At 40.0% G+C, this 57,671-nt stretch carries 53 protein-coding genes, 3 pseudogenes and 1 riboswitch (1 of these 57 running past the window's edge); of the genes and pseudogenes, 45 read left to right on the top strand and 11 right to left on the bottom strand.

Features of this window, described 5'->3' with window-relative positions; genetic code table 11:
- The 4 genes from G576_RS0111335 to G576_RS14000 all read left to right on the top strand — a co-directional run.
- Nucleotides 1–539: the end of an nSTAND3 domain-containing NTPase gene (locus G576_RS0111335; protein ID WP_027974693.1), read on the top strand. It extends 3,040 nt beyond the left edge of the window; 539 of the gene's 3,579 nt are visible here — the last part of the coding sequence; the start codon falls outside the window, past its left edge; the stop codon is at nt 537–539.
- A 301-nt stretch (nt 540–840) separates the two neighbouring features.
- Nucleotides 841–1,317, top strand: coding sequence for a GNAT family N-acetyltransferase (locus G576_RS0111330; protein WP_027974692.1), 477 nt, complete (start codon nt 841–843; stop codon nt 1,315–1,317).
- 89 nt (nt 1,318–1,406) lie between these two features.
- A complete protein-coding gene (locus tag G576_RS0111325; protein ID WP_027974691.1) occupies nt 1,407–1,925 on the top strand; it encodes a hypothetical protein in 519 nt (172 codons plus the stop codon).
- A 187-nt stretch (nt 1,926–2,112) separates the two neighbouring features.
- Nucleotides 2,113–2,319 carry a hypothetical protein gene (locus tag G576_RS14000; protein WP_245563041.1) on the top strand — a complete coding sequence of 69 codons (207 nt, stop codon included), beginning with the start codon at nt 2,113–2,115 and terminating at the stop codon, nt 2,317–2,319.
- A 686-nt stretch (nt 2,320–3,005) separates the two neighbouring features.
- On the opposite strand, the gene G576_RS12865 is transcribed toward G576_RS14000, so the two are convergent.
- From G576_RS12865 to murT, 3 genes are all read right to left on the bottom strand, one after another.
- Nucleotides 3,006–5,237 (bottom strand): pneumococcal-type histidine triad protein, encoded by a 2,232-nt coding sequence (locus G576_RS12865; RefSeq protein ID WP_051178126.1) that lies wholly within the window; start codon nt 5,235–5,237, stop codon nt 3,006–3,008.
- 768 nt (nt 5,238–6,005) lie between these two features.
- Nucleotides 6,006–6,797 carry a lipid II isoglutaminyl synthase subunit GatD gene (gene gatD, locus G576_RS0111305; RefSeq protein WP_027974690.1) on the bottom strand — a complete coding sequence of 264 codons (792 nt, stop codon included), beginning with the start codon at nt 6,795–6,797 and terminating at the stop codon, nt 6,006–6,008.
- On the bottom strand, nt 6,797–8,140 hold the full coding sequence (murT, locus tag G576_RS0111300; RefSeq protein WP_027974689.1) for a lipid II isoglutaminyl synthase subunit MurT: 1,344 nt from the start codon (nt 8,138–8,140) through the stop codon (nt 6,797–6,799). Before murT ends, gatD begins: the two co-directional genes overlap by 1 nt.
- Nucleotides 8,141–8,237: 97 nt before the next feature.
- Between murT and cdaA the strand changes: the two genes are divergently transcribed.
- From cdaA to smpB, 20 genes and pseudogenes are all read left to right on the top strand, one after another.
- Nucleotides 8,238–9,086, top strand: a complete 849-nt coding sequence (gene cdaA, locus G576_RS0111295) for a diadenylate cyclase CdaA (RefSeq protein ID WP_027974688.1) — start codon at nt 8,238–8,240, stop codon at nt 9,084–9,086.
- Nucleotides 9,083–10,045: a CdaR family protein gene (locus G576_RS0111290; RefSeq protein ID WP_027974687.1), complete on the top strand. Its 963-nt coding sequence runs from the start codon at nt 9,083–9,085 to the stop codon at nt 10,043–10,045. The genes cdaA and G576_RS0111290 overlap by 4 nt, the downstream gene beginning before the upstream one ends.
- A gap of 215 nt (nt 10,046–10,260) precedes the next feature.
- Nucleotides 10,261–11,613 carry a phosphoglucosamine mutase gene (gene glmM, locus G576_RS0111285; protein WP_027974686.1) on the top strand — a complete coding sequence of 451 codons (1,353 nt, stop codon included), beginning with the start codon at nt 10,261–10,263 and terminating at the stop codon, nt 11,611–11,613.
- 115 nt (nt 11,614–11,728) lie between these two features.
- The gene (gene era / locus G576_RS0111280; protein ID WP_027974685.1) at nt 11,729–12,628 is read left to right on the top strand and encodes a GTPase Era; all 900 of its coding nucleotides are present in this window, start codon (nt 11,729–11,731) and stop codon (nt 12,626–12,628) included.
- Between the two features lie 24 nt (nt 12,629–12,652).
- Nucleotides 12,653–13,192 (top strand): HD domain-containing protein, encoded by a 540-nt coding sequence (locus G576_RS12860; RefSeq protein ID WP_051178123.1) that lies wholly within the window; start codon nt 12,653–12,655, stop codon nt 13,190–13,192.
- On the top strand, nt 13,189–13,665 hold the full coding sequence (locus G576_RS0111270) for an NUDIX hydrolase (protein ID WP_027974684.1): 477 nt from the start codon (nt 13,189–13,191) through the stop codon (nt 13,663–13,665). Before G576_RS12860 ends, G576_RS0111270 begins: the two co-directional genes overlap by 4 nt.
- Nucleotides 13,666–13,714: 49 nt before the next feature.
- Nucleotides 13,715–14,536, top strand: a complete 822-nt coding sequence (mutM, locus tag G576_RS0111265; RefSeq protein ID WP_027974683.1) for a DNA-formamidopyrimidine glycosylase — start codon at nt 13,715–13,717, stop codon at nt 14,534–14,536.
- Nucleotides 14,533–15,129, top strand: coding sequence for a dephospho-CoA kinase (gene coaE, locus G576_RS0111260; protein WP_037619036.1), 597 nt, complete (start codon nt 14,533–14,535; stop codon nt 15,127–15,129). Before mutM ends, coaE begins: the two co-directional genes overlap by 4 nt.
- 67 nt (nt 15,130–15,196) lie before the next feature.
- Nucleotides 15,197–15,898: an ABC transporter ATP-binding protein gene (locus tag G576_RS0111255; protein WP_027974681.1), complete on the top strand. Its 702-nt coding sequence runs from the start codon at nt 15,197–15,199 to the stop codon at nt 15,896–15,898.
- Nucleotides 15,888–17,528, top strand: a complete 1,641-nt coding sequence (locus G576_RS0111250) for a hypothetical protein (protein WP_027974680.1) — start codon at nt 15,888–15,890, stop codon at nt 17,526–17,528. The genes G576_RS0111255 and G576_RS0111250 overlap by 11 nt, the downstream gene beginning before the upstream one ends.
- A 134-nt stretch (nt 17,529–17,662) precedes the next feature.
- Nucleotides 17,663–18,253, top strand: coding sequence for a TetR/AcrR family transcriptional regulator (locus tag G576_RS0111245; protein ID WP_037619034.1), 591 nt, complete (start codon nt 17,663–17,665; stop codon nt 18,251–18,253).
- On the top strand, nt 18,246–20,657 hold the full coding sequence (locus tag G576_RS0111240; protein WP_027974678.1) for a glycoside hydrolase family 2 protein: 2,412 nt from the start codon (nt 18,246–18,248) through the stop codon (nt 20,655–20,657). The genes G576_RS0111245 and G576_RS0111240 overlap by 8 nt, the downstream gene beginning before the upstream one ends.
- Nucleotides 20,650–21,999: pseudogene (locus G576_RS13995) on the top strand (glycoside-pentoside-hexuronide (GPH):cation symporter). Before G576_RS0111240 ends, G576_RS13995 begins: the two are co-directional and overlap by 8 nt.
- On the top strand, nt 21,992–24,331 hold the full coding sequence (locus G576_RS0111230; protein ID WP_027974677.1) for an alpha-galactosidase: 2,340 nt from the start codon (nt 21,992–21,994) through the stop codon (nt 24,329–24,331). The pseudogene G576_RS13995 and the gene G576_RS0111230 overlap by 8 nt, the downstream one beginning before the upstream one ends.
- A 396-nt stretch (nt 24,332–24,727) precedes the next feature.
- Nucleotides 24,728–26,221, top strand: coding sequence for a helicase HerA-like domain-containing protein (locus G576_RS0111225; RefSeq protein ID WP_027974676.1), 1,494 nt, complete (start codon nt 24,728–24,730; stop codon nt 26,219–26,221).
- Nucleotides 26,222–26,244: 23 nt separating this feature from the next.
- Nucleotides 26,245–27,435 (top strand): multidrug efflux MFS transporter, encoded by a 1,191-nt coding sequence (locus G576_RS0111220; RefSeq protein ID WP_483855114.1) that lies wholly within the window; start codon nt 26,245–26,247, stop codon nt 27,433–27,435.
- Nucleotides 27,435–27,581 (top strand): 50S ribosomal protein L33, encoded by a 147-nt coding sequence (gene rpmG, locus G576_RS13430; protein ID WP_083960035.1) that lies wholly within the window; start codon nt 27,435–27,437, stop codon nt 27,579–27,581. Before G576_RS0111220 ends, rpmG begins: the two co-directional genes overlap by 1 nt.
- Nucleotides 27,582–27,626: 45 nt before the next feature.
- The gene (gene secG, locus G576_RS0111215; RefSeq protein ID WP_027974674.1) at nt 27,627–27,863 is read left to right on the top strand and encodes a preprotein translocase subunit SecG; all 237 of its coding nucleotides are present in this window, start codon (nt 27,627–27,629) and stop codon (nt 27,861–27,863) included.
- A gap of 99 nt (nt 27,864–27,962) precedes the next feature.
- Nucleotides 27,963–30,332 carry a ribonuclease R gene (gene rnr, locus G576_RS0111210; RefSeq protein ID WP_027974673.1) on the top strand — a complete coding sequence of 790 codons (2,370 nt, stop codon included), beginning with the start codon at nt 27,963–27,965 and terminating at the stop codon, nt 30,330–30,332.
- A complete protein-coding gene (smpB, locus tag G576_RS0111205) occupies nt 30,332–30,802 on the top strand; it encodes an SsrA-binding protein SmpB (RefSeq protein WP_027974672.1) in 471 nt (156 codons plus the stop codon). The genes rnr and smpB overlap by 1 nt, the downstream gene beginning before the upstream one ends.
- 40 nt (nt 30,803–30,842) lie before the next feature.
- Here the strand turns inward: smpB and G576_RS0111200 are convergent, their stop codons facing one another.
- A complete protein-coding gene (locus tag G576_RS0111200; protein WP_037619032.1) occupies nt 30,843–31,271 on the bottom strand; it encodes a GtrA family protein in 429 nt (142 codons plus the stop codon).
- A 140-nt stretch (nt 31,272–31,411) separates the two neighbouring features.
- Here G576_RS0111200 and G576_RS0111195 point away from each other — a divergent pair, with 140 nt between their 5' ends.
- Nucleotides 31,412–31,981: a hypothetical protein gene (locus G576_RS0111195; protein WP_027974670.1), complete on the top strand. Its 570-nt coding sequence runs from the start codon at nt 31,412–31,414 to the stop codon at nt 31,979–31,981.
- A gap of 43 nt (nt 31,982–32,024) precedes the next feature.
- A riboswitch (PreQ1 riboswitch) is annotated at nt 32,025–32,124 on the top strand.
- Complete coding sequence (locus tag G576_RS0111190; RefSeq protein ID WP_027974669.1) at nt 32,122–32,631, top strand: QueT transporter family protein; 510 nt, start codon at nt 32,122–32,124, stop codon at nt 32,629–32,631. It overlaps the preceding riboswitch by 3 nt.
- Before the next feature lie 183 nt (nt 32,632–32,814).
- Here the strand turns inward: G576_RS0111190 and G576_RS0111185 are convergent, their stop codons facing one another.
- The gene (locus G576_RS0111185; RefSeq protein ID WP_027974668.1) at nt 32,815–33,837 is read right to left on the bottom strand and encodes a GIY-YIG nuclease family protein; all 1,023 of its coding nucleotides are present in this window, start codon (nt 33,835–33,837) and stop codon (nt 32,815–32,817) included.
- 66 nt (nt 33,838–33,903) lie between these two features.
- Between G576_RS0111185 and G576_RS0111180 the strand changes: the two genes are divergently transcribed.
- Nucleotides 33,904–34,641, top strand: a complete 738-nt coding sequence (locus tag G576_RS0111180; RefSeq protein WP_027974667.1) for a lysophospholipid acyltransferase family protein — start codon at nt 33,904–33,906, stop codon at nt 34,639–34,641.
- Between the two features lie 194 nt (nt 34,642–34,835).
- Here G576_RS0111180 and G576_RS13990 read toward each other — a convergent pair.
- From G576_RS13990 to G576_RS0111155, 5 genes and pseudogenes are all read right to left on the bottom strand, one after another.
- Nucleotides 34,836–35,100 (bottom strand): annotated as a pseudogene (locus G576_RS13990) (transposase); the annotation flags it as partial.
- Between the two features lie 229 nt (nt 35,101–35,329).
- Entirely contained in the window at nt 35,330–37,330 is a 2,001-nt protein-coding gene (locus tag G576_RS0111170) for an FtsX-like permease family protein (protein ID WP_027974666.1), read from the bottom strand.
- Nucleotide 37,331: 1 nt separating this feature from the next.
- A complete protein-coding gene (locus tag G576_RS0111165; protein ID WP_027974665.1) occupies nt 37,332–38,090 on the bottom strand; it encodes an ABC transporter ATP-binding protein in 759 nt (252 codons plus the stop codon).
- Nucleotides 38,091–38,184: 94 nt separating this feature from the next.
- Nucleotides 38,185–39,177, bottom strand: coding sequence for a sensor histidine kinase (locus G576_RS0111160; protein ID WP_027974664.1), 993 nt, complete (start codon nt 39,175–39,177; stop codon nt 38,185–38,187).
- Nucleotides 39,170–39,853, bottom strand: coding sequence for a response regulator transcription factor (locus G576_RS0111155; RefSeq protein ID WP_027974663.1), 684 nt, complete (start codon nt 39,851–39,853; stop codon nt 39,170–39,172). The genes G576_RS0111160 and G576_RS0111155 overlap by 8 nt, the downstream gene beginning before the upstream one ends.
- A gap of 434 nt (nt 39,854–40,287) precedes the next feature.
- Here G576_RS0111155 and G576_RS0111150 point away from each other — a divergent pair, with 434 nt between their 5' ends.
- The 11 genes from G576_RS0111150 to G576_RS0111100 all read left to right on the top strand — a co-directional run bounded on the left by G576_RS0111150 (nt 40,288) and on the right by G576_RS0111100 (nt 50,837).
- On the top strand, nt 40,288–41,220 hold the full coding sequence (locus tag G576_RS0111150; protein WP_027974662.1) for a glycosyltransferase family 2 protein: 933 nt from the start codon (nt 40,288–40,290) through the stop codon (nt 41,218–41,220).
- Complete coding sequence (locus G576_RS0111145; RefSeq protein WP_027974661.1) at nt 41,213–42,751, top strand: hypothetical protein; 1,539 nt, start codon at nt 41,213–41,215, stop codon at nt 42,749–42,751. The genes G576_RS0111150 and G576_RS0111145 overlap by 8 nt, the downstream gene beginning before the upstream one ends.
- A gap of 11 nt (nt 42,752–42,762) precedes the next feature.
- Nucleotides 42,763–44,604: a glycosyltransferase family protein gene (locus tag G576_RS0111140; RefSeq protein WP_027974660.1), complete on the top strand. Its 1,842-nt coding sequence runs from the start codon at nt 42,763–42,765 to the stop codon at nt 44,602–44,604.
- Between the two features lie 97 nt (nt 44,605–44,701).
- Nucleotides 44,702–44,845: a hypothetical protein gene (locus tag G576_RS13670; RefSeq protein WP_156875149.1), complete on the top strand. Its 144-nt coding sequence runs from the start codon at nt 44,702–44,704 to the stop codon at nt 44,843–44,845.
- The gene (locus G576_RS0111130) at nt 44,826–45,467 is read left to right on the top strand and encodes a helix-hairpin-helix domain-containing protein (protein WP_027974659.1); all 642 of its coding nucleotides are present in this window, start codon (nt 44,826–44,828) and stop codon (nt 45,465–45,467) included. Before G576_RS13670 ends, G576_RS0111130 begins: the two co-directional genes overlap by 20 nt.
- 37 nt (nt 45,468–45,504) lie before the next feature.
- Entirely contained in the window at nt 45,505–47,682 is a 2,178-nt protein-coding gene (locus G576_RS0111125; RefSeq protein ID WP_051178137.1) for a DNA internalization-related competence protein ComEC/Rec2, read from the top strand.
- A gap of 305 nt (nt 47,683–47,987) precedes the next feature.
- Complete coding sequence (locus G576_RS0111120) at nt 47,988–48,308, top strand: ArsR/SmtB family transcription factor (protein ID WP_027974657.1); 321 nt, start codon at nt 47,988–47,990, stop codon at nt 48,306–48,308.
- A gap of 60 nt (nt 48,309–48,368) precedes the next feature.
- Nucleotides 48,369–49,364 carry a permease gene (locus tag G576_RS0111115; protein WP_027974656.1) on the top strand — a complete coding sequence of 332 codons (996 nt, stop codon included), beginning with the start codon at nt 48,369–48,371 and terminating at the stop codon, nt 49,362–49,364.
- A gap of 12 nt (nt 49,365–49,376) precedes the next feature.
- On the top strand, nt 49,377–49,655 hold the full coding sequence (locus tag G576_RS0111110; RefSeq protein WP_027974655.1) for a thioredoxin family protein: 279 nt from the start codon (nt 49,377–49,379) through the stop codon (nt 49,653–49,655).
- Nucleotides 49,642–50,037 (top strand): arsenate reductase ArsC, encoded by a 396-nt coding sequence (locus G576_RS0111105; protein ID WP_211218888.1) that lies wholly within the window; start codon nt 49,642–49,644, stop codon nt 50,035–50,037. The genes G576_RS0111110 and G576_RS0111105 overlap by 14 nt, the downstream gene beginning before the upstream one ends.
- A 548-nt stretch (nt 50,038–50,585) precedes the next feature.
- Nucleotides 50,586–50,837: a hypothetical protein gene (locus G576_RS0111100; RefSeq protein WP_027974653.1), complete on the top strand. Its 252-nt coding sequence runs from the start codon at nt 50,586–50,588 to the stop codon at nt 50,835–50,837.
- 50 nt (nt 50,838–50,887) lie between these two features.
- Here the strand turns inward: G576_RS0111100 and G576_RS0111095 are convergent, their stop codons facing one another.
- Nucleotides 50,888–51,229: a hypothetical protein gene (locus G576_RS0111095; RefSeq protein WP_228380658.1), complete on the bottom strand. Its 342-nt coding sequence runs from the start codon at nt 51,227–51,229 to the stop codon at nt 50,888–50,890.
- A 178-nt stretch (nt 51,230–51,407) separates the two neighbouring features.
- Here G576_RS0111095 and G576_RS12845 point away from each other — a divergent pair, with 178 nt between their 5' ends.
- The 7 genes and pseudogenes from G576_RS12845 to G576_RS0111060 all read left to right on the top strand — a co-directional run.
- Entirely contained in the window at nt 51,408–51,992 is a 585-nt protein-coding gene (locus tag G576_RS12845) for a recombinase zinc beta ribbon domain-containing protein (RefSeq protein WP_002294511.1), read from the top strand.
- Nucleotides 51,993–52,434: 442 nt separating this feature from the next.
- The gene (lsa(E), locus tag G576_RS0111085; protein ID WP_002294513.1) at nt 52,435–53,919 is read left to right on the top strand and encodes an ABC-F type ribosomal protection protein Lsa(E); all 1,485 of its coding nucleotides are present in this window, start codon (nt 52,435–52,437) and stop codon (nt 53,917–53,919) included.
- 53 nt (nt 53,920–53,972) lie between these two features.
- On the top strand, nt 53,973–54,776 hold the full coding sequence (gene lnu(B) / locus G576_RS0111080; RefSeq protein WP_002294514.1) for a lincosamide nucleotidyltransferase Lnu(B): 804 nt from the start codon (nt 53,973–53,975) through the stop codon (nt 54,774–54,776).
- 318 nt (nt 54,777–55,094) lie between these two features.
- Nucleotides 55,095–55,628: pseudogene (locus tag G576_RS12840) on the top strand (class I SAM-dependent methyltransferase); the annotation flags it as partial.
- Between the two features lie 32 nt (nt 55,629–55,660).
- The gene (locus G576_RS0111070; protein WP_002294505.1) at nt 55,661–56,524 is read left to right on the top strand and encodes an aminoglycoside nucleotidyltransferase ANT(6)-Ia; all 864 of its coding nucleotides are present in this window, start codon (nt 55,661–55,663) and stop codon (nt 56,522–56,524) included.
- Nucleotides 56,525–56,567: 43 nt separating this feature from the next.
- The gene (locus G576_RS0111065; RefSeq protein ID WP_002294507.1) at nt 56,568–57,095 is read left to right on the top strand and encodes a phosphoribosyltransferase family protein; all 528 of its coding nucleotides are present in this window, start codon (nt 56,568–56,570) and stop codon (nt 57,093–57,095) included.
- A 131-nt stretch (nt 57,096–57,226) separates the two neighbouring features.
- Nucleotides 57,227–57,671 (top strand): nucleotidyltransferase domain-containing protein (locus G576_RS0111060; protein ID WP_027974652.1); only part of this gene is annotated, 445 nt, incomplete at its 3' end.

The following is a 57,671-nucleotide window of genomic DNA, read 5'->3' as shown; positions in this document are numbered from 1 at the left end:
CAGTAGAAATTTTAAAAAAGATTTATGAATCGAAAATAGGACATTGTAACGAGTCTTACATGTTGTTGGAAAGTATTAAGGAGTTTAATAATGTTAAAAAAATTTATCTGAAATACTTGAATTATGTAATAGATAAACCTTTATATTATCTGGATGGTTTAATAAAAGATATGTTAAAGAACAATTATCAGATTCTGTTTGAAGTGTTAAAAGCAACTGATGTTGAGATAGTAGCAATAAAGTTAGTGAATCTAGGCGTAGAAGTCATTGATGATAAAAGTCAAAAACTAAAATTGTTCGAAATTTTAAGAGAAAAGGGATTCGGTAAAAGTTCTTTAACTGAAATTCATTTCACACCTTATTCATATTCTTTTTCAGGGAGTTATGTCCCAGTCTTGGAGCAGAAAAGAGATTTTTTGAAGAAAGTAAAAGAGATTTTTGTAGATAATATGGACTATATCGAATTAGTAGTGTACATAGATAAAAGAATAGATAATTACACTGAGCAGATTGAAAAAGAATTGGAGAAGGAGTTTTAAGAATATATCAGTTGAAACACTATTTTCAATTAAAAAAATGATGAGGATGTTATTAACTTTTTGAAAATAAGGTAGTACCATCTGAAGTCAACAAACAAACTGTTTAATAACTTAGCATCAAAAAGGCCAGTTGCATTTAGTGTTGCCTGAAGTTTAAAAATTAAATATTGATAAAGTTCTGGTGACCTACTTGGACCGAATACCCGAATTTGGCCCGTTTTATGAGAAAGATGCAGGAAGATCCTGCAGTGGCTAAGGTCTTGGAACTTTCCAGAAAATAGGAACAAAATGGAGGTCAAGCATGCTGATCCGTCAAATGAAAGAAGAGGAGTACCCTCTTTTGCAAGATTTTCTCTATCAATCCATATATGTACCAGAAGGAGCTGAAATGCCAGACAGAAGCATTCTCCAATTACCTGAATTGCGGCATTATACAGAGCAGTTTGGTCAAAAGGCTGGTGATTTGGCTTTTGTGGCAGAAGATGAGGGCCAAGTTGTCGGGGCTGCCTGGGTGCGGCATATCTATGATTATGGCTATGTGGAGGATGAGATGCCATCGCTGACCATATCCCTCTTGGATGCCTACCGTGGCCAAGGGATTGGCAGTCAGCTTTTGGATGCCCTCCATGCTGCTCTGAGAAAGAAAAAAGTGAAGGGCGTCTCCCTGTCCGTCTCAAAAGCCAATCCCGCTTATTTTCTCTACCATAAACTTGGTTTTCGTACTCTTCGTGAAAACCAGAAGGACTTTGTCATGGTTTTGGATTTTTCAAAAAAATAGGAAAAAAACAGATGATTTGCTTTCTGTCATCTTGCTTTGACTTTTCAAAGAGCTTATAATAGTTTTGAAAATATGAAATGGAGCAGGAGATGCAGTTCTTGAAAATCATCAAAGCCTTGCCCCTGATTCTGATTGCAGGGGCATTTATTTATTTGTCAATTTATATTTGCTTGGATAATGGTGCCTGGGCCTATCTGGCGGCCCGTTTGATGGGATTTGATGAAAAATATGCCAACAATATGGAGTGGCTTACTATCGCAATCCAATCCCTCTTTTTTACCTCAGACTGGTTTTATGGCCGCATCAGATCATTTCTTAACCGACGCTTGAAAAAATCAAGTAGCCTTAATCATCAAATCTATCTAGGCTACAAGGTTGCGATTGAGTGCCTAATGGCCTTACCAAAGCGAACCATCTTATTCGCCTTTTACCTCTTGCTCATCATTGCAGAAAATCTCGGACTGATAACCAGTGCCAAGGATTACACAGCTGTCATTGTCTTTATCATCGCCGTGGATCGTGTGTCCAAGATTTGGCCTGAGGAAAAAAGACGCTTTAAGGAATTTAGCCAGAAAATCAGAAGGCGGTTTGATAGTGTGAAGTCATAATTGATTAGCTAGGAACAAGTTTTTGACAAGGGAAGTGAAATGGCTAGGCTCAACATCAGAAACTTGAAAAGAGAAAAATTATGAAATCATTTTGGCTAAAGTTAGGAGTATCGGACCTTGGAAAGGCAGGTCGATTTTATGAGGCTATTGGATTTGCAGTGGCCAGTAATGGCGAAGTAATGGCGACATGAAGTCTGCAACTTTGCTAGAAGGCGGCAACTTTATCTTGAGGCAGACAGAGACCTTTGCCCAACGGGTTCCCTTCCAGCCGGCAGAAAAGGGCAACGAAGTCCTCATCTCCCTCCACGTTGGTAGCAGAGAAAAGGTGGACCAGCTCATCGAGCGAGTGGAGGTAAACGGCGACCGCATTACAGGCCGACCAACTGTCGCTTAAGGCTTTTACGGGGCCAGCTTTACCGATTTGGATGGACACCATTTTAATGTGATTGTGATGTAAATCAAACTAAAAGACCTGAACGACAGGTCTTTCTTGCCTTATGTGACAAATAAACTACCCGCTATGTGGGTGCGCAACGAAGGTTATCTCCAAACGCGATACAATAAAGTTGTTCAAGGCTATTGTAAAGCGAGAGGAGAAAAGCCTCTTTTAGAGGCTGGTGACGAGTCAAAAGCAGTGAGGCATGAAAAAAGTGAAAGGCAGCGTCTTTAGGCACTGGCTAGTGAGATGGGTTTATAGCCCTTGTTCAACCGACCTGTTTGATGGGTGGTTGTGATTTTTATGGCTTCAAGACAGTTTTTCTCGTAGAGAAAACCACCAGATATGCTGGTGGTAGACAAAGATTTGAGTTTCCATTTCTTTTTTAGGTTAGATAACAGGAAGAAAAGGAAATGGCTAAAAGCAGTTACAGTTTATCATATATCAAGAGGGTGTGTTCCACCATATAGTTTTCACACCCAAGTATCGCAGAAAATCTATTTAATACAAAATTAGACAGAACTTCGTTGATATTTTCCGTGCCAGGTTATGTTCATATCCTTGTTCTGATAGTGCCCTAACTTTTGATTTTCAATTTTATTGGATACTTAATATGATTGATTAGATGAGGTTGGAAAAAAATGTTATTCGGTAGCTTTAGGACTCTTATCTTCAAGTGAATGAGGGGGTTCTTTTAATGGTGTGTTATGAGAAATATCCCCAGAATCAACCTTGGAGTAGTTATCCGCGATGGCAGATGGGATTTTATTTTCATTTACAGTAAGTTCACTATTTGGAATATGGTTATGACTCACATCTAAATAAGTTAGACTTTCATTTTTCTGTGATAATGTTAATGTTTCTACTTCATTATGAGAGGCGTTTAGAGTTTCTAATGATGTGTAATCATTAACACCTTCTAAATTTTTGAGTTTATTTTCACTAACATTAAGTGTTTTAAGAGATTTTTGTTCTTCACTAATTTTGACACTAGTCAGTTGATTTTTTGAAGCATCTAATGTCTCCAAGGATTTTGCATTCTCAATGCCTTCTAAAGAAGTTAATTTGTTTTCGGCAAGATCAGCAACACGCAGGGAAGGATTATTTTTGAGAAACTCAAGATTAGTGACGTTGCTATTCTTAGCTGTTAATTCTTCGAGTTTTTCGGACTGTAAGCTCGTAATATCCAACTCAGGATTGTTTGATACGAAAAGTCTAGTCAATTCTTCTTTACCATTCAAGGCAGAAAGATTAGTGATTTGGTTATTTTCTAAGCTAACAGCTTGCAAGTGTTTCAAATGAGTTAGTGACGAAATATTTGAAATTTTGTTGTGATCCAAATTGAGTGATTGTAGTTGAGGTAGTTCTGCTAGAATACTGATATCAGTGATCTGGTTACCTGCAAGAGCTAATGTTTTCAGTTGCTTATATTGTGATAAGAAACTAACATCATTAACACCATTTTGAGAGATATCCAGTCCTTCTAAGTTTGGAAGTGATTTGACAAAGCTGTAATCTTTAATTCCTGTATTTGTCAGCCATAGCTGCTTCAACTTCTTAAATTTAAGAACTGGAGTTATGTCATGAATAGGTGTAAAACCAGCTCCTAAAACTTCAAGATTTGGCATTAAATCTAGCCCAAAGCGTCCCAAAGGATTTTGACGTTGTCCAATGTTTAGCGCGGTGACAGTTGATAGCCACTGCTTCATTTTCTCAGGATTAGTCTCATTAGAAGGGAATGGTGTCTCTGCTGAGGCGTGTAAAATATCATCAATGATATCTTGGTCAAATCCCATTTTTTTCAAGGTTTCAATACCGACTTTGTCATGGGCATGAGGATCAGCATGGGGATCCTCAATTGGCTGTCCGATGGTGACTAGAGAAGCTAAGATACTGTGGCTATGATCTCCATGAGGGTAAATAAATGCTTTACCGTTTGGAGTGTCGACAACTTGGATTTGTTCTACAGACACTTGTAACTGTTCAGCTAAGTAAGCTTTTTTCTCCGTTAATAGAGAATCTTCAGTTGTTTTTGTAGTAGAATTATCATTTTTAGAAGGAACATTAGGCTTTTGCTTTTTAGGAATCAGATGAGCCCATTTTGAAGAAGCTAGGTGTGTGTAAGGAATGAAGTGATCATGGTGCCCATGTCCGACTAGAATACCAAGCTCAGTATACTCTTTGATATTTTTCCCATCAAAAAGGAAACCGTCACTAGTTGGAAAATCAATACCTGAGATTTTATTTTTTTGACTTGGTTGATTTAGAGGTGATAATACATGTGGTTGGGAATTGTGATTTGGTACTTTTGGGAGCTGAGTGATGGATGAATCAGAGTTAGAATATCTCCCTTGCAAACTACTTTTCCAAATATAATGGTAATGATCTCCATGGCGGACAATATAGCCGTTTTCATCTTCTGAAACGATATCTTGTGGATTAAAAACATAACCATCATCTAGTGCTAAGTTAGCTTTATCAGAAACCTTAGGTGGATGAGCTTCTGCCTTTTGTTGAGTTTGACCTGATGTATCAGGGACAAGATAAGCCCATTTGCTATTTTTTAAATCTTTATAAAAAATAAAATGAGAGTGGCCATCGTGATTGACGATAATACCATCATCAGTTTTTTCGATGATATCTTTTTCGTTAGAAAAAATAAAGCCGTCGCTAGTTGGAAAATCAATACCAGAAATACCTTTTTTCTTATTATTTTTTTCTTCTTCTTTAGATTCCTTTTTAGCTTTTTTAGAAGTTTGAACCGTTGTCTTTTGATTTTTTTCTGAAGTATCATGTTTCGATTGGCAAGATACGAGTATGAGATGACAGCTTAGAATTATTCCAGCTAGGCTTAGGATAGTGTGTTTTTGTTTCATGAGAAAATCCTTTCGATTTGATTAACCAGTTAAGTATATATCATAAATCTTTATTTTGCAACTGTTTTTGTAAAAATAGACAAATAAACTTATTTGATAACATATGACTACTTAACAAAAAGCTGATAAGACAAGGCATCAGAACTCGTGACTCTTCTTAATGAGAATGTTTAATAAATTTTGATGGTACAATATAAATACCGTTCTCCGAGACCAAAATGAGAATTACAGTGAAGTGGATTTGAAACAAAAGTGCAACTATGTGATAACTGCGCGATAACAAAAAAACAAACGTGATACAATGAAGCTGTTTAAGTCTATTGTAAAGAGTTTGGAGGAGAAGAAAGATTTTTAGCTGATTTTTTTTACAAGTTCAAACATAAAAAGCAAGTTAGATAATTTATAGAATTAGATAAATTGAGCGCAAGAGATTACGAAGATATTTTCAGGAATACCGATAAGTAGTACAAATACCTTTTGAAAAAGCAAGTGACGAGTCAAAAACAGTAAGACTTGAATAAAGTGAAAGAGAGTGGAACAAAAATCGGTAAATCAACATTTTTGCCGATTTACCGATTTTATCGCTCCTCCTCCGCACAGTTGATTAGGAAGGAAGCTATCCATTTTGTAGCAAAGGGATGGGATTTTCCAATCAACCCCTGCGCTAAAACGCCCATCTGCAATAATGTTAAAAGGCTAGGACAAAAGTCCCAGCCTCTGGTATTGTAGGCTTATAGCCCTTGTTCAAAGAACTTATTTGAACAAGGGTTAGTTTTTCTCAAACTCAGCCTTGCTTTTGATATCAACGTATTCTTCGGCAACTTCTTTGGAGAGGATGTCTTGATAGGTTGGTAGCTGGATTTCAGTTCCGTATTTATTTTTAAGGGCTGTTGTCACTAAGCGGTATGCCAAGTTAGCGTTTCGAGAAAGGATTGGCCCGTGGAAATAGGAGCCGTAAACGTTTTTGTAGTGGACACCTTCAGTGCCATCTTCCTTGTTGTTTCCATTGCCATAAACAACCTTTCCCAGTGGTTTTTCATCGTCAGAAAGGAAGGTCCGTCCTTGGTGATTTTCAAAGCCGTAGTAGGTTTCATCAACTTCTTCGTTATAAATTTTAATGTCACCGATGTAGCGATTATTGTCTTGGTTGAGGGTATAATGTCCCATGACCCCAATACCATCAATGCGGACGCCATTGGCCTGAATATAATACTGTCCCAAAAGCTGGAAGCCACCACAGATGGCTAGCATGACTTTGTTTTTTTGGATGAAGCGGTCAATAGCAGAGCGCTTCGACGGAAGATCCTTGGCAACGATGGATTGTTCGTAGTCCTGACCACCACCAAAGAAAGCCATATCGTAGCGATTATCATCAAAGCTATCACCAACTGAAACGATGTCAAAGGTCATCTTAGCGCCCAGTTTTTCTCCTACGTACTTCATCATGAGGATATTTCCGTTGTCGCCGTAGGTATTCATGAGGTTGCCGTAGAGGTGGGCAACATTGAGCTCGTAGGGGTAGTCTTTGTTAGCAGGAGATTGTAGTGAAGTGTAGGTCATTAGTTCATCTCCTTTCCAACTGCATGACGTTGCGCTAAAAGTTCACGGAATTCTAGCATGGCAGTATAGGTGGCAAGAATGTAGGCGTGGTCACTTTCTTGTTGCTCGATTAAAGCTATGATGTCTTCCAATTTTTCAGCTTGGGTAATGTTATTTTCATCGTAGCCCGTCACGCGCAGACGACGAGCAATTTCAGAGTGACGGACGCCGCCAGCGTTAATTTCGGTAATGTCCATGTCGTTGATTAGCTCAAAATTTGCATCCCAAATCCAGCTGGTATCAATGCCATCAGCATAGTTGGCGTTGAGAAGCACCGATAAGCTAAAGGGGTAATCAGCCAATTTAATCATCTCTAGAGCCTGGCTAGCACCAACTGGATTTTTGATAAGTACCAGAGTGCATGATTTATTTCCGATTTTGAAAGTTTCTTGACGTCCGAAGACGGCGCGGCTCTTGTCAAAACCAGCTTTAATCTTGCTTGAATCCACCTCAAAAAATTCAGCGACCGCAACTGCTGCAAGTGCATTATAGATATTGTAAAGTCCGCCTACATTAATCTTGTATTCTTGCCCATCAATGACAAAGTCAGAAGTGGTATTGGTGATTTTCTTGAGCTCAGTCAGCTTGTAGTCCAGTTCAGGACGGTGGAAACCACAAGTCAGGCAGATGTAGTCTCCAAGGTTAGCATAGGTATTGAGCTTATACTGGAGGATACCTTCACAGTTTGGACAGACGATACCTTCTGTATTGTAGTGGGGTAAAGCTGGCGCAGTTTTTTCTGTGTCAAAGCCATAAAATTGCATGGGATTAACCACTTTTTTCGAGTTAAAAAGGGGGCTGTCGCCGTTAGCCAAAATGGTGGCAGAAGGAGCCTTAGCAGCACCATCCAAAATCATTTGGTATGTAGTGTAAATCTCGCCGTAGCGATCCATCTGATCACGGAAAATATTCGTGAAAACGAACAGGCTAGGCGTGATATATTCCGTAATTTTTGGCAGACTAGCCTCATCAATTTCTAGCACCGCGATTTTCTTACCAGATTTGGCTTTTTTAGCGGTCAGGAAAGTTGATGTAATCCCGGTAATCATATTGGCACCGCTTGGATTTGTCACGATTTGCCCAAAGGCTTCTTTGAGGATACCAACGGTCAAAGCGGTTGTTAGAGTTTTACCATTTGTTCCCGTTACGACAACAATCTCATAGTCTTGTGCCAACGTGTCTAAAATGTCTTTGTCGAATTTAAGGGCGATTTTACCTGGAAGTGTCGAGCCACGTCCTAGTTTTGAAAGGATAAAGTGGCTACTTTTTCCAGCTAAAATCCCAAGAGTTGTTTTTAATGTCATGAGCATATTTTACCATAAAAGCTGGATAGAGTTAAGGAAAAATGGTTTGAAATATGATATAATGGAATGGAATTTTTGAAAGAACAAGTGACTGATTATGAAATTATTATCACATATTGATGCCACTTACTGGGCATCTTTGATTTCTAGTCCTTGGGTTTTGGCAATTAATCTTCTGGATATTATTATTGTCGCCTATCTAATCTACCGTTCTATCAAAGCTCTGGCTGGAACCAAGGTCATGACCCTGATTCAAGGGACTGTCTTTTTTGTTCTGACCAAGTTTGTGGCAGAATGGCTGGGCTTCGCGACCATTTCTTATCTGATGAATCAAGTCATTACCTACGGAATTATTGCCTGCGTTGTCATCTTTGCTCCTGAAATTCGAGCGGGCTTGGAACGCTTTGGACGTGCGCCAAATGTTTTTATTGGCACTCAGGGTATCAGGGATGAAGAAAAGGTTATTGATGCTCTAGTTAAATCGGTAGCTTACATGAGCCCACGTAAGATTGGAGCTCTCATGTCTATTGAGCGAACTCAAACCTTGCGAGAATACAAGATGACCGGAATTTCTCTGGATGCGGATATTTCTAGCCAGCTTCTTATTAACATTTTTATTCCCAATACGCCACTTCATGATGGGGCAGTTATTATTGAGGGGAATAAGGTGGCGACGGCCTGTTCCTACTTGCCACTATCAGAATCTCAGGCTATTTCTAAGGAGTTTGGGACACGGCACAGGGCTGCAATCGGTTTGTCGGAGCATTCTGATGCCGTAACTGTCATTGTTTCTGAGGAGACTGGGGCTGTTTCGGTAGCCTATAAGGACAATTTTATCCATGACATGACGACTGAGGATTTTGAAAAATTGTTGCGTCAGCTTTTGATTACCGAAGAAGTCCAAGAAACTCTCTGGCAACGCTGGTTTGGAGGTAAAAAGGTATGAGAAAACGGCTTTTTACAAAAAATTCGGGTATCGGCCTAGTCTCCCTGCTGTTTGCTCTCTTGCTCTTTTTTACAGCCACAGTTAGCAACTATAATGGCACCCAAACTCAAATCAATCAAACAACAGAGACTTACAGCCATACGTTGGAAAACATTCCCATTGATATCAAGTATGATAGCGATAAATATTTTATTTCAGGCTATTCTTATGAGACGGAAGTCTATTTGACCTCAACAAACCGTTTGAAATTAGACTCTGAAATCAATAGTTCAACTAGGAAATTTAAGGTTGTTGCTGATTTAACAAATCTTGATGAGGGTACTAGCAAGGTCACCTTACAGGTCAAAAACTTACCAGATGATGTGACCGCGACGGTCTCTCCTGTCAGCATGTCTGTGACCATTGGTAATAAGAAAACTGAGACTTTCCCAGTTAAAGTGGAGCTAGGGGATGACCAGATTGCGGAGGGGTATGCTTTAAAGTCCTATGAATTGGCTATTTCAAAGGCGAAAGTAACCAGCGATGAGACAACGATTGGTCAGATTGATCATGTTGTGGCAACCTTACCTGACAGTATGCGGCTTAGTGGAAATTATGATGACAACGTGACTCTTCAGGCAGTTTCAGCAAGTGGGATGATTCTTCCAGCAGTGATTGAGCCAGCCAAGGCAAAGCTGCATGTAGAGGTTAATGCTTTGACTAAGGCGGTTCCTATAAAGATTGAATACAAAGGTGATATGCCAAGTGGGGTTTCAGACATCAAGTATAGTTTGTCCGTTGATCAGGCAGTTATCCAAGGCAGTCAAGAAGCCCTTGATGCTATCAATGAGATTGTGATTCCAATTGATATTTCAGCCATTGAGGAGACAATGGTTCGCTCTATTCCTCTCTCCGCTGACAATGTCACCGTGACACCTGATGTTGTCGATGTGACATTTACTGTCGTTAAGAAAAAATAGATTTGTCATCTCACTGACATGTAGAACATATAGACTATAGTCTAGTACTGGATATTAAAAATAAAAAAAGAAAAAGGAAAGGGTAGGCTTCGAGTTTATTGAATATGGACTCGTATGACGGCTACTCCAAAAAAGATGACCATTTTCCAGATGCAAGTATCGATGGTCTGTATACTATTTTGGAGCGCCTGTTAAAAGCCTTTAAGAACTTTAAAATGGGTAAATATTTTGGGACAGACGGTGTCCGTGGTGAAGCTAATGTTGAATTGACACCAGAACTGGCTTTTAAACTGGGTCGTTTTGGAGGTTATGTTCTCAGCCAGCATGAGACTGGTCGTCCTAAAGTTTTCGTAGCACGAGACACACGTATTTCTGGTGAAATGCTTGAAGCAGCACTGATTTCGGGGCTTCTCTCAGTAGGAATTGAGGTCTACAAATTGGGCGTTCTTGCGACACCGGGTGTTTCTTATTTGGTTCGGACGGAAAATGCTAGCGCTGGAGTGATGATTTCAGCCAGCCACAATCCAGCTTTGGATAACGGGATTAAGTTCTTCGGTGGTGATGGCTTTAAATTGGCGGATGACCAAGAGGCGGAAATCGAAGAACTACTTGATGCGGCTGAAGATAGCCTTCCTAGACCATCAGCTGAAGGTTTGGGAAGGTTGGTGGATTATCCAGAAGGTCTTCGTAAATATGAAAAATTTATGGTGTCCACAGGCCTTTCTTTGGATGGAATGAAAGTGGCTCTAGACACGGCAAACGGTGCAGCAGCGGCTTCTGCTCGAAATATCTTTCTAGACCTTGGGGCTGAAATTACAGTTATCGGTGACAATCCAGATGGTCTGAACATTAATGACGGTGTAGGTTCCACCCATCCTGAACAACTTCAGGAAGTGGTTAAAGAAAGTGGCTCTGCTATTGGACTTGCTTTTGATGGGGATAGCGATCGCCTGATTGCAGTTGATGAAAATGGAGACATCGTTGATGGTGACAAGATTATGTACATCATTGGTAAGTACATGTCTGAAAAGGGGCGTCTGGCGCACAATACCATTGTAACGACAGTTATGTCTAACCTTGGTTTCCACAAGGCACTCGATCGGGAAAATATCAATAAGGCTGTTACGGCAGTTGGAGACCGCTATGTGGTTGAAGAAATGCGTAAATCTGGCTACAATCTTGGTGGTGAACAGTCAGGGCATGTCATTATCATGGACTACAACACCACTGGTGATGGTCAGTTGACCGCTATTCAGTTGACCAAGGTCATGCAGGAAACGGGTAAAAAGTTGTCTGAATTGGCAGCGGAAGTGACGATTTACCCACAAAAGTTGGTTAATATCCGTGTAGAAAATAGCATGAAGGACAAGGCTATGGAAGTTCCTGCTATTGCGGCCATTATTGAGAAAATGGAGCAGGAGATGGCAGGAAATGGTCGTATCTTGGTTCGTCCTTCTGGAACGGAACCTCTCTTGCGTGTCATGGCTGAAGCCCCAACGCATGAAGAAGTGGATTATTATGTTGATACTATTGCCGACGTTGTACGTGCGGAGATTGGTATCGATTAAATGAGACAAGTCTGAAACGACCGTAAGGTCGTTTTTGTCTACTGTAATGGTAAGTAGCTCCGCCATTTTCCAAAGTATGCTATAATAGAAAAAAACAAAGAGAAAAGAGATAATGATGACATTCAAATCTGGTTTTGTAGCCATTCTAGGTCGTCCTAATGTTGGGAAATCGACTTTTTTAAATCACGTCATGGGACAAAAAATTGCTATTATGTCTGACAAGGCGCAGACGACACGCAATAAAATCATGGGCATTTACACGACGGAGACCGAGCAAATCGTCTTTATTGACACCCCGGGCATCCACAAGCCTAAGACGGCTCTGGGTGATTTTATGGTAGAGTCTGCCTATTCAACTTTGCGTGAAGTTGAGACAGTGCTTTTTATGGTACCTGCCGATGAAAAACGCGGTAAAGGCGACGATATGATTATGGAACGCCTCAAGGCTGCTAAAATTCCAGTTATTCTGGTTATCAACAAGATTGATAAGGTGCATCCAGACCAGTTGTTGGAGCAGATTGATGATTTCCGTAGCCAGATGGATTTCAAGGAAGTTGTTCCAATCTCAGCACTGCAAGGTAACAATGTTGAAACTCTGATGACCATTCTCAAGGATAATCTAGAAGAAGGCTTCCAATATTTCCCAGAAGATCAAATTACTGATCATCCAGAACGTTTCTTAGTGTCAGAAATGATTCGTGAGAAGATTTTGAAACTAACTGAACAAGAAGTACCGCACTCCGTGGCGGTGGTGATTGAGTCCATGAAACGCGATGAAGAGACTGATAAGGTCCATATCCGAGCAACGATCATGGTGGAACGTGACAGCCAAAAAGGCATCATCATTGGCAAGCAAGGAGTTATGCTCAAGAAAATCGGCAAGATGGCTCGCCGCGATATCGAAATCATGCTAGGGGACAAGGTCTTCCTCGAAACTTGGGTTAAGGTCAAGAAAAACTGGCGTGATAAGAAACTGGACCTTGCTGACTTTGGATATAATGAGAAGGAGTATTAAGAATTCATTTAATCGGAGGAGTTCATGTACCAACATCATGACATCAATCTTGAGAGGGAGATGGACAAGGCGTTTATTTTTCTGGCAGAAAATATGTCAAAATCTGGACATAATCCGAAGCCAGTTGTCACGCACAGTATTATGGTAGCAACAACACTTTATGAGTTAAACTATTCTAGAAACATAGTTATTGCTGCAGTTTTACATGATTTGATAGAAGATAGTGATGTGACCAAAAAAGAGATTGAAGCTGGTTTTGGAAAGGAAATATCGGATTTGGTGTCAGCGCTCTCTTTTGATCCAAAGATTGAGGATAAAAGAGAGCAAACTCAAGAGCACTTCAACCGCATTAGAACTTTTGGAAAATCTGATGCGCTGATTAAGACAGCAGATTTGTACTGCAATTTACCTTTTGTGAATTATGTGAACGATTTTAACACACACAGTTATTTGCAATACAAATATCAACTTTTTCAGGATATGTTTGCTGACTTATTGCACAACGATCCTATGTATCAAGCGTTCCAAGAACGTTGTAAAGGAATTTTGGGAGAAATCAAATGAACCAAGACTACATTTCCTACATCCGCTCAAAAGTCGGGCATGATAAGGTTTTGTTGACTTTTGCGGGTGGTATTTTGTCAGATGATGAGGGGCGTGTGCTCCTGCAGCTACGCGGTGATAAAAAGACCTGGGCCATTCCAGGCGGTTCCATGGAGCTGGGTGAGTCAACACTTGACACAGCCAAGCGTGAATTCTTTGAAGAAACGGGTATCCAGGTGGAAGCGGTGCGTTTTCTCAATGTTTACAGCAATTTTGAGGAAATCTATCCCAATGGCGACAAGGTGCAGACTATTGTCATGATATATGAGTTCAAGGCACTGGAGGACTTTGATATTTCTGATTTTCACAATGAGGAAACCCTTCGTCTACGTTTTTTCTCTAAAGAAGAAATAGCAGAGCTGGAAAGTGTGTCAGATAAGCATCGTCTCATGTTAGAAGAGTATTTTACAAATAGCTTTGCCATGGGGCATTAAAGGCTGGGCTGTGGCTCAGCTTTCTTGATAAAAACGGGAAGGAGAAATTATGCCTGAATTACCAGAAGTTGAAACAGTCAGGCGCGGCTTAGAACGGCTAGTTGTCGGTAAAACGATTGTCGCTGTTGAGGTACGTGTGCCCAAGATGGTTAAGACGGACTTGGAAATCTTCAAGCTTGATCTTTTAGGACAGGAAATTAAAGCCATGCGTCGTCGTGGGAAATATTTGATTTTTGATTTAGGCGCTCAAGTGCTGATTTCTCATTTGCGAATGGAAGGCAAGTATCTGCTCTTTCCTGAACAAGTGCCTGACAATAAGCACTTTCATCTCTTCTTTCACTTAGTTGATGGCTCGACCTTGGTTTATCAGGATGTCCGTAAGTTTGGAACCTTTGAACTGCTGGCAAAATCAGAAGAAGAGGCTTATTTTATCAAAAAGAAAATAGGACCTGAGCCAAGCAAAAAAGACTTTAAACTGGCGCCTTTTGAGCGAGCTGTCTTGTCTTCTCATAAGCCAATCAAACCGCTGCTCTTAGAGCAAAGGCTTGTTGCTGGTCTGGGTAATATCTATGTGGACGAGGTGCTTTGGGCAGCCAAGGTCTATCCGGAACGATTGGCTGACAGTCTCAAAAAAGCTGAAATTAAGCGACTGCACGACGAGACCATCCGTATTTTGCAGCTGGGAATTGACAAAGGGGGCTCGACTATCCGTACTTATAAAAATGCTCTGGGTGAAGATGGAACCATGCAGGAATACTTGCAGGTTTATGGTAGAACAGGTGAGCCTTGTCCGCGTTGTGGAGCAGAAATTCAGAAAATCAAAGTAGGAGGACGCGGGACGCATTTTTGTCCAGGCTGTCAAAGAAGATGACTAAAATAATTGGTATTACGGGTGGTATTGCCTCGGGAAAATCGACGGTGTCAAGTTACCTGCGTGAACTGGGACAGATCGTTATTGATGCCGATGAGGTTGTTCACGATTTACAGAAAAAAGGCGGAGCTCTTTACCAGGCTTTAGTAGGCTGGTTGGGGACAGAGATTTTACAGGCAGATGGGGAGTTGGACAGAAAAAAACTGGCAGCTCTGCTTTTTGGCTCAAATGAAAAGCTTGCCAAGTCAGCTAATCTTCAAAATCCTATTATCAGAAAAGAGTTAGCAAAACGTCGCGATCGAGCTTTGCAGGACAATGAGCTTGTTTTTCTGGACCTTCCGTTACTTTACGAGCTGGGTTACGAAGACTGGTGCAATCAGGTTTGGCTGATTTATGTGGATAGGGAGACACAGATTCAGCGGCTGATGGCACGTAATCAATTAACTAAAGAAGAAGCTCAGCTCCGCATTTCCCGACAAATGCCTCTGGAGGAAAAGAGAGCTTTAGCTGATTTGGTACTTGAAAACACAGGAGACCTCGAAACGCTCAAATCTCAGATTAAACAATTGGTGATAGAAATGGAACAAGACTGAGATGCTCAGCCTTGTTTTTGTATGCTAATTCTGATACAATGAAGAAAACGTTATCTGAGGTGATTTTATGGAATTGATTTTGCGTGATATTCAAAAGAACTTTCAGGAGAAGGAAGTCCTACGTGGTGCCTCTTATACCTTTTCATCAGGTCAGATTACGGGACTACTAGGGCGAAATGGAGCTGGTAAAACGACGCTGTTTAACATCTTATATGGTGAATTTCCCGCAGATACTGGAGAGATTTTCTTATGTGAAAATGGAGTAGAGCGTGAGCTAACGAGTGAAGACATTGGTATGGTCTTCTCGGAGAATTACTTACCTGAATTTTTAACTGGCTATGAATTTATTAAGTTTTACATGGATTTACATCTTGTGACAGCAGATAAGTCTGTGGATGATTATTTGGATTTTATGGAGATTAGCCAGGAGGACAGGCATCGGATTATTAAGGGCTATTCTGATGGGATGAAGAGTAAGTTGTCTCTGCTCTGCATTTTTATCTCAAAACCCAAAGTTATTCTCTTGGATGAACCTCTGACGGCGGTAGATGTGGTTTCAAGTATTGCTATTAAGCGCTTTTTGATGGCTCTAAAGGATCAGCATATTTTGATTTTGTCCACTCACATCATGGCCTTGGCTGAAGATTTGTGCGATCAAGTAGCAGTGCTAGAAAATGGTGTTTTGACGGCGCTTGATATTGATAGAAAGCATGAGCAGTTCGAGGATAAGGTTCTGGAAGCTCTTCAGGGAGGTCATCATGAATCTTAATCGGATTATTCGGGTGCTTTTGCAAGTGGAAAATGCAAAAAAATACAATTCCTTTGTTCATTTTCTGCAAAAAATTCCTCTTTTGGGTAAGAAAATTCCTAATCGTTGGTATCGGGCTGATGAGGTTAAAATCATCATGCTGGTCCTCAAAGGGTTCTACCTGCCGTTTTATGTTTTTGGAGGAACAATCTTTTATGTCCTTTTTTGTGCTGGTGCTGGCTTTGTCTTGCATAAAATCTTGCCTGAGTATTTCGCTCTAAAAGAAGCATCAGCGAACCACCTGTCATTGACCCTTATGTTTACTTTTTCGGTGCTACTTGCTACGATTTTTCACATGAAGGTCATCGACAAGTCGGATATTGAGGCCAGTCAAGCAGTGCGCATTTTTAGGATTTCACCTAAGGACTATCTGCTTGCGAAGGAGGCCTTGGATTTTGCCCGTGGTTTGCTGGCTAAAGGACTTGTTTTTGGTCTTTACTTTGTTTTCATCTCCCGTCCTTTTTGGTGGGGACTGGCCTTTGCTCTTTTTCTGGCTGGTTTGCGTCTTGGGATAAAAATGCTGAGCCTACCACTATATTTTAGGGATAGAGATAGGACCGAGAAGTTCCTTAATAGAGTGGGAATTATCGCCTTCTTCCCTGCTTTTGCGATTGGTACAGCCTTGGTGTTTCTTGGAGAAGCTTTTTCTCCTCAGTTGGTTATGAGCCTACCAGTGGGTTTTGCGGGTCTTGTTATTTGGCTTCTAGCCTATCGGTATTTACAAAAACAGTCTAAGTTAGATGTTTTGGTACGTAGCCTCTTAACCCATGGTGCTCTAAAAGAAGCAGCGACGGCCTTAGATAATATTGAGACAGTAGCAGTTGAGGTCAAGGAGAAAGATTTTGATGTTGATGATCAGACGGTGATATCTGGAAATTTGGAGGGGGTTGCCTACCTGAATGCCATTTTTACCAAGCGTCTGGGCAGGCATTTGAATAAAGAAATTAGGTGGCGTTTGCTTATTATTACTGGTATTGGTGCAGTGATATTGGGAATTAGATACTTTTCTGGTAACAGACAACCTCTTATCAGTGATGACAAGGTTTTTTGGCAGAGCTTGTTTGTGACGGTCATGGTGGGTTACCTGCTTTATGTGGGCGAGACTTATATGAAATTCTGCTTTTACCATTTGGATCGGCCCCTACTCAAGTACCATTATTACCGCAGGCGAGACGTGATCTTAGCTACTTTGAAGGAGCGTTTTAAGCGCTCCCTGCAACACAATGCTCCGATTTTTTTGCTCCTTAACCTCATTTATAGTCTTCTTTATGTGTCTTTTTTTGATTGGAAAATAGCAGGCCTTTTCATGATTGTTTTAGGACAGATTTTGTCGGTGACATTTTTCAGTTTGTATTTTCTCTATTTCTACTTCCTTTTGCAGCCTTTTAACGATGGTATGAAGTCTAAGAGTAAACTTTATAATATTATGGCGGGTGTTGTCGGTTACGGGGGCTTTCAAATCTTCCGTCTGGCAAAACACATTTCTGTAGCAGGCGTAATTGGAATCTTGATAGGACTTTTTCTCTTTATCCTGATAGGCTTTCTGGCGGTGCTCCGCTTTGCCCCCAAAACCTTTAGATTAAGAGCATAGTGAGGCAAACTTCTATTTTGGAGTTTGTCTTTTTTTATAAAATATCTTGAAAACGCTATCAAAAAATGGTAAACTAAGGTCGAATTGGAAACCCGAAGTTAAAAATGGGTTTCCTGATATCAAGGAGAGGGATTATGGAGCTAAAAAAACAATGTTTGGAGCAAACCTTGCTGATTATGTCTGAGAGGGGCCTGAAGTTTACTATGAGTGAATTGGCCAAACAGCTGGGAATGAGTAAGAAAACCCTCTACCAGCTGTTTGAGAGCAAGGAGGCTTTGCTGACAGAGGTTGTTGACAATAGTTTTGCGACCATTAAGGAAGCTGAAAAAAAGATTTTGGACGACGATTCCCTAGATACTCTTCAAAAAATTAAAGCTTTGACGATTGTCTTACCTGATTCTTATAAAACGTTGAATTGGCAACGGATGAGTGAGCTGGCTGATAAGTATCCCAAAATCTACCATCAAGTGCAGGAAGCTTTGGAATCAGACTGGGAGAGCACCTTGGCCCTCTACCAAGAAGCTGTTCAGCTCGGAGTGATAAGGGAAACAAACCTTATACTTCTCAAGGCTATGATTGAGGCTAGTATCGAGCATTTCCTGACCTCTGATATTCTGAGCCAGCATGGAATTGCTTATGTAGAGGCTTTGGAGGGTATGATGGATATTATTTTATATGGAATTACAAATGGCAAAAAAGCTATGCAAGGAGGAGAAAATGGCTAAAGCATATAATGATGGCTGGTATTTTTCAGAGCAGTTTGATGAGAATTGGTTGAGCTGGAAAGGGACTGACTTGACCGATGAAGCTCTAGTTCAGCTTTTGGAAGAGAATCATTTTACTCAGGTGAGGCTTCCTCATACTGTCAAAGAATTACCTAGTAATTACTGCAATGAACTGGATTATCAGATGCTATCTTGTTATTGGCGCTTGATTGAGGCACCTTTAGACTGGACGGGTAAAGAAATTTTGCTGACTTTTGGAGCCGCAGCTCATGTGGCCGAGGTCTATCTCAACGGACAATTTCTAGCCAAACATGCCAACGGTTATACGGCCTTTACAGTTGACCTGTCTCCTGCTCTGCGATTGGGGCAAAAAAATAGTCTGCTGGTCAAACTGGATAGCCGTGAGACGGTCAATGTCCCACCCTTTGGCAAGGCGGTTGACTACCTCACGTACGGGGGACTTTACCGTGGGGTGACTTTGGCTATTAAGGAAAGGTCTTATTTTGAAGATGTTTTTGTCAATGCGACTGGCGATAAGAAACTTCACCTTCAGCTCAAGGGGCGAGAGGCTGATGACGCTGAAATTCAAGGTTGGATAGGTGATGGGTCAGATAACCTAGTGGCGGTTATTGACAAGCGTCCTTTTGTGGCTGAACTTACTTTGGAGCTACCAGAAGTTGAACTTTGGACCTTGGAAAATCCGACTCTTTACCAACTCCATTTAGAGTTGATGAAAGATCATCAGAAGCTTGATGAACATACAGTGAGATTTGGTTTTAGGAGTCTTGCTTTTACGTCTGACGGCTTTTTTCTTAATGGTGAAAAAATCAAATTGCGTGGTTTGAATCGCCATCAGTCTTGGCCCTATATGGGTTATGCGGTTCCAAAAGCAGGTCAGGTGTTGGATGCAGACATTCTCAAGTTTGAGCTAGGGTGCAATGCGGTTCGGACTAGCCATTATCCGCAGAGCCATGATTTCTTGAATCGATGTGATGAGATTGGCTTACTGGTCTTCACAGAAATGCCGGGCTGGCAATATATTGGAGATGAGGAGTGGAAAAAGGTTGCCCTGCAAAAAGTGCGTGAGATGGTAGAGCAGTATCGCAATCACCCGAGCATCTTCCTCTGGGGTGTCCGAATCAATGAAAGTCCTGACGATGACAACTTTTACAGAGAAACCAATGCCCTTGCGCATGCTTTGGACCCAAGTCGTCCAACAGGCGGAGTCCGCAACTTTAAAAGGAGTCACTTGCTAGAAGATGTTTACACCTATAATGACTTCTTCCATAATGGAAGTAATAAGGGGTGTGAAGCAAAAGATAAGGTCACATCCAATCCGCAAAAGGGTTACCTAATTTCGGAGTACAACGGACACATGTTTCCGACCAAGTCTTATGATTGGGAGAGAAAACGTCTGGAACAAGCTTTGCGCCATGCCAGAGTTTTAAACGATGTGGCAGATGAAGATGATATTGCTGGAAGTTTTGGTTGGTGTCTTTTTGACTACCATACTCATCAGGATTTTGGCAGTGGCGACCGTATTTGTCACCACGGGGTTTTGGACATGTACCGCAATCACAAGCTAGCTGCTAGTGTCTATGCAGCTCAGGGGTGCGAAAAACCCGTGCTTGCTATCAGTTCATCCATGGACATTGGTGAACACCCAGCGGGCTTCTTGGGGGATATTTACGCCTTTACCAATGCTGATGAAATCAGGCTCTATAAAAATCAAAAATTCGTCAAGTCCTATGTGGCAGATAAGGCTTACTCAGCTCTGGGAAAAGCGCCGGTTCTGATTGATGATATCATCGGGGATTTATTGGTGGAAGAGGAAAATCTTTCGCCGAAGGTTTCTGAAAAGGTGAAAAAATGCCTACTGGCCATTGCTAAGTACGGTCCAGAAGCTCTGCCTTTGTCTCTCTATCCGACGATGGCACAACTCATCGCTTTTTATGGGGTCACTCGGGAAAAAGCAGAGCGCTGGTTTGGGAAGTACGTAGCTAGTTGGGGAGAAAAGGCGACTCAATGGCGTTTTGAAGCTTGGAAAGATGGGGAAAAAGTGGCAGAAACAATCAAAGAACCTGTCCAAAAGGTGTCGCTTGAGGTCAAAGTAGACCATGTGGACCTGTGCGAGGAAGACACTTGGGATATGGCGACCATCCGTATCCGCGCAATCGACCAAAACGGCAATACTTTGCCTTATCTCAACCGTAGCCTGACCTTCAAGCTCGACGGTCAAGCAGACTTAATTGGTCCAGAGCATGCTCCTCTTGTCGGTGGTATGGCCGGCACCTATATCAAAACAATCGGTCAAAAAGGGTCGGCTCAACTGACAATCAGCATGGCAGGGGCAGAAGATGTTCAAATAAACTTTACATGTGAAGGTGGTAAAGAAAATGAATAAAAAATTAGCTTTTGGAATTGGCGCTCTGGGAAAGGACATGGTTTATGCTCTGGTCTCAGGTTTTATTCTCTATTATTACAATACGATTTTAGGCATTAGTGGGACATTTACCGGTATCATGATGATGTTAGCGCGCGTATTTGATGCTTTTAATGACCCTATTATGGGAGTCATCGTTGAAAAGACCAATACCAAATTTGGGAAGTTCAGACCTTGGATTTTTTCAGGTACTTTGCTTAATGCTCTGATTCTCTACGGTATGTTTGCCATGCCAGAATCTCTATCAGGGACCTCCATGCTGATTTACGCTAGCTTAGCCTATGTACTCTGGGGTGTTTCTTACACCATGATGGATATTCCCTTTTGGAGCATGATTCCAGCCCTAACTGAACCAGGTTCAGAGCGGGAAAATTTGACGGTGGTTGGACGCACTAGCGCAAGCATTGGCTTTGCTATTCCGACGGCTTTGACCATGCTTTTGGTTACGCATCTGGGCAAGAGCGAACGCCAAGGGTTTGCCATATTAGCTGCTATGATTGCCTTGATTTTTGTCGTTTTTGAGACCATTTGCGTTACGGGTATCAAGGAGAGTAAGGCTATTCAGGGGGAGACTCCGACCTTGAAAGAGATGTTAAAAGCATTGCTTTCAAACGACCAAGCTATTCTGGTTGTGCTTAGTATTATCCTGTTTAACTCTTCGATTTACCTGACAACTCAGCTAGCACTCTACTTCTTCAAATACGATATTGGAAACAGTGAGATTTTTGGTCTCTTTGGCATTATTGGTGGTATTGGGCAAATGTTGAGTATGATGAGTTTTCCAGTTCTGCGTAAGCGTTAGTCAACTAAGCAGGTTCTAATTGGCGGTATCGGTCTCACCATCTTGGGTTATGTTATGCTCTTTGCCTTGGCAACCCTCAACCAAACCTCTATCATATATCTGGGCCTTTCTGCTTTTATCATCTATATTGGTTTTGGTTTAGTGACCGTGTTGACGACTATTTTTCTTGCGGATACCGTTGATTATGGTGAATGGAAAACGGGTCAGCGCAATGAGAGTATCATCTTTTCTATGCAGACTTTTGTGGTTAAATTGGCTAGCGCTATCAGCGTATTGATTTCTGGTATTGGGATTGACCTGATAGGACTTGATGTCAATAGCGCACAGCAAGCCCCTGAAACCTTATTGGGTTTGCGGGTTCTGATGACAGTTGTTCCAATCTTAGGCTTTGTCGTGTCGCTGGGCTATTTCATCAAAAAATACAGATTAACCGAAGCTGAAACCAAGCGCATCGCTGAAGAATTAGCAGTTAGACGTCAGGTGGTGAGCAATCATGATTGAGATTCGTGAGGACCTTATCCTGATTGAGACAAACCAGACAGGCTATTATCTGGGGAGGCGTGGTAATCTTTGGGAGACTCTTCATTACGGTTCCAAAATACGTCCCGATCGGCTGGCTCTGATGGCGAAAATTGATTCGGGTTACGGGACGGATGTGGTTTATAAAGAAGAGATGAACAAGGACTCCTTGCTCCATCTTGCATTAGATTTATCCCCTCTACATAAGGGGGACTATCGTCGGACGGCACTAGATGTGACCTTGCCAAATGGCAGTAAGGTCTGTGATTGGGACTTTATTTCGGCTGAGATTTTTGAGGACAGTCATTCTTCTGAAATTTTACCCTTTGCTCATGGCGCCAAGCAGCACCTGGTCATGACCTATGAAGGAACTGCGGGCATTAAGCTTGAGTTGATTTATAGCATTTTTCCAGACAGCGATACAATTGCACGTAAGATGATTTTGAAAAATGGCGGAGCAGACACTCTAATCATCAACCGTGCTCTGTCATATCAGCTGGATTTGCCAAATACTGGTTATCAGCTCAGCACCTTTTCAGGAGCCTGGGCGCGTGAACGTCACGAAGTGGTTTGCGATTTGCAGGTCGGAACCTATGCGTTCGGTAGCCGAACAGGGGAATCATCTCATTATTGCAATCCCTTTTTTATGATGTATCCTCCGAGTGCGACCGAGGAGCAAGGCAAGGTGTATGGCTTTAACCTCCTGTACTCGGGCAATCACTTGGGACAGGTTGAAGTAGGTCCTTATCAAAAGCTACGCGTCATGGCGGGTATCCAACCTGATGATTTTGCTTGGCATTTGGAAACTGGTCAAAGCTTTGAAACGCCAGAAGCCCTACTAACCTTTTCAACATCTGGGAAGAATGGTCTCAGTCAAAACTGCCATCAGTTTGTCAAAAATCACATTATTCCTAAGTTTTGGGCAAAAAAAGAACGCCCAGTTCTGCTCAATAACTGGGAAGCCACCTACTTTGATTTCAATGAAAGAAAACTACTGACGCTAGCTAAGGCTGCCAAAAAAGTCGGCATTGAACTCTTTGTTCTTGATGACGGCTGGTTTGGTCAAAGAAATTCGGATACGGAAGGTTTGGGTGATTACCATGTCAATCTCAAGAAGCTTCCTTCAGGACTCGATGGTCTGGCTAATAAAATTAAGAAATTAGGTCTTGATTTTGGTATCTGGGTCGAACCAGAAATGGTCAGTTTCAAGAGTAAACTTTATGATGAACATCCTGACTGGGTACTATCATCCCCAGAGGTCACTCCCTCTCTTGGACGCAATCAACTGGTTCTTGATTTCTGTCGCCTGGATGTGCAAGATTACATTATAGGGCAACTGGACAAGCTGCTGAGCAGTAGCCAAATTTCCTACGTTAAATGGGATATGAATCGACACCTATCAGATGTCTATAGCTCTGCCATTGTCCACCAATCCGAGTGCCATCACCGTTGGATGCTTGGACTTTACCGTGTTTTAAATGCCGTTATGAGCAAACATCCAGATATTCTTTTTGAAGGCTGTTCAAACGGCGGTAACCGCTTTGATTTGGGAATGCTCTGCTATTTTCCACAAATCTGGACCAGTGATAATACAGACGTATATGAGCGGATGAAGATTCAGACAGGCACCTCTTACGGTTATCCTCAGACGGTCATGAGTTGCCACGTTTCGGATGTTCCCAATCATCAGACCCTACGTAGTAGTCCGCTAGATTCTCGCTTTGATGTGGCTAGTTTTGGGATTCTAGGCTATGAGCTGGACCTGACTAAGCTCTCTCAAGCAGATTGCAAAATCCTCCAAAAGCAGATTGCCTTTTACAAGGAAAATCGCCACTTACTCCAATTCGGTCATTTTTACCGTCTTGTATCCCCCTTTGAAAAAGCAGAGCAGTGCCGCTGGTTGGTCACTGATGAGCAGAAAGAGCAGGCCATTCTCTTGGATGCTATCGGTCGCTTTCAGCCGAATCAAGAAAATCTCCCTGTTCAAGTACCTTATCTAAATCCAGATCAAGTCTATGACTTTCAAAACCGGCAAGAAAGTCTGGATATCCGCCAATTCGGCTCTCTGATCAATACCTCGCTACCCGTCAAACTCAATCACCAAGGACTAGCTGTCCATATCATGGCAGACTACTACCGCATGGCACTTGAGCAAGAAAGTTATCAAGTTTATGGCGATTTACTGGCAGAAGCAGGAGTGACACTCAAACAAAACTTTACCGCCACTGGTTTTAGCGACCAAACACGACTCATGCCTGACTATGGCGCACGGCTTTATACGATTAGGGCAAAAATCGGTGGCAAAGGGTTATAAAAGGGATAACCAACTATAAACTTGTCACTGAAAGTTGGGATAGCTTTCCGAAATTGAAAAAGCCCTTCATCAGATTCTTTTTATGATAGATGAGGTTAAATTATGTCAGTAGAAATTAGGAAATGTTGAGACTCATATAGGAGCGACCATCCATACATTCCAGAGCCTATTCAAGAGCATACACGAGCTTATGCTTTATGTGAAGACATTGAGACAGACCACATCTCTATGATCGTCACCCTACCAGCATGGTAGGGTGATTTTTGTGATAAGTAAAATTAAAAAATATGATATAATATCAGACGAAAAGACAAAGACCACAGGTCACTAAAATTCCATTTATACCAAGCTTGCTACTAAAATAAGTACTGAAAAATGACAGCCAAAGGAGATTATATGTCCACAGTCACTATCGCTAAAAATCAACATGCTGACCTTGCTTTCCAACTGCCCATGCTCAATCGCCATGGTCTGATTGCAGGAGCTACAGGAACAGGTAAGACAGTCACTTTGAAAGTCATTGCTGAGCAGCTCAGCCTAGCCGGCGTTCCGGTTTTTTTGGCCGACATCAAAGGAGATTTATCAAATCTTGCTAAAGAAGGGGTAGTCACTGAAAAATTGGGCGCTCGTCTTGAAAAACTTGGCATTACTGATTACGAGCCTCAAGCCTTTCCCGTTCGACTCTGGGATATTTTTGGCGAAGCTGGACACCCTATCCGTGCCACCATTTCGGAGATGGGTCCCCTCCTTTTGTCACGTCTTTTAGGACTCAACGACACCCAGTCCGGCATTCTCAATATCGCTTTTAAGATAGCGGATGAAAAGGGCTGGCTTCTCATTGATTTGAAGGATTTGCAGTCTCTCTTGCGGGAAATAGCAGAGCATGCTAGCGAGTATTCGATGACCTACGGAAATATTGCAAAACAGTCGGTTGCAGCCATTCAGCGCAGCCTATTAGTCTTGGAGCAAGAAGGGGGCGAACTTTTCTTTGGCGAACCAGCGCTGGAACTTAGCGATTTTATGGTGACGGATGAAAAGGGACAGGGCATGATCAACATCCTCAATGCCACTAAACTATTTCAAGCTCCAACTCTCTATGCGACTTTTTTACTGTGGCTCTTATCTGAACTTTATGAGAGCTTGCCAGAAGTAGGTGACCTCGATAAGCCAAAATTTGTCTTCTTTTTTGATGAGGCGCACCTGCTCTTTAAGGACGCTCCAAAGGTTTTTGTAGAGAAAATTGAGCAGATTGTTCGTCTTATTCGTTCAAAAGGTGTAGGAGTTTTCTTCATCACCCAAAATCCTATGGATCTTCCTGAGACGGTCTTGGCTCAGTTGGGAAATCGTGTTCAGCATGCCTTGCGTGCCTATACCCCGAAAGAGCTCAAAGCAGTCAAAACAGCAGCTGAAACGTTTCGTCAAAACCCTGACTTGGATGTGGTGACCGCTATTACTGAGCTTCAAGTTGGTGAGGCCTTGATATCCATGCTAAACGCTGATGCACAACCAACTGTGGTTGAACGAGCATTCATCTTGCCACCTAAGTCGAGCTTTGATGTCCTGTCAAACTTAGAAGCTAATGCTCTAATTACAGGATCACCTATGGAGGATAAATATCGCGAAAGTCTTGACCGTGATTCAGCACACGAACTTTTAGCCCAAAAAGTCCTTAGAGAAGAACAACTCAAACAGGAAGAAGAGGCTAAGAAAGAAGCTGAAAAATTGGCTGAAAAAGAAGCTAAGGCACAAGAAAAAATGAAGCGACAGAGCCAAGGCCGTCCACGTAAGACCGCGGTTGAAAAAGCGACAGATAGTTTTATCAATTCAGCTATGCGAACCATCGGACGTGAATTAGTCAGAGGACTCTTTGGTGGTCTTAGAAAACGTTAGAAAGTGTGAGTTTTATCAATTCGATTGATTGGAAGAAAAATATGCAAATCGCCTGGCTAGGAAATTTCCTGACAGGCGCTAGTTATTCCCTAGTAATGCCTTTTATGGCGCTCTACGTGGAAGAATTGGGGGCACCCAAGGGCAGGGTTGAGTTCTATGCGGGGTTGGCAGTTGCTATTGCGGCTCTTGCTTCGGGAATTTTTGCTCCCATTTGGGGACGACTGGCTGATCGTTATGGTCGTAAGGTTATGATGATTCGGGCTGCCTTTGTTATGACTTTTACGATGGGAGGTTTAGCTTTTGTTACTAATGTCTATTGGCTCTTGATTTTGAGACTGCTAAACGGTATGTTTTCAGGCTATGTACCAAATGCTAACGCTCTTATTGCATCTCAGGCGCCTAAGTCGGAGTCGGGTTATGCTCTAGGAAGTTTGGGAACAGGTGTTATTGGAGGCAGTCTGGTTGGCCCTATCTTTGGTGGACTTTTAGCGGAATTTATGGGTATTCGCAATGTCTTTCTCTTTGTCGGAGCCCTGCTTTTTATCGTGACCCTTTTGACGGTCTTTTATGTGGAAGAAGACTTTGTTCCCGTGACGCGTGAGCAGCAGCTATCCACCAAGGAAGTTTTTAAGTCGATCAAGGATAGGCAAATGTTGGTGGGACTTTTTATCACTAGTATGATAATTCAAATCTCAGCGCAGTCCGTTTCCCCTATTTTATCCCTTTATATTCGTTATCTAGGAACAAGGGAAAATCTCATGTTTATTTCTGGGGCTGTCGTGTCAGCAATGGGTCTATCCAGTATGATTTCCAGTGGCCGATTGGGCCGGATTGGCGATAAAATTGGCAATCATAGGCTGATTTTAGCAAGCCTTTTCTATTGCAGCATCATTTATCTCTTTTTGGCTCAGGCGGAAAATGCTGTGCAGTTAGGTGTTCTGCGTTTTCTCTTTGGATTTGGAACTGGAGCTCTTATGCCCTCTGTCAATGCCCTACTAACAAAAATCACCCCAAAAGAACACATTTCAACTATTTTCAGTTATAATCAGATGATGACAAATTTTGGCCAAGTTATCGGACCCTTTGTCGGCTCCAGCGTAGCAACTCTATTAGGCTTCAGGTGGGTTTTTTACGTAACTTCGGCCATCGTCTTTTTTAACTTTATTTGGAGCCTTATCAATTTTAAAAAATATCTTAGAAGTCGAGAAATCTAGTGCGCGTAAAAATTACTCTAAAGTGTCAGGAATGTGGCAGTAAAAACTACCTGACCAGCAAAAACAAAGCAAACCATCCAGACAAAATTCAGGTCTTAAAATTTTGTCCGAAAGAGCGAAAAGTAACCTTACATGTTGAATCCTAAAGCAACTTATGGTAAACTAATAAGGACTATTCTAGGGGGAAACTCATGTATAATACATTATTAACCATTCTATTGATTTTATCAGTCCTACTAATCTTAGCTATTTTCATGCAACCACAGAAAAATCCAAGTTCAAATGTTTTTGACAGTTCAGGCTCTGAAGCTCTTTTTGAACGTTCAAAACCACGTGGCTTTGAAGCCTTCATGCAACGTTTTACAGCGGTATTGGTTTTTTTGTGGTTAGCTGATGCTCTTGTTTTGGCAATACTATCGAGCCGTTAAGATAAAAAGATGAAAATGGACTGGCAAGACAGTCCATTTTTTACGATTTTTACGATTGCTATAAGAATACTTCCCCAAATATCAAAAAAGAAAGAATTTATGAAAGAACAAATTATCAACTATTTAAAAGAGCAGGGAAAGTCAAATGTTAACGACCTGGCCACTGCTCTTGATATGGCAGGAAGTAAGAAATTTCCTGTCTTGATTAAAGAAATTTCCAAGATGGAAAGCCGAAAGGAGCTCCGCTTTTCCGACGACGGCAGTATTAGTCTCCGTAAACAGGCAGAGAAAAAGGAAGACATCACCATTCAAGGTGTTTTTCGCGCCAATAAAGCTGGCTTTGGATTCCTTTTTGTCGATGAGAACGAAGACGACATGTTTATTGGTCGCAACGATGTCGGCTACGCCATAGATGGTGATACCGTTGAGGTCGTCATTAAAAAGCCTGCAGACCGTCTTAAAGGCACAGCTGCTGAGGCGCGTGTCGTTGGCATTGTTGATCGTAGCTTAAAAACCGTTGTTGGTAAATTTATCTTGGATGATGAAAAGCCTAAATATGCTGGCTACATCAGATCCAAAAATCAAAAAATTCAACAAAAAATCTACATCAAAAAAGAACCCGTTGCCCTTGATGGGACGGAAATCATTAAGATTGATATTGACAAGTATCCGACTCGCGGTCACGATTATTTTGTCGGAAATGTTCGTGACATTGTTGGTCATCAAGGTGATGTTGGTATTGACGTTCTAGAAGTTTTAGAGTCTATGGACATTGTCTCTGACTTTCCAGAGGACGTTTTAGCTGAGGCAAATGCGGTGCCAGATGCACCGACAGCAAAAGATTTGATTGGACGTGTGGATTTACGCAAGGAAGTGACCTTCACTATTGATGGCGCTGACGCTAAGGACTTGGATGATGCGGTGCATATCAAACTCTTGGACAATGGTAACTTTGAGTTGGGCGTCCACATTGCGGATGTATCTTATTATGTGACGGAAGGCTCTGCCCTTAACCGAGAAGCGGTGGCGCGTGGGACTTCGGTTTATGTCACCGACCGTGTGGTGCCAATGTTACCAGAGCGCTTGTCAAACGGGATTTGTTCCCTTAACCCAAATGTCGATCGTCTCACTCAATCTGCGATTATGGAGATTGATAGACAAGGTCATGTGGTGGACTACCAAATTTGTCAATCAGTCATCAATACCTCCTATCGCATGACTTATAGTCGTGTTAATGAGATACTGTCAGGGGACGAGGAGGCACTTGCTGAGTATGAGGCGATTGTGCCTAGTGTTCGTTACATGGCTACACTTCATAAGATTTTGGAAGATATGCGCATCCGTCGTGGAGCTCTAAATTTTGACACCTCAGAAGCAAAGATTATTGTCAACGATAAAGGCATGCCAGTTGATATTGTCGTGCGTCAGCGTGGTATAGCAGAGCGGATGATTGAATCCTTTATGTTAGCAGCTAATGAATGCGTTGCTGAGCATTTTGCTAAGCAAAAACTGCCTTTTATCTACCGTGTTCACGAAGAACCGAAAGCCGAGAAGTTACAGAAATTCATTGACTTTGCCAGTCTCTTAGGCGTTAAAGTGCAGGGAACTGCTAATAAGATGACTCAGTCCGCCCTACAGCATTTCATGGCAAATTTTGAGGACAAGCCAGGTGCTGAAGTGCTCAATATGATGCTCCTTCGTTCGATGCAACAAGCTCGTTATTCTGAGCACAATCATGGTCACTACGGGCTTGCAGCCGAGTTTTACACTCACTTTACCAGTCCAATCCGTCGATACCCAGACCTTTTGGTTCACCGAATGATTCGCGAGTACAGCAAAAATAGCTCTCAAGAGGTTCAAGACCACTTTGCCCAAGTGGTACCAGAATTAGCCACCTCCTCTTCAAATTTGGAGCGTCGTGCTATTGACGCCGAGCGTGTGGTTGAGTCGATGAAAAAAGCCGAGTACATGGAAGAACATGTCGGTGAGGAATTTGATGGCATTGTGTCAAGCGTAGCCAAGTTCGGTCTCTTTATCGAATTGCCAAATACCATTGAGGGACTGATTCATATCACAACCCTGCCTGAGTATTACCATTTCAACGAGCGAAATCTGACCCTTCAAGGTGAGAAGTCTGGCAAGATTTTCAAAGTCGGTCAGCAGATTCGTATCAAGCTGGTAAAAGCAGACAAGGAGACAGGCGACATTGACTTTGAGTATATTGCCTCTGATTACGATATGGTCGAAAAAGTTGCTAAGTCTGACAAGAGGCAACGTCGTGATGGGGCTCGTGGAAATGGCAGAGCAGGTCTAGCTGACAAGCAAAACTCTGATGAGAAATCTCGTAGAAACCGAAAAAAAACTGGTAGGGGAAAATCAGCTGATAAGCACAGCCATTCTTCCAAGAAAAAGAAAAAGCCTTTCTACAAAGAGGCTGTGAAAAAATCAGGTAAGAAGGGGAGGAACTAATGCCTAAAGGACTTTCTGATAATGTGCTTGCTCAGAATAAGAAGGCAAGGCATGATTATAGCATTGTTGATACTTTCGAGGCAGGAATTGTATTGACAGGAACGGAAATCAAATCCGTCCGCGCAGCTCGAATTCAGCTCAAAGATGGTTATGCTCAGATAAAAAATGGTGAAGCTTGGCTGGTCAATGTCCATATTTCGCCCTTTGAGCAGGGAAATATCTGGAACCAGGACCCGACCCGCACGCGAAAGCTTCTTCTCAAGAAAAAAGAAATTGCCAAACTTGAAAACGAACTAAAAGGAACTGGTATGACCCTAGTTCCTCTCAAGGTTTATTTGAAGAATGGCTTCGCAAAAATCCTTATCGGTCTGGCGAAAGGGAAACACGACTATGACAAACGCGAGTCCATCAAGCGCCGTGACCAAGAACGTGACATCAAACGTGTCATGAAGAGTGTAAATAGCAGATAGCAGCTGATCAACTGAATCAGCTGTTTTTGGTATCATAGATTCAGTCCTTGAAAATCAAAAACTTGCTCAAAAGATAGTTGGTTACTACAATTAAAATTTGCCCTACAAAGCCGACAATACGATTTACCATGGAAATGTCGTTGTTGACAAATTGACCGACAATATTTGGAAATTGAGTCACAAAGACGAAAGTCAAAAGGACATCAATCCCCATTGAGCTTAGTCGTGCCGTAAAGAATTTAACCAGTCGTGCTAGCCAACCTTTTCTTGCTTGAGAGAAGACCCAGATGTCATTAAGGACGAAAGCTAGGAGAATAGCAGAGCCATTTGCCAAAACTGTAGCTACAATTTCATTATTTGTCCAAAGGAAAAGTTGATCACGAAGGAAGAGGTAAAAAATAGTGGTGATGACTCCAGCAACTAAATATTTAAAGAGGTCATGTTTGAGAATATGTTTTATAGAATTCATGATATAAGCATACCAAAAACAAGATGAAAATGCGACAAGAAAAATAGCAATAAGGGTTGAAAGAGCCCAAATTTGTCAAATAGAATAGGGATATGATATAATAACATAGGTGTGACTACTTATTAATAAAGGAGTATGTAATGAAAAGAGTTTTCACTTTAGTATTTACCACGCTCGCTAGTCTTTTTCTTGTAGCTTGCTCAGGTAATGGTGCTAAGTCAACATCAACAGAAACAACAGAAACCACGAAGGTAACAGAAACCACGACAGTTGCAGAAGTTACGGAGACCTACAAAAAATCTCAAGAAATCAGCGGTGTGAAGCAGGATATATACATCGACCTGACTTATGCGGGCGATGATTACAAATCGTTGGCTGTACGCTACGAAACGATTTACGACGGGGATTCCTTGGCTAACTTTCAGGCACAAGGACGTGAGGCCGTTGAAGCTAGTTTTAGTGAACACCTAGATGCCCTTGTCCCAGGTGCCAATGCCATCAAAGAAATGAATGGTGTTGAAGTAACCTCAACAGTTGATGACAATTTTGTTTGGAAATTAACAGTAACATTGGATCCTAATGTTGTCAATTTTGAAGAGTTGGCAGCCAAGGGAGAGAGTTTCGCCTTTCTCGCTCAAGTGGAAAAGACAACTCCGAGTCAGCTAATTGCTGGTTTCAGTGTGATTGGTTTTGAAAAAGTTTCTCAATAATTGAAAGAAGTGACCTTACAAAGGTTGCTTTTTTTCGTTACTTTATGGTAAAATAATCAAGTTGCTTAGCAACCCTCGGTACTTAGTCCCCTTTGACCGAGCATATTACAGGCGGTTGAGCCGCTAAAGAGGAGAATTTTATGTCTAAATATACCGTACGTGACTACGTGCAGATTGCTTTGGTTGCTGCCATTTATGTGGTTTTAACCATCACCCCACCACTGAATGCTATTAGCTATGGAGCTTATCAGTTCCGTATTTCTGAAATGCTCAATTTCTTAGCTTTTTACAATCGCAAGTACATCTGGTCTTTGACTATCGGTTGTATGATTGCCAATTTCTTTAGCTTTGGAATGATTGATGTTGTGGTTGGTGGCCTATCTACCCTTATTTTTGTGACGCTAGGTGTCATCTTATTTGATAAATTTAAGGGGCAAGAACTTTTTGGTGGGCTTTTTGATAAGGCACATGTTTACTTTGCCTTTTTCTTTGCTGCAAGCATGTTTACAGTAGCAGCAGAATTGGCAATCATTGCAAAAGTACCATTTTTATTGACTTGGTTTACCACAGCAGTTGGTGAGCTGGCCTCTCTACTTGTCGGGGCTTTCCTGATTAAAAAAATTGCAGAGCGCATTAATCTTACTAACTAAAATGAAGGGTAGGACAAAAATCGGTAAATCGGCATTCTTACCGATTGCGATTTTGTCGTTTCACCTCCGCACAGTTGATTAGGAAGGCCGCTGTAAATTGTATAGCAAAGGACGAGAGCTTCCAATTAATCACTGCGCCAAAGCACCTATCTACAACCATATTAAAAGGCTAGGACTCTTGTCTCAGCCTTTTTGATGTTCCTTGATATAAGCTAATTTTTGCTCCCGTGTCTTTCGTTTTTTGAATAAAGCTTCCGCAGACATGGCGGCTTGTTTACTACTAAATTCTTCTTGGTAGAGGAGTTTGACGGGTAATCTATGTTTAGTGTACTTGGCACCTTTCCCTGAATTGTGAGCCTTTAATCTCTTATCAATATCAGTTGTGTAGCCTGTGTAGAGGGTGCCATCAGCGCACTCTAGAACGTACATATAAGCTTTTTTATCTGCTTTCTGCTCTGCCTTTTTCCCAAAATATATTTCAAAAATGTCATCGGTATAATCGCCATTTGCCTTATGAACAAAGAGGGGGGGCAAGATTTTCAGACCATCTGTGGAACCGTCCTTAATGGCCTCAATTAAAAGCATGTTGGCGTCCTTGCCTTCTTTTGGATAAACGAATTGGATGCGTTTTGGTGCCAAATTGTAGCGACGCAAGGTATCCAAAATGTCCAAGAATCGGTCGGGGCGATGCACCATAGCTAGTCGTCCGTTTGATTTGAGGGCATGTCTGGCGACATTGCAGATTTCTTCTAAATTGGTTGTGATTTCATGACGAGCAAGCAAATAGTGTTCAGACAGATTTTTCTTAGAAGTCTCTGTAGCCTTGAAATAGGGCGGGTTGCATAGTATGAGGTCAACCTGCGAGCGGGGGACGTAGTCCAGCAGATTTTTCAAATCATCATTGACCATATGTACTTGGTCTTGCAAGTTATTAAGCTGGATAGATCGCTTTGCCATATCTGCTAATCGTTCTTGAAGCTCTACCAAAGTGATAGGCGCCTTCGTACGCGTGCTGGCAAAGAGGCCAACAGCACCATTGCCCGAGCAGAGGTCAACAATCAAGCCTTTTTTAGGGATTTTTGGAAAGCGCGACAACAGAACGCTATCAATAGAATAGCTAAAGACATCCTTATTTTGGATAATTTTGACGTCAGTAGAGAAGAGCTGGTCAACGCGCTCTCCTTTTTTCAAATCTGGATTTTTCATAACTTTCATTATATCAGAAAAAATGGTAGAATGGTGGGAGATTACTTACAAGAAATGGAGTTTCATATGTTTTATGCCTACCTTCGTGGGCTTGTCATGTTCTTACTCTGGGTGGGAAACGGCAATGCGCACTTTCACAATACGGATAAAATCTTGGATAAGGATGAGAATTACATTTTAGTTGCTCCTCACCGAACTTTTTGGGATCCTGTCTACATGGCTTTTGCAGCTCGTCCTAAAAAGTTTATCTTTATGGCGAAAAAGGAGCTTTTTAAAAATCGCATGTTTGCGTGGTGGATTCGTATGTGTGGCGCTTTTCCGATTGACCGTGAAAATCCTGGTCAAGATGCCCTGCGTTATCCCATCAATACCCTAAAAAAAGGTAATCGCAGTTTGGTCATGTTCCCAAGCGGTAGCCGTCATTCAACTGATGTCAAAGGTGGTGTCGCAGTTATTGCTAAAATGGCAAAGGTAAAAATCATGCCTGCCGTTTATCAAGGTCCCTTGAAATTTTCTGGGCTTTTGTCTGGTGAACGTGTTGACATGAACTTCGGTAACGCCATTGATATTTCAGATATCAAGAAAATGAATGATGAGGGAATCGCAGAAGTTGCAAATCGTATTCAAGCTGAGTTTGACCGCCTTGATGAAGAAGCTAAGCGCCTATCCAATGGCAAGCGTGTTAATCCACTCAGCTACCTTGCCCGTGTTCCAGCAGGGCTTTTGGCGATTGTGCTGGTTCTCCTGACCCTTATCTTTAGCTATATAGCTAGCTTTATCTGGAAACCTTGGGAGAAAAAATAAAAAAATTAAAGAACAGGACACCCCAAAAGTGGGTGGGACACAAAAAAACAAACAGTCAGTTTTCTGTACTCCACAGGAGACTGACTGTTATTTTTTTTTTGAATTTTATACTCATCAAAAATAGTAGATGTCTATTTTCGATAAACAATCGTCTGTAAGTTACTCCAATGGAGATATTGAATAATCTTTTGTCACTTATCGATCACTTCATATCATTTTTTAAAGGCTCTTTTTTTATCCACGCTTACATATCTAAGCCCAAACTTGCTCTATCGGATGCAACTCAGGTGTATAAGGTAGGATAAAGACACAACCAATATTATGAGGGACTGCTAGTTCTCGTGACTTATGCCAGATGGCCTTATCCATGACTAAAACAAAATAATCATCTGAGCAAGCTTGACTAAGCTGCTTAAAAAAATCGTTCATCCACTTTGTATGACAGCTTCCTACAATAAGGCGTTTGTCATATTCTTATTATATAGTCGAATGAATTAGCTTTCATACAAGGAGCTAAGGAGCTGAAGTGCAGGCAATACTAGAGTACAGCAAGCCGAAAGTGACGATGTATCAAAGCTAATTCAAATAACTATATCGCTAGTTTTGTTAAGTATAAAACGACTGAAAACGCTGAAAATACTCCACGTTATGTCAGAAATATTAAAAAAACTTGGGAAACCCCCAAGTTTTAAGAAATAATTTTCTTATACGACTGTGTTGTAATAGTATAAACAAGGAGATAGAGTAAGAAGTAAGTGACGCAAATGCTTACGGTTACTTGAAACATCAGCGCTGCATTAGCAACACCAATTGTCAGTAAGATGGACGAAAGCATCTTATAGTCAAAACCAAGATGAACTATAGCCAACAAGACTGGAAGGAAAAATACCATCAACAACTGCTTACGGATGGACTGTCTGGCTTGATTCTCATCCAGACCAACCTTAGTCATGATGATAAAGCGATCTCTATCTTCATAACCTTCTGAGATCTGTTTAAAGTAAATCACTAAAACCACCGCCATAAGGAAGGTGAGCGATAGCAAGAGCCCAATGAAGAAAAGTGAACCAGCAAAACTAAAGAAGTTACGTGTTGCGTAGGCGCGGTAGGCCAGACTAATGGAGTTTGTTCCATCCGGTAATATATTGGACTCCCAAAGCTCGCTTTCAAAACTACCGGATAAGAAAGTCTCTTGGCTATCTACCTGTTCTTCTTCTGATAGACTGCTTTCAAAGCCCATATAATAGCGATTTTCGGCTTGATTTTCAAATATTGTCAAGTCTTGAACAACAATAACTAAATACTTACTAAAATTAAAAGTCACATGGTCTGGCAGATGACCCAGGGTCACATTTTGGGGCAAGACTTGGGCAACTTCCATCTCCTTTTCATCAAAGGTAAGGGTTTGACCAGCTTGATACTGGACTCCTTTGCTATAAATAGCCACTTGATTTGCTACCAACCCCAGATGTTGACCAGTCATTTTTTCATATGTGGCTTGATCCAAAATATAGCCCATGCCTGCTTGATTAGAAAAATCCATCCATGACTCTTTTTCCGACAAAAATGCCACTTGCTGATGGGTCACTTCAGAAAAATAAGCTTGCTGGTAGGGATAGACTACCTTACTTTCCACAGGAATCTTCGCCTCTTCCAAGATAGCATCCGCCCACTCCTCCACTTGTGTTTTTGAAGTGGTAGGCTGCATTCCAACATCAATCGAATAGTCATTTGGATTTTGATTGGCGATGTAATCTTTGCCACCGATGTAAATATTGAGTCCTCCAACCATGGTCACCAAGAACATACTGGAGAGGATGGTAATGGTCGCAAGGCCCAGAGCATTTTTCCGCATACGGAAAATCAAGTTGGATATAGAAATAAAATTCTCTGGCTTGTAGTAATAAGTCTGACGCTGTTTTAGCCAGTTTAATAGACTGATAACACCTGATTGGAAAAGCAAATAAGTCCCAAAGATAACCAGAAGCGTCGCTCCAAAGAAACTTGGAATAGCTGTCAGCGGACTGGTCACTAGTTGGGCAATGGCGTAGCCTGCCCCCAATAGGATAAGGGCTAAGAGGGTTTGTAGCCAGAGGAAGCACGTTTTCTTATCCCCTCGCTTCTTGCCCTGAACCAGCTTGAGAGAGTCAGTCAAGCCTAGCTTTCCAATATTAACTAGGCTAACTAAAATGAAAATCCCATAGAGATAGGCAAGTACAATTGCCACATTTTTCAATTGAAAGACGGATGTCAAAACAACTGGCATCTGCATGGTCTTGAGCAAGAGCGCATAGAAAAGTTTGTCCAGAGCCAGTCCTAAAAGTAAGCCGGTCAAAATAGTGCTAGTTGAGTAGACCACATTTTCTAGGAAAGTCATCAAAAGAAGGTGTTTTTTCTCCAAACCCAGAATACTATAGACACCGAACTCTTTTGAGCGTTGCTTCATGACAAAACTATTGGCATATAAGACCATAATAGCAACTGCTAACATGACCACAATCATACCAAACCCCAACACTTGGGTCACTCCATTTGCTCCCTTGACTTGACCTAAATCAGGATGAAAAGCTAATGATGCAAATATATAAGAAATGGCTGTGGAAACAATGGTCATTATTGCGTATGGGTAGTAGAGACGACGGTTCTTTTTTAGATTGGTTAGCGCCAATCGAAAGCATAGTCCAAACATACTACTCACCTCGATTCGCCATAAGAGTCAGAGTATCTGATATCAACTGAAACATCTCTTGACTGGTCCGCTCACCTCGGTAGATTTGGTTATAGAGAATACCATCTTTGATAAATAAAACCCGTTTTGCCCGACTTGCTGCAGCTGTCGAATGGGTTACCATCAGAATTGTTTGCCCCCGCTGATTAATTTGTTCAAAAATATCCAGCAAGGTTGCTGACGATTTGGAATCTAAGGCACCAGTCGGCTCATCTGCCAGAAGAATTTCTGGTCGTGTGATAATAGCACGCGCCACCGCAACTCGTTGTTGCTGACCACCAGAGATTTCGTATGGCATTTTCTCCTGCAAGGTCCCAATTTCAAGACTATTGAGTGTATGTACCAAACGCTTGTTCATCTCATCTATCGGATAGCGAGAAAGAACTAATGGCAGGAGGACATTGTCCTTGACGGATAAGGTATCCAAGAGGTTAAAGTCCTGGAATACAAAACCTAATTTCTCCCGACGAAAGGCTGCTGCTTCCTTGCTCTTGATAGACTGTGTATCCAAACCGTTCAGCAAAACCTTTCCTCGCGTTGGCTTATCGAGGGTGGCCAAAATATTGAGCAAGGTCGATTTCTCTGAGCCAGACTCACCCATGATAGCGACATATTCTCCCTCTTCTACAGTAAAATGAATATCTTTTAAGGCCTCTACTTGCCCCGCCTTAAAGCGTGAACTATAAATCTTTTGCACATGCTGAACATCTAAGACAGTCATAACATCACTCCTTTCTTTTTCTACCTCCATTCTAGCTTAAGCCAACATAAGCTGCCATAGTTCAAGCTTTCATTTAAGTGACAGTTTTGTAAGATTAATCCAAAACCAGTTCCACCTCCTTGATACCAATCCGAACTTCTGTGCCTTGCCCCACTTTGGAACTTAGTTTTAAGGAATAGCCCAGCTCCGCTGCGATTTTACGTGAAAGGTAAAGCCCAAGTCCCGAAGATTGCTGTGTTCTACGACCATTGAATCCTGAAAATCCACGTTCAAAGACTCGCTCCAAATCACTCTCTGCAATCCCGATTCCTGTATCACCAATGACCAAATCATCTCCGTCCAAAACAATCGAAATGGTCCCTTCCTGACAATACTTGAGGGCATTGGATAAAATTTGCTCAATCAGAAGTCCTAGCCATCGTTTATCAGTCCTTACAATCCGATTCAGTTGTCCTAAGTCCAAACGATTGTTAGACTGTATAAAAAAGAGAGAATATTTTTTCACCAGAGTCCGGATGAGCTCATCTAAATGAACAGGTTCAATGACTAAATCATCATGAAAAGACTGGAGTCGCAAGTAATTCAAGACCAAACCAGTATACTGCTCTATCTTGAACAACTCAGATTCTAGTTGGTGACGAATTTGACTGGTCTCAATTTCATTGATTAAGAGGTGGCTGGCTGCTATTGGTGTTTTCATTTGATGAACCCAGAGGGTATAGTAATCATCTAATTCAGCCTGGTCCTTTCGCTGCTTTTCAAAGAGTGATTTATTTTCGACTTCCAGTCTTTCCAACTTCTCCTGTAAGCAACGCTCACTAGCTGTCATTGATGCGACCTTCTGACCACGCCAGATTTTTCTAAAACGAGAAAACTCGACAAAAAGATCAAACAAAAGAGCAAGAAACCAGCAGAGACTGAGAAGGGTAAGGGCATAGATGATTAAATTGCTGTCTATTTCAAAAAGTGAGCCGAATCCTAGAATAATCCCCGAAAAAACGATAATGGCAAGGAGAAAAATCCAACGATGGCCTAGCCAGGAACCTAGAAATTGATAAAAAACGCTACGAAAATCATTTTTATTCATGTATCCACACTAGGCCGTAGCCAACTCCTTTCTTGGTCGCAATGAGGTCAGGTAAGCCCAATTCTGTCAATTTTTTGCGCAATCGGGCAATATTTACTGATAAGGTATTATCATCGACAAAGATATCACTGTTCCATAACTCACGCATCAGTTCCTCGCGGCTAACGACTTCTTTGCCATGCTCAAAAAGTACTCGTAAAATCTGAAATTCATTACGAGTCAATTCTTCAACAGCTTCTGTATAGGAGACCTGCATGGTTTTTAAATCAAGTGCAACCTCTTCAAACCAGAGTAAACTCTGCTCACCAACAAAATCATAGGTTCTTCTCAAAAGTCCTTGTATTTTTGCCAAAAGTACTGTCATTTCAAAGGGTTTGGTCACAAAGTCATCCGCTCCCATATTAATCGCCATGACAATATCCATCGGCTGATCATGCGAAGACAAAAACATGATGGGGACATGAGAGGTCTTACGGATTTCCTGACACCAATAATAGCCGTTAAAGAAAGGAAGACTGATATCAAGTATAATCAAGTGAGGTTGAAAATCGTCGATTTGCTTCAAAATCGTCTGAAAATCCTTTACTTCTTTGACCTGATACCCCCAGTTCGTCAAGTTTTTAGCGACCAATTGGCTAATGGTTTTATCATCTTCGACAAGAAAAATCTTCTGCATCTGTGTCTCCTTTCACTCTTCTATTATTATAGCCTATTCCATAAAATTTATGCGAATTTATTCGGTGGAAATGAATGTGAAATTTTTATGAAAATGACCAAATAACAATACGAATAGTTGTCATCTATGCATGATTAGGTTACACCGCTTATTTACTTGAGCTGGTTAATTCTAGCCAAACTAAACATACTTTACGTACCATAAACTCAAAATAAGCAATTATAGCATAACCTGAACGAAGCTCAGCGAACGTCTTTAGACGTCGCTGGAGAGAAACTGCTTATAACCAGTGTACAAGCCACCCGTTTTCACGAGTGGTTATGACTCCACATTTTTCGTGAAAAATTCTCTTAAAATTGCTTGATATACTACGTATACCAAGGGTTGACTTAACAGTCAACCCTTAACCTAAGAGTAGATACGATGGAGAAGAGATGACACAATTATTATCGGTTATTGTTCCTTGTTACAACGAGGAAGAAACCATTCGACCATTTCTAGCAGAGATGCAAAAAGTGGAAAATCAACTATCAGAACAATTACAATTTGAATACCATTTTATCAATGATGGTTCAAAAGACGGAACCTTAGAAGTTCTGCGTGATGTATCATCAACATTTGACAACATCCATTATTTGTCCTTTTCTCGAAACTTTGGGAAAGAAGCAGCGCTTTTTGCTGGGCTTGAAGCAGCAACAGGAGATTTTGTGACCGTCATGGATGCTGACTTACAAGATCCACCTGAGCTATTACCGGAAATGTATGCCAAAATCCAAGAGGGATATGATGTGGTTGGTACTAGGCGTGCAGACCGTAAAGGAGAACCGATTATTCGTTCCTTTTTCGCAAAGACCTTTTATTGGTTAATCAATAAAATATCAGATACCGAAATGGTAGATGGCGCTAGAGATTTCCGCCTCATGACAAGTAAAGTAGTAGATAGCATTTTGGAATTACAAGAGGTTAATCGTTTTTCTAAAGGCCTCTTTTCTTGGGTAGGCTACGACGTGACTTACATCAGCTATGAAAATCGTGAACGGGTGGCAGGGGAAACGTCCTGGTCTTTTTGGAGCTTGCTTAAATACTCTTTGGAGGGCTTCATCAATTTTTCAGAGGCTCTGCTCAGTTTTGCGACATGGAGTGGTATTCTTTCATTTTTAGCCTCCATCGTGGGAATCATCTTTATCGTTGTCAGAAAATTGACTGTTGGAGGCTCTATCGAAGGTTGGGCTAGTCTTGTCACCATTATTTTACTTGTTGGAGGCATTCAGCTTTTGTCCATCGGCATACTTGGGAAATACGTGGCTAAAATCTTCTTAGAAACTAAGAAAAGACCTATTTATATCGTGAAGGAGAGAGATGAGTAAGTTAGTAAATGGTTTGGGACGACTTTATATAGCGGTTAATTTTATTTCAATTATCGTTGTATTAACTTTGTTAAGTTTTGGGTCATTAATAATAACGGTCTTCTTTAAATTAAATCTTTATGAAGAAGTAGAATATCATAAAGTACCATGGAAATATTATATTTTTATTATTATTTTAATTGTTTTACTAGCGATTTGTAGTGAGCTTTTTAAGAAAGTTAGACCTAGTATACTCTTCTTGGTTCTGTCAGTGTTGTCTTTCCTAATTGGAGGAGGCTTAATTGTATTATCTGATTTCAATTTACGAGCAGATCCAGCTTCCATCATGTTAGCTGCAAAGCAATTTAATTCAGGTGATTACTCTGCTCTAACAGAATTAGGAGGGTATCTTTTTGTACACCCTCATCAGCTTGGACTGTTAACTATCAATAGGTTTATTTTATTTTTTACAGATAACTTAGAAGTATTTTCGTGGATTTTTTTAATAATATCTATTGCTAATATTGGTCTTATTGGCATGATAGCTAATAAAATTTGGGAAACTAGACAAATTACGAATACGGCTTTGTTGCTGGCGGCATTGTTTTTGCCCAATATTTTTTACATTAAATTTATATATAACGGACATATAGCTGTTTTTCTTGCCTTAACATCAATAGTTTATTATTTGAACTACTGGAAGGAACCAAAATTTTTACAATTTTTATTGATGGTGTTCTTTTTATCATTAAGTGTACTAGTACGTAGTAATTTTATGATTTTTCAGATTGCAATAACTATGTCCTTATTTTATCGTTATTTATTAACCAAAGAAAAAGTGATACTTGTTATAATCCCGATAATTTTTTTAGCTAGTTCCTCCTTAGTATGTTTTCAGAATTTGTATTATGAAAACGAAATTGGACAACCGTTGAATAAAGGTCTTCCTAAAATCACCTTTGTTACCATGGGAATGAGTTCGGATCCGGACGGTGTTGAAAACTGGATTCCAGGTTATCACAATGCTTACCATACAAGATTATATCAAAAGACAGATTATGATGAAAACGCAACATCTAAAATTGCTATTGCAGATTTAAAAAAGCGAATAAGTTACTTTTTATCTAATCCTAAAAATGCCTATCAATATTTTACAAAGAAATTCGCTGCAACATGGTTTGATGGAACGTTCGAATCCATTTGGGTAGGTCCGATTAAGGCTAAAGGTATGTCAGCAAAGTCTTCGATTTTAGCTAATGTATATAGCGGAGGCAATTACTATGTCTCTTTGGTTAATGCTATGAGCGTTTTACAGATATTTACATACTGTACACTTTTTATAGGTTTTATTACTGAATTGACCACAAAAGAGAAAATGTTCATAGGTAAAACGTTGCCTATGCTATTATTTCTTGTCGGCACAGTTGTTTTTCATTTCTTTTGGGAAACAAAAAGTCAATATACCTATACAACTTTGCTAATTTTACAACCTTTACTGGCAGGATACTTTTTTAGATTTATTGGGTTTATCAAAAAAGTTTTTAGATTATAAAGGATATATAAATGTTTAAAAAAATGATTTCAAACTGGCGTTTGCGGAACTTACTTTTCTTGGTGATGGCCATTATTCCAGTCATCCCTTTCCTCTTATACCGTCGATTTCAGATGGATTGGGATGCTTGGTTCCATTTTTCAAGAATGTATGAAATAGTGCAAAATATTTCTCATGGGAAATTTGCTTTAGATATTTCTTATTTTAGTTTTAATAATCAGGGGTATGCTGTTAATTTCTTTTATCCTTATTTTATTAATTATCCAGTTGCTTTAGTTTGGTACTTGACTGGAAGTCCAGTATTTTCAGTTTTACTATGGAATATTGGTTTTCATCTTATCGGTTTAAATATTGCTTACCACGCTTATGATAAGTGGCAAAAGAAGCCATATTTTGCATTTCTTTTTTCAGTTTTATATATTTTTGGATATTCAGTTGTTAATGTGAGAATGCTCAATATGGGGACCTACAATGCTCAGATTACCTATATGTTTTTGCCTTATGCCATTATAGGGATTTATCAGCTAATATTTGGAAGGGCAAGAGAGTGGCAATCAGTAACAATTTTTGCAATTATTATTATTACTCTGTCACATCTTTTGACGACTGTTTTACTAGTATTTTACTCAGCTGTGCTTTTTGCTGTATTGCTTGTAAATAAACGAGAGCTATTGATAAAAGAGAGACTTTATGTCTGGGTTCAGGTTATCGCATCTGTTGTCTTGTCAACTGCAATATTTGTTTTTCCAATGCTAGAACAGAAGGTGGCTAATGACTGGATTCGTGTTCCCGCCATGAATCTGTCATCAAACGGTATTGTGGATAGCAGTGTTGATAATCTAACATGGTTAAAACGTCTAGAATCTGCTGTCTCCTTTAGAGAAGTCTTAGTTCTATTATTCATTATAACTCTATTTTGTCTGCTTTATTGTAGAGTGCTTAATAGAACGCTTCAAAAGTTGATTTTTGGTATTATCACCATTTCAATTCTGCAAAGTCATCTCGTTCCTTGGTATTTTTTACAACGTCTCTCTGTTGTTGATATGTTTCAAAATCTCAACCGACTGGATTCATTCCTTTTCTTTGCTATCTCGTTATTCATTGCATTTGGCTGGCAGAATATTCTTCTCACCGAGCCGAAGAGGTTTACGAACAAGCATTTCTTTGTGGCTAGTTCTATCCTTTATTTGCTATTTTTGAGTCAAAATTTTTACCAGCAAAAAAATGGGATTACAACTTCCAATTTATCAGACTTTGATCGCAATAGTTATTTAGCAACGGACGATACAATCTACAAGGGGCTTGAAAACTCTAACTTTGGTTATTTCAGTAGCTGGGCTGGTAAGGGTTGGTACCGGATTAACGGTTTTATGGATTATCGGACAGAGGGTCAAATCAGGCGAACTCAAAATGCCGATGGCACTTACACGATTGATGATGGTATGTACACTATCTTAAACGGCGAATCCAATCGACCGCTTTACAATGTTTCTAAAGATACCGAAGTAGAGACTAATGACTTTATTGAAAATGCAGTCTATTTTGATGGTCAACAACAGTTTAGAAAGTTCAGTCAGAATCAAGTTTTTTTCATGGTTAAGGATATTCCTGACTCAGCAAAAATTGTCCAAACGCCAATCACCTACCTAAAGGGATTCGTTGTTAAAGACGATAGTGGAAATATCCTTACCAGTTATAAAAATAAAAAAGGATGGTTGGAGTTTAAGATAAGAGGAAGTTCTCAAGTCGTTATTACTTACGAAAAGACGCTCCTGCATAAGCTTTCAATAGGAATTTCTATTTTAACTTGGTTCGTCCTTGGAACTAGCTATTTAAAGCGGAGAAAGAAGTAGAATGGCATTCTCATCCGTATCACATATTAATTAAAGGCGAAAGCCTTTTTTTTCTGCTTTTCGAATAATTTGGTAAGGAGGTTTTTATGCAAGAAAAATGTGTGGTGATAAGCGTGGTGTTACTTCTATTAACTCTCTTGACCTATCTGGTCTTGTCAGGAATGGGGGCGATGACGCTGGTACCCTCAGTGCCAATAGAATCTGTGATAGTTTAGGAGGAATTGATGGAAAGATTACTTGAAAAAATCAGAGAAAATCAACTGGTAACAGGACTGGGCGCTGGCGTTATCATTCTGGCAGTTCTAGTCGGATGTTTAATGTTAAAACCAGAGGATAAGGCGCCAGCTTTTCCAGTTGTGGCAGAAGTCACTCAGCACGAGGTAGAAAAAACTGAAGCAAAAAGTAGCCCTGCCCTTTCCACCAAAACGGATAAAATCCTAGTGGATGTTAAAGGAGCAGTCGTGTCAGAGGGTGTCTATGAGTTGTCGGCCGATGACCGCGTGCGTGATGCGATTGAGTTGGCGGGAGGCTTGTCTGGTGAAGCGGATAAAAATTCGGTTAATTTAGCACAAAAGTTGGAAGACGAAGCTGTTATCTATGTCGCAAAGGTGGGCGAAGAGGCTAGCCAAGTCACAGGTCAGGGAGCAACTGTTGATCCCCAATCTTCGAATAAAGTTGACCTCAACAAGGCGACACTTGCTGACTTGATGACGGTCTCTGGCATCGGTGAAAAGCGGGCTCAGGACATTATCGCTTATCGAGAGGAGCACGGCAAATTTTCATCATTGGAAGAGTTGACGAATGTCTCCGGTATCGGCGCAAAGACTTTGGAGAAACTTCAAATGGAGCTGACACTTGATTAGACGACTCCCTATTCCAGCTCTCTACTTAGCCTTTCTTATGATATGGGTCTATTTTGCTTTAGTGACTGAGGAAAAGCTGGCGCTTTTTGGTCTGATTTTTCTAGGATTCTGTTTGTATCGCTTTTATCCTTTACAAAAGGTCGGGCAGGTGCTTCTTATCCTATCTCTCTTTGCAGGTTATATCAGTTTTCAAGAATGGATGGTGGCTAGACATGCCAGTTCAGCTCCGCAGACGATTCAAAGTCTCCAAGTTCTACCTGACACCATCTCCATTAACGGCGATAGTTTATCCTTCAGAGGGCGGTCTGAGGGTCAGACTTACCAAGCTTTTTACAAGCTGATATCCCAAGAGGAGCAGAGCTTTTTCCAAAAACTAGATGAAACGGTGGTTTTGGAGATTGAGGCGGAGTTGGTTGAACCTGAGGGGCAGCGTAATTTCAAGGGATTTGACTATGCCGCTTATCTGAAAGGTCAGGGAATTTACCGTCTGGCGCAGGTCAAGACTATCACAAAGGTAGCTGTGGCACAAAATCTATCCGTATTTGATCAGATTAGGGAGTGGCGCAGGCAGGCCTTGGTTCAGATTTACCAGCGATTTCCCGAGCCGATGTGTCACTACATAACTGGGCTTCTCTTTGGGCATCTCAGTAAGGATTTTGAGGAGATGAGCGACCTTTATAGCAGTTTGGGTATCATTCACCTCTTTGCTTTGTCAGGAATGCAGGTAGGCTTTTTTGTGGGGGCTTTCCGTTTTATCTTTTTACGTTTGGGCTTTAGAAAGGATTGGGTGGACTGGCTAAGCTTACCATTTTCCTTGGTCTATGCTGGCTTGACAGGATTTTCAGTTTCGGTTATCCGCAGTCTGATTCAGCTTAATTTAGCGAGTCTGGGGCTTGGCAAGTTGGATAACTTGGCTGTGACAGTTTTCGTTATGTTTCTGGTTAGACCTCATTTTCTTCTAACGACAGGTGGCGTTCTGAGTTTTGCCTATGCTTTTATCCTGTCCATGACGGACTTTGAAGGGTGGAAATTCCCACGTCTAGCGGAAGTCCTAAGCATTAATCTAGGGATATTGCCCTTGCTTTGTTGGTATTTTTCAAGCTTCCAGCCACTAGCGATTTTGCTGACAGCTCTGGTTTCTGTCTTCTTTGATAGACTCATTTTACCCTTGCTAAGCCTGATTTTCCTGCTCTCGCCATTCTTTAGTTTGACCTTTGTCAATCCTCTTTTTCTTCTTTTGGAAAAAGGGCTGACGCTGGTGGGAGAGATTTTTGAGAAACCTTTGATTTTGGGAAGTCCAAGCCTGATTGCCTTACTTCTTTGCTTAGTGTGTCTAGGTTTTCTTTATGACTTTTCAGTGCATCAAAAATGGCTACTTAGATTCGGTATTCTTATAGCTCTGCTATTTTTTATCAGTAAAAATCCAATGGAAAATGAGTTTACCATGGTCGATGTAGGGCAAGGGGACAGCCTCTTTTTACGGGATATGACTGGGAAAACGGTGCTGGTTGATGTTGGAGGTAAGGTGACCTTTGATAAAAAAGAGTCTTGGCAGATGGGCGTATCCAGCTCTAATGCTGAACGAACCCTGATTCCATATCTTAAAAGTCGAGGTGTCAGTCATATCAATCAGTTGGTTTTGACCCACACCGATGCTGACCATATCGGTGATCTAGAAGAGGTGGCAGCAAACTTTTCCATCGGTGAGATTCTTGTCAGTCCTGGTTCAATGACGGTACCTGATTTTGTAGAAAGGCTTAGAAAATTGCAGGTTTCTGTTCGCATAGTGTCAGCAGGAGATTGCATTTCTATTATGGGAAGTCAGCTTCATTTTCTTTATCCGAGAGAACTTGGTGACGGTGGTAATAATGATTCTTTGGTTCTTTACGGAAAACTACTGGATAAACGATTTCTTTTGACAGGTGATCTTGAGGAGGGAGAATTGGATTTGGTAAAAGCCTATCCCAAACTGCCTGTTGATATTTTAAAAGCGGGACATCATGGATCAAAAGGGTCTTCTTATCCTGAGTTTTTAGACCATATTGGAGCTGATATAGCCCTTGTTTCAGCAGGGAAAAATAATCGCTATCACCATCCGCATCATGAAACACTTGAACGTTTTAACGAAGAGAAAATGATAGTCTATCGTACCGACCAGATGGGGGCTGTTCGCTTTGTCGGGTGGCAAAAGTGGAAAATTGAGACGGTGAGGTAATCGGCAGTGACTGATAAACTACTGCTAACTCATTACTATACGCAAATGCATAAAGAAAATTTCGTTTTCAGATAAGAAATTTCATAGCATAGATGTTTTTTTGAATCTACTTTTGTTATATTATTGTTGTAAACGAGAGTAGAATTGTGCCTATCTTGAAAAAATGCATATAGCTAGAAAATAGTTATATGCATTTTCTGCATGTGCATGGCGTGCCATTGCTATAATATTTATTGAAAAGTTTATCATTTAGGCGTATGATAAAGGTGAAACAAATCAATTTTTTTTGATATGAGGTGATTGCTATCAAAAATTTTAAGAGAGATGCTCAGATTTTTAAAGCTTTATCAGATGAGAAGCGTCTACTTATTCTAGATTATTTAAAAAATGGAGAAAAGTGTGCCTGTGTTTTGATTGATGAATTAGAGATTGCTCAGTCTGCTCTGTCCTATCATATGAAAATTTTGTGTCAGTCAGGTATTGTCACTAGTCGCCAAGACGGGAAGTGGAAGCACTATAGTCTGAGTGACTTGGGTAAAAACTTTGCACTGAATCGTCTTATGGAATTGACAGATATAAAAATCACATCTGATAATCATTGTCATTGCAATCGAAAGTCATCTTAGGCATGGCTTTTGATTTTACTAAACATATCAAAAATATTTGATATATAGAAAGGGGTTTGTGTGTGGTTATTTATTCAAGATCAAATTCTGGGTATGAAATGGTTAAATGAGCTTGTTGGCAGGATTCTGTCGCTTTTTGGGGTAGACTTATCATCAAGATTTGGAGGGAGTCTACAATTTTTCTGCTATGATGTCATAAAGATTACACTTCTGTTATGCGTATTGATTTTTACTATTTCATATATCCAGAGCTATTTTCCACCAGAACGTAGCCGAAAAATCCTGAGTCGATTTGATGGAATGATAGCAAATGTGGTATCAGCATTATTGGGAACGGTGACACCGTTTTGTTCTTGTTCATCGATTCCGCTGTTTATGGGATTCACCAGTGCAGGGCTTCCGATTGGCGTAACATTTTCATTCCTAATCTCATCTCCAATGGTTGATTTGGGGAGTTTGATACTTTTGATGAGCATATTTGGTAGTAAGGCAGCTATTATTTATGTTGTACTTGGCTTAATTGTTGCTGTTCTTGGTGGAAGTTTGATTGAAAAATTAGGGATGGAAAAATATGTTGAGGATTTTGTGAAAAATGCTCAGGTGCCCATTTTAGAAATCGAAGACTTGTCCAATAAGGACAGAGTAGATTTTGCGAAAAAACAGGTTTCTGAAACTTTCAGGAAAGTTTTTCCCTATACTCTAATTGGTGTAGGGATTGGAGCTTTTATCCATAATTGGATACCAGAAACTTGGGTGGTAACGGCTCTAGGTACCAAGAATCCTTTTGGGGTCATTTTAGCAACTGTCATTAGGATTCCAATGTACGCTGATATTTTTGGCTCTATCCCAGTAGCTGAAGCTTTGTTAAGTAAAGGGGCACAATTAGGAACTGTCCTAGCCTTTATGATGTCGGTGACGACCCTTAGTTTGCCATCACTTATCATGTTAAAGAGGGCAATCAAACCCCAATTACTTGCAGTATTTGTCGCTATTTGCTCAGTTGGTGTCATTTTAGTAGGTTATTTATTCAATATTTTACAACAATTTATTTTTTAGGAGGGATGTTTCATGTCACAAGATTCAATAAACCAAATGGTATTTAAGATTTTAGGTTCGGGCTGTAAGAAATGCAACCTATTAGAAGAACATGTTCAGCAAGCTTGTCAGGATGAAGGCTTGGTTATAGCTATTGAGCATGAGAGAGATTTTGCTAAAATTGCTAGCTACGGTGTGATGTCAACACCTGCCTTGGTTCTTAATGAAAAAGTTGTTTCATCAGGAAAAGTGTTGACGGTTGACGAAGTCAAGCAAATCATTCGGGAGAAAATTTATGATGCCAAAGCCTAAGGTAGCCTTTATTTGTGTCCATAATTCTTGCAGAAGTCAAATAGCAGAAGCATTAGCCAAAAGATATTATTCGGAATTTTTTGATGCCTATTCTGCAGGGACAGAAATCAAATCGCAAATCAATCAGGATGCGGTTCGTATCATGAAGTCGCAGTTTGATATTGATATGGAGGAAGAGCAGTATTCCAAACTAATTGATGTCCTTCCTCCCATAGATATTGTAGTTACTATGGACTGTAACGTTAATTGCCCCTTTCTTCCTTGTCGTCACAGAGAAGATTGGGGTTTGGATGATCCAAGTGGTAAAAATGATGACGCATTTCTAGAAACGATTAGTCAAATTCAAAAGAAATTAGAAACTTTAGCTGACTCAATGAAGTGAATAATGCCGATTTTTGTTATCCCTAAAAGCTTGATAACTTATCAAATTCAAACGTGATGTCGAAATAGGTTCATTAAAGCTCGGACTTTATTCAAAATCTTCGGTGAAAATTGATGTTTAGAACTTGAGGCGTGTCAGAATTGGCACGCTATTTTTTTTCTTATCTGTGGTATAATGAAAGGAGGTATTTGGGGATTTTAGATGCACACCCTACTTGGTTTTTGCACCCCCTTGAAAGGGTAAAGGTTAAAATGTATGATTAAATTAATTGCCAGCGAAATTGCAATTAGGTTATTGATACAATATAACGAAATAAATAGCATCGGTATAAGAGGATTGGACGGTTTTATTGAATAAAAAGATCGGAAATAGTAACAAATAACCATTTGGATAATACAAGTAATTTTGAAGAAATATTGAAATCGTTAAATAGTTGATTATCGTTAAAAAGTAGGTAATCGTTAAATGATATGTTCTCGTGTACTTGACACGTTGAGACGTGTGTTTTATTGTCCCACAAAAGTGCAGACGATTTTATCAGTGTAAAAATGGAGTACGCAGACGACCGAAAAATCCAGCCAGATCGTATCACCTACAGGCTTATTCAGGAGTATATCGAAGAAAAGTACGGCTTCAAAGTTCACACTGCAAACATTGCAGAGGTCAAAAGAAACTTAGGCCTGCCGATGTACGACGCACCAAACGCAGTTGAAGAACTAAAACTCCCATATAAACCAGCACCAGAATATAAAGTAGAAGCTATTAAAGACGCATTAAGGCACTTCAAGGTCATAGATTAAAGTAAAGTACCCTTTCAGCAGATCATTACTGTTGAGAGGGTCTTACTTTTTCAGAAGCCGGCCAATGTAAGGATAGCCCTACAAGATTGCGGGTCTTTCTCTTCGAGCCATGTTTCCAGATTGCTTATAGCGATATCCTTTTGAATATGGATGCTCTCTTCAAATCGATATTCGATTGCACATGTAAGGATATCAACAGGTTCATCAAGAACCTTACCGCCAAGAACTGGGTATTCGTCAATTACAATCCAGTCAGGTGGGAGACCATCAAAGAGAGCCTGCGGATACAATTCCCTAAAGTGAATCTCAATTTCCATAGCTTCGATCTCACCTTGTTCTTTATCTGGGTAACAAGTGGCATAAGATACATCGAAGCCTCTAGTGAGCAGCATCTGAACGACATTGATGAGTTCAATATCAACAGGAATGGTCTTATCGGCGCATTTACAACAAGGCTTCGACCAAATTTCACTGTATAGCTCTAAACATCGTGGACACATCGTCATCATACAATCACTTCCTTCACCAGTTTATAGAAAGTAGTTCTTTTAAGATTAAGTGCCTGCATAGTTGCAGTTGCAGTTTGCTCGCCAGTGCGGTGATATTTACCGCCGGGTACACTGGAATAACCGAGGTTACAAGTCTATTGTTTGGAGATGCGTCAGCCGTTTGGAGGAAAAAGGATCTGAATGTACTGCCCCTACCATAAACGAGGAAACATTGCAGACAGCAGTGGTCAAGGCTATTAACGAACTTTTGGCTAACAAAGAACCCTTCCTCCAGGCGTTGCAGAAAAACATAGCTACTATACTTAATGAAGAAAATGATAATGCCACCAATGATATTGATAGCAAATTGGAAGAATTACAACAACAGCTTCTTATCCAAGCAAAATCCAAGAATGACTATGAAGATGTGGCTGATGAAATCTACCACCTTCGAGAATTGAAGCAAAATGCACTTGTTGAAAATGCAGAGCGTGAAGGAAAAAGGCAACGAATCGCTGAAATGACTGATTTCTTTAATGAACAATCCTGTGAGTTAGAGGAATATGATGAGCAGTTAGTAAGGAGGCTTATAGAAAAAGTTACGGTATTTCATGATAAGTTCGCCGTTGAATTCAAATCAGGAGTCGAGATTGATGTAGAAGGGTAATCTTTAGAAAGAGAACAGAAGAATTATATTGGATTTTTAAAGATAATATGATATAATAAAACGACTTGGAGGTGGAAGAATGTATAACTTTTCTTGCTAATTATATGATGCATAATAAGATATTTAAAGAAACGGCTATAGAACCGTTTGTTTTGTTATGCAAATTGCAAGAAAGTTAAGTATTCTACACTCAATAATACATTACAGTAACCTTATGTTATGTATAACAAAAGGTAATAATAGTATTTGTTTTTGAGCCGTAAGAATTTACTTTCTTGCGGCTTTTAATATTTGTAAAAGAAAGGAAGATAAACGTGATAGACAATGATACTATGTCATTCATGACAAAATCCTTGCAGAGTTGGATAACATTATAGAGTAATTAATGCCGAAAACCGACTTTGCTTATAAAATTTTTATAATGTAAAGGAGGAAGAAATATATGTCCTTAATAAATGTTTCAAATCTAACTTTTTCATATGAAGGAAGTTATGACAATATTTTTGAAAATGTAAGTTTTCAGATAGATACAGATTGGAAACTCGGTTTTATTGGAAGAAACGGACGCGGTAAAACTACTTTCTTAAATTTACTGCTTGGCAAATATGCGTATTCCGGCAATATAAGTTCTACAGTTAAGTTTGAGTATTTTCCTTATGATGTGGAAGATAAGAGTCTATATACAATTGAAGTAATGAAGAGTATTTGTACGGAATGTATGGATTGGGAGATTTTTCGTGAAATATCATTGCTTGATGTTCAAGAAGATGCTTTATATCGTCCGTTTAATACATTGTCAAATGGTGAGCAAACAAAGGTCCTTCTTGCAGCTTTATTCCTTACAGCGAGTTGTTTCCTGCTTATTGATGAACCTACAAACCATCTTGACATCGATGCACGTAATGTAGTGCAAAACTATTTGAAACGCAAGAAGGGGTTTATTTTGGTATCTCATGATAGAAGCTTACTTGATCAATGTGTTGACCATATACTATCTATCAATAAAACGAATATCGAAATCCAAAAGGGAAATTTTACTTCTTGGTGGGAGAACAAAACGTTACAAGATAATTTTGAACTGGCAGAAAACAAGAAACTCCTTAAAGAAATAGGAAGGTTGTCTTATGCAGCAAAACGTAGTTCAAACTGGTCAAATAAAGTAGAAAAAAGTAAATATGGAACAACAAATTCTGGTTCAAAACTGGATAAGGGTTATGTTGGACATAAGGCTGCAAAAGCGATGAAACGTGCCAAAAATATTGAGTCAAGACATCAGGAAGCCGTTTTACAAAAATCAGAACTGCTTCACAACATTGAACAATATGATGACTTAAAAATTTCACCACTTGAATTTCACAAAGAGTGCTTAATAGAAGCGAATGATTTATCATTGTCTTATGGAGATAAAGAAGTATGCAGTAATCTTAATTTCAGAGTCAATATTGGTGATAGAGTTGCCATTATCGGAAAAAATGGGAGTGGTAAGTCTAGTATCCTAAAATTGATTAATGGAGATGATATTAAATTTACCGGAAATTTTATGCTAGCAAGTGGACTAAAAATTTCTTATATTTCGCAAGATACTTCATATTTAAAAGGTAATCTATCTGAATTTGCCTATAATAATAAGATCGATGAAACTCTATTTAAAACGATTCTTCGTAAACTGGATTTTAATAGAGAGCAGTTTGATAAGAACATGGTGGATTTTAGTGCTGGTCAGAAAAAGAAAGTACTAATTGCTAAAAGCCTTTGTGAAAGTGCACATTTGTATATATGGGATGAGCCATTGAACTATATTGATATTTTTTCACGTATCCAAATTGAAAAAATGATTTTGGAATATTGTCCTACACTATTGTTTGTGGAGCATGATGATGCTTTTTGCAATAACATTTGTACGAAAAATATTAATTTAGGTTTGTAGAGATTTTGAGTTGCCACAATAACTAAAAGATATTTACATGAAAGGGTGAAGAAATGTTAAAACAAAAAGAATTAATTGCAAACGTTAAGAATCTTACTGAGTCAGATGAACGAATTACAGCTTGTATGATGTATGGATCGTTTACCAAAGGAGAAGGTGACCAATACTCTGATATAGAGTTCTATATATTTTTGAAAGATAGTATAACCTCGAACTTTGATTCATCCAACTGGTTGTTTGACGTAGCTCCGTACTTGATGCTTTATAAAAATGAGTACGGAACAGAGGTAGTTATTTTTGATAATCTTATACGTGGGGAATTTCATTTCCTTTCTGAAAAAGATATGAACATAATCCCCTCGTTTAAAGATTCAGGTTATATTCCTGATACGAAGGCTATGCTTATTTACGATGAAACAGGGCAATTAGAAAATTATTTATCAGAGATAAGTGGTGCAAGACCAAATAGACTTACTGAAGAAAATGCTAATTTTTTGTTGTGTAATTTCTCTAATCTATGGTTGATGGGAATCAACGTTCTAAAAAGAGGAGAATATGCTCGTTCATTAGAACTCTTATCACAACTTCAAAAAAATACACTACAACTTATACGTATGGCAGAAAAAAATGCTGATAATTGGCTAAACATGAGTAAAAACCTTGAAAAAGAAATTAGCCTTGAAAATTATAAAAAATTTGCAAAGACCACTGCTCGATTAGATAAGGTAGAATTATTTGAAGCCTATAAAAATTCTTTGCTATTAGTTATGGATTTGCAAAGTCACCTTATTGAACAATACAACTTAAAAGTTACACATGACATTTTAGAAAGATTGTTGAATTACATTAGTGAATAGGAGAGTAACGTTATTCACAGTATTGGGTACTGAAAATTAACAGCATACCTCAGTTTTTCAAAAAACAGCGAAGCCTATGGATATGTTCCCGTCTACCGATAGTGCAAAAAGTGTCGTGGATATGTTTCCGAGAACGGACATACACAAATGACATTCATTCTGTCCTCTCAATCCACGTTGAGACGGTAGTATTGATGTCAAGGGTAGATAAGTAAGAGTGTAATAAGATAAGTAAATAAAGGCTTTCCGTGATTTGAGGTCTGGTTTTAGCCGGAAGGATAATCACGGTTTTTTTGCTTTGAGGGAAAATATCAAAGAATGGTGAACTGCTATATTTCTCATAAAATGCTCGAAGTAGCAAAAGGAAAAACCCATTTTCCACAGATTGAATATGAATGCTGTGCCATAGAAGATGTGGATTTCCCAGAGGAGAGCTTTGATGTAATACTAAGTTCGCTTGCGTTTCATTATGTAGCAGACTATGAGAATTTAATAAAAAAGATATATAGGATGCTGAAGGCTGGTGGCAATTTAGTTTTTACAGTTGAACATCCTGTTTTTACTGCTCATGGAACACAAGACTGGTATTATAACGAAAAAGGAGAAATACTGCATTTCCCGGTGGACAATTATTATTATGAGGGCAAACGGACAGCTATGTTTTTGGAAGAAAAGGTTACAAAATATCATAGAACACTGACCACATATCTAAATACACTGCTTTCAAATAGTTTTATAATAAATCAGATTGTGGAGCCACAGCCGCCAGAGAACATGATGGATATTCCGGGGATGGCGGATGAAATGCGACGCCCAATGATGCTGATTGTATCGGCAAAAAAGAAGATGTAATAATATAGAAAAAATAAACGAGGAGTATGTAAATGAGATCAGAAAAAGAAATGATGGATTTAGTACTTTCTTTAGCAGAACAGGATGAACGTATTCGAATTGTGACCCTTGAGGGGTCACGCGCAAATATTAATATACCTAAAGATGAATTTCAGGATTATGATATTACATATTTTGTAAGTGATATAGAACCGTTTATATCTAATGATGACTGGCTTAATCAATTTGGGAATATAATAATGATGCAAAAGCCGGAGGATATGGAATTATTCCCACCTGAAGAAAAGGGATTTTCCTATCTTATGCTATTTGATGATTACAATAAAATTGATCTTACCTTATTGCCCTTGGAAGAGTTAGATAATTACCTAAAGGGCGATAAATTAATAAAGGTTCTAATTGATAAAGATTGTAGAATTAAAAGGGACATAGTTCCGACTGATATAGATTATCATGTAAGAAAGCCAAGCGCAAGGGAGTATGATGATTGCTGCAATGAATTTTGGAATGTAACACCTTATGTTATTAAAGGATTGTGCCGCAAAGAGATACTGTTTGCAATCGATCATCTGAACCAGATTCTACGGTTTGAACTACTTAGGATGATGTCGTGGAAGGTTGGGATAAAGACAGAATTTTCATTAAGTGTTGGGAAAAATTATAAGTATATTAACAAATACATTGATGAAGATCTATGGAATAGATTATTATCTACATATCGCATGGATTCCTATGAAAATATTTGGAAGTCATTATTTATATGCCACCAATTGTTCAGGGAAGTGTCCAAAGAGGTAGCAGAACTACTGGGGTTTGATTATCCAGAGTATGGTAAGAACATAACAAGATATACCGAGGACATGTATAAAAAATATGTTGAAAATGACTATTTTTAAAGATTAGCAAAGATTATTAACCATAAGCAAGGGGTGTAAATGTATGGAAAGTACTGATGTTATAAATGAAATTAGAGGTATATTACCTCGTAACTCAATTGGAAAATATGATTTACTAACTATTTTTACACATAAAACCGTTTTTGATAAAATTGTAAAAGTACTATCATTGGATTTTCAAAATAAAGTAGATTATGTGGCTGCCCCAGAAGCAATTGGATGGATACTAGGCACTGCCATAGCCAAAGAACTTGGAGTGGGGTTTATTGGAGTAAGAAAAGGTGATAAGCTGCCATACGCAAAAGAAGAGATTATTTCGACACATTTTACCGACTATTCAGGTCAAGATAAAAGCTTTGAAATATCTAAGAGTTCTATTGTGAGGAACAAAAGAGTTTTGATTGTAGATGATTGGATAGAGACAGGTTCTCAAATGAAGGCTTTAATAGCTTTGTTAGAGAAATTGGATTGCAGCATTATTGGGTTGGCTACTATTGGGATTGATATAAATGAGGTTACTCAAAAATGGATAGACAGCAGTTTTGTAGCTTATATTGGCTCAAACATATAATAAACCGAAAGAAAATCTTGAATCAAAATTTTGGATGGCGTTAATTTACAATACAACGAAAGATGTTTACTCTTTTTTTATAAATTTTAAGAGGCGTTAAAAAACAGTTTTCAGACGAAAGGAGATCGAAGTTGAGTATAGATTTAAGTAACAAAAAAATTCCGAAAGAAGCAATTCAAGCATTAAAAACTATAGCGGAACTACTTGATAATATGTTAATTGGGGTGTATTTGTATGGTTCGGCAGTAATGGGTGGTTTACGTATGAATAGCGATGTAGATATTTTGGTAATAACAAATCAAAGTTTATCTGAAAAAACTCGAAGGAATCTTAGAAATAGGTTAATGCTTATATCTGGGAAAATAGGAAACATAAAAGATATGAGGCCTCTTGAAGTTACGGTCATAAATCAAAAGGATATTGTCCCTTGGCATTTCCCCCCCAAATATGAATTTATGTATGGCGAGTGGCTAAGAGAGCAGTTTGAAAAGGGAGAAATTCCTGAGTCGACTTATGATCCGGATTTAGCAATACTTTTAGCACAACTAAGAAAAAATAGTATTAACCTTTTGGGAC

Source organism: Streptococcus porci DSM 23759, from assembly GCF_000423765.1.
Classification (GTDB): Bacteria; Bacillota; Bacilli; order Lactobacillales; family Streptococcaceae; genus Streptococcus; species Streptococcus porci.
This window is presented reverse-complemented; position numbering and strand designations above follow the sequence as displayed.

Excerpts from the sequence above, each read along its gene's own strand:
- G576_RS0111150 (WP_027974662.1), top strand. The coding sequence starts at position 40,288 with ATGACACAATTATTATCGGTTATTGTTCCTTGTTACAACGAGGAAGAA.
- G576_RS0111095 (WP_228380658.1), bottom strand. The coding sequence starts at position 51,229 with ATGCTGCTCACTAGAGGCTTCGATGTATCTTATGCCACTTGTTACCCA.
- G576_RS0111165 (WP_027974665.1), bottom strand. The coding sequence starts at position 38,090 with ATGACTGTCTTAGATGTTCAGCATGTGCAAAAGATTTATAGTTCACGC.
- G576_RS12865 (WP_051178126.1), bottom strand. The coding sequence starts at position 5,237 with ATGAAACAAAAACACACTATCCTAAGCCTAGCTGGAATAATTCTAAGC.
- G576_RS0111240 (WP_027974678.1), top strand. The coding sequence starts at position 18,246 with ATGGCTAAAGCATATAATGATGGCTGGTATTTTTCAGAGCAGTTTGAT.
- G576_RS0111170 (WP_027974666.1), bottom strand. The coding sequence starts at position 37,330 with ATGTTTGGACTATGCTTTCGATTGGCGCTAACCAATCTAAAAAAGAAC.
- G576_RS0111065 (WP_002294507.1), top strand. The coding sequence starts at position 56,568 with ATGGAAAGTACTGATGTTATAAATGAAATTAGAGGTATATTACCTCGT.
- G576_RS0111155 (WP_027974663.1), bottom strand. The coding sequence starts at position 39,853 with ATGCAGAAGATTTTTCTTGTCGAAGATGATAAAACCATTAGCCAATTG.
- G576_RS0111100 (WP_027974653.1), top strand. The coding sequence starts at position 50,586 with ATGGAGTACGCAGACGACCGAAAAATCCAGCCAGATCGTATCACCTAC.
- G576_RS0111195 (WP_027974670.1), top strand. The coding sequence starts at position 31,412 with ATGAAAAGAGTTTTCACTTTAGTATTTACCACGCTCGCTAGTCTTTTT.
- G576_RS0111140 (WP_027974660.1), top strand. The coding sequence starts at position 42,763 with ATGTTTAAAAAAATGATTTCAAACTGGCGTTTGCGGAACTTACTTTTC.
- G576_RS0111250 (WP_027974680.1), top strand. The coding sequence starts at position 15,888 with ATGAATCTTAATCGGATTATTCGGGTGCTTTTGCAAGTGGAAAATGCA.
- G576_RS0111105 (WP_211218888.1), top strand. The coding sequence starts at position 49,642 with ATGCCAAAGCCTAAGGTAGCCTTTATTTGTGTCCATAATTCTTGCAGA.
- G576_RS0111180 (WP_027974667.1), top strand. The coding sequence starts at position 33,904 with ATGTTTTATGCCTACCTTCGTGGGCTTGTCATGTTCTTACTCTGGGTG.
- smpB (WP_027974672.1), top strand. The coding sequence starts at position 30,332 with ATGCCTAAAGGACTTTCTGATAATGTGCTTGCTCAGAATAAGAAGGCA.
- glmM (WP_027974686.1), top strand. The coding sequence starts at position 10,261 with ATGGGTAAATATTTTGGGACAGACGGTGTCCGTGGTGAAGCTAATGTT.
- G576_RS12860 (WP_051178123.1), top strand. The coding sequence starts at position 12,653 with ATGTACCAACATCATGACATCAATCTTGAGAGGGAGATGGACAAGGCG.
- G576_RS0111325 (WP_027974691.1), top strand. The coding sequence starts at position 1,407 with ATGCAGTTCTTGAAAATCATCAAAGCCTTGCCCCTGATTCTGATTGCA.
- G576_RS0111270 (WP_027974684.1), top strand. The coding sequence starts at position 13,189 with ATGAACCAAGACTACATTTCCTACATCCGCTCAAAAGTCGGGCATGAT.
- G576_RS0111230 (WP_027974677.1), top strand. The coding sequence starts at position 21,992 with ATGATTGAGATTCGTGAGGACCTTATCCTGATTGAGACAAACCAGACA.
- mutM (WP_027974683.1), top strand. The coding sequence starts at position 13,715 with ATGCCTGAATTACCAGAAGTTGAAACAGTCAGGCGCGGCTTAGAACGG.
- coaE (WP_037619036.1), top strand. The coding sequence starts at position 14,533 with ATGACTAAAATAATTGGTATTACGGGTGGTATTGCCTCGGGAAAATCG.
- G576_RS14000 (WP_245563041.1), top strand. The coding sequence starts at position 2,113 with ATGAAGTCTGCAACTTTGCTAGAAGGCGGCAACTTTATCTTGAGGCAG.
- cdaA (WP_027974688.1), top strand. The coding sequence starts at position 8,238 with ATGAAATTATTATCACATATTGATGCCACTTACTGGGCATCTTTGATT.
- G576_RS0111070 (WP_002294505.1), top strand. The coding sequence starts at position 55,661 with ATGAGATCAGAAAAAGAAATGATGGATTTAGTACTTTCTTTAGCAGAA.
- G576_RS0111245 (WP_037619034.1), top strand. The coding sequence starts at position 17,663 with ATGGAGCTAAAAAAACAATGTTTGGAGCAAACCTTGCTGATTATGTCT.
- G576_RS0111255 (WP_027974681.1), top strand. The coding sequence starts at position 15,197 with ATGGAATTGATTTTGCGTGATATTCAAAAGAACTTTCAGGAGAAGGAA.
- murT (WP_027974689.1), bottom strand. The coding sequence starts at position 8,140 with ATGACATTAAAAACAACTCTTGGGATTTTAGCTGGAAAAAGTAGCCAC.
- G576_RS13670 (WP_156875149.1), top strand. The coding sequence starts at position 44,702 with ATGTGTGGTGATAAGCGTGGTGTTACTTCTATTAACTCTCTTGACCTA.
- G576_RS0111330 (WP_027974692.1), top strand. The coding sequence starts at position 841 with ATGCTGATCCGTCAAATGAAAGAAGAGGAGTACCCTCTTTTGCAAGAT.
- G576_RS0111190 (WP_027974669.1), top strand. The coding sequence starts at position 32,122 with ATGTCTAAATATACCGTACGTGACTACGTGCAGATTGCTTTGGTTGCT.
- G576_RS0111225 (WP_027974676.1), top strand. The coding sequence starts at position 24,728 with ATGTCCACAGTCACTATCGCTAAAAATCAACATGCTGACCTTGCTTTC.
- secG (WP_027974674.1), top strand. The coding sequence starts at position 27,627 with ATGTATAATACATTATTAACCATTCTATTGATTTTATCAGTCCTACTA.
- G576_RS0111110 (WP_027974655.1), top strand. The coding sequence starts at position 49,377 with ATGTCACAAGATTCAATAAACCAAATGGTATTTAAGATTTTAGGTTCG.
- gatD (WP_027974690.1), bottom strand. The coding sequence starts at position 6,797 with ATGACCTACACTTCACTACAATCTCCTGCTAACAAAGACTACCCCTAC.
- era (WP_027974685.1), top strand. The coding sequence starts at position 11,729 with ATGACATTCAAATCTGGTTTTGTAGCCATTCTAGGTCGTCCTAATGTT.
- G576_RS0111290 (WP_027974687.1), top strand. The coding sequence starts at position 9,083 with ATGAGAAAACGGCTTTTTACAAAAAATTCGGGTATCGGCCTAGTCTCC.
- G576_RS0111160 (WP_027974664.1), bottom strand. The coding sequence starts at position 39,177 with ATGAATAAAAATGATTTTCGTAGCGTTTTTTATCAATTTCTAGGTTCC.
- G576_RS0111125 (WP_051178137.1), top strand. The coding sequence starts at position 45,505 with ATGATATGGGTCTATTTTGCTTTAGTGACTGAGGAAAAGCTGGCGCTT.
- rnr (WP_027974673.1), top strand. The coding sequence starts at position 27,963 with ATGAAAGAACAAATTATCAACTATTTAAAAGAGCAGGGAAAGTCAAAT.
- G576_RS0111145 (WP_027974661.1), top strand. The coding sequence starts at position 41,213 with ATGAGTAAGTTAGTAAATGGTTTGGGACGACTTTATATAGCGGTTAAT.
- G576_RS0111200 (WP_037619032.1), bottom strand. The coding sequence starts at position 31,271 with ATGAATTCTATAAAACATATTCTCAAACATGACCTCTTTAAATATTTA.
- G576_RS0111185 (WP_027974668.1), bottom strand. The coding sequence starts at position 33,837 with ATGAAAAATCCAGATTTGAAAAAAGGAGAGCGCGTTGACCAGCTCTTC.